Source organism: Rhizobium mayense, assembly GCF_030272705.1.
GTDB lineage: Bacteria > Pseudomonadota > Alphaproteobacteria > Rhizobiales > Rhizobiaceae > Rhizobium > Rhizobium mayense.
The window spans coordinates 57,672-115,342 of record NZ_JARFYM010000015.1 but is presented as its reverse complement, the minus strand read 5'-3'; the positions used below and the strand labels follow the sequence as shown (position 1 = coordinate 115,342).

36 protein-coding genes and 1 pseudogene (1 of these 37 only partly in view) are annotated in these 57,671 nt (G+C 60.2%); 22 read left to right on the top strand and 15 right to left on the bottom strand.

Annotated features, from left to right (window positions below):
• Positions 1-135: 135 nt before the first annotated feature.
• From PY649_RS18965 to PY649_RS18930, 8 genes are all read right to left on the bottom strand, one after another.
• Positions 136-723 carry a hemagglutinin repeat-containing protein gene (locus PY649_RS18965; RefSeq protein ID WP_285870191.1) on the bottom strand — a complete coding sequence of 196 codons (588 nt, stop codon included), beginning with the start codon at positions 721-723 and terminating at the stop codon, positions 136-138.
• A gap of 48 nt (positions 724-771) precedes the next feature.
• Complete coding sequence (locus PY649_RS18960) at positions 772-1,533, bottom strand: hypothetical protein (RefSeq protein ID WP_285870156.1); 762 nt, start codon at positions 1,531-1,533, stop codon at positions 772-774.
• A gap of 7 nt (positions 1,534-1,540) precedes the next feature.
• Entirely contained in the window at positions 1,541-18,103 is a 16,563-nt protein-coding gene (locus tag PY649_RS18955) for a two-partner secretion domain-containing protein (protein WP_285870155.1), read from the bottom strand.
• Between the two features lie 194 nt (positions 18,104-18,297).
• The gene (locus tag PY649_RS18950) at positions 18,298-18,846 is read right to left on the bottom strand and encodes a hypothetical protein (protein WP_285870153.1); all 549 of its coding nucleotides are present in this window, start codon (positions 18,844-18,846) and stop codon (positions 18,298-18,300) included.
• Between the two features lie 69 nt (positions 18,847-18,915).
• Complete coding sequence (locus PY649_RS18945) at positions 18,916-19,380, bottom strand: hypothetical protein (protein WP_285870151.1); 465 nt, start codon at positions 19,378-19,380, stop codon at positions 18,916-18,918.
• Positions 19,381-19,400: 20 nt separating this feature from the next.
• Entirely contained in the window at positions 19,401-21,179 is a 1,779-nt protein-coding gene (locus tag PY649_RS18940; RefSeq protein WP_285870150.1) for a ShlB/FhaC/HecB family hemolysin secretion/activation protein, read from the bottom strand.
• A gap of 22 nt (positions 21,180-21,201) precedes the next feature.
• Positions 21,202-21,879, bottom strand: a complete 678-nt coding sequence (locus PY649_RS18935) for an invasion associated locus B family protein (RefSeq protein ID WP_285870148.1) — start codon at positions 21,877-21,879, stop codon at positions 21,202-21,204.
• A 379-nt stretch (positions 21,880-22,258) separates the two neighbouring features.
• The gene (locus PY649_RS18930) at positions 22,259-23,818 is read right to left on the bottom strand and encodes a B12-binding domain-containing radical SAM protein (RefSeq protein ID WP_285870147.1); all 1,560 of its coding nucleotides are present in this window, start codon (positions 23,816-23,818) and stop codon (positions 22,259-22,261) included.
• A 369-nt stretch (positions 23,819-24,187) separates the two neighbouring features.
• On the opposite strand from PY649_RS18930, the gene PY649_RS18925 reads away from it, so the two are divergent.
• Positions 24,188-24,694 (top strand): hypothetical protein, encoded by a 507-nt coding sequence (locus PY649_RS18925; RefSeq protein ID WP_285870145.1) that lies wholly within the window; start codon positions 24,188-24,190, stop codon positions 24,692-24,694.
• Positions 24,695-24,732: 38 nt separating this feature from the next.
• Here the strand turns inward: PY649_RS18925 and PY649_RS18920 are convergent, their stop codons facing one another.
• The 4 genes from PY649_RS18920 to PY649_RS18905 form a co-directional block, all read right to left on the bottom strand.
• Positions 24,733-25,083 (bottom strand): hypothetical protein, encoded by a 351-nt coding sequence (locus PY649_RS18920; protein ID WP_285870143.1) that lies wholly within the window; start codon positions 25,081-25,083, stop codon positions 24,733-24,735.
• A 78-nt stretch (positions 25,084-25,161) separates the two neighbouring features.
• Entirely contained in the window at positions 25,162-26,184 is a 1,023-nt protein-coding gene (gene repB, locus PY649_RS18915) for a plasmid partitioning protein RepB (protein WP_285870142.1), read from the bottom strand.
• Positions 26,181-27,356: a plasmid partitioning protein RepA gene (gene repA, locus PY649_RS18910; protein ID WP_285870141.1), complete on the bottom strand. Its 1,176-nt coding sequence runs from the start codon at positions 27,354-27,356 to the stop codon at positions 26,181-26,183. Before repA ends, repB begins: the two co-directional genes overlap by 4 nt.
• Positions 27,357-27,680: 324 nt before the next feature.
• Entirely contained in the window at positions 27,681-28,169 is a 489-nt protein-coding gene (locus PY649_RS18905; RefSeq protein WP_285870140.1) for a DUF4168 domain-containing protein, read from the bottom strand.
• A 502-nt stretch (positions 28,170-28,671) separates the two neighbouring features.
• Here PY649_RS18905 and PY649_RS18900 point away from each other — a divergent pair.
• The 6 genes from PY649_RS18900 (at position 28,672) to PY649_RS18875 (ending at position 35,499) form a co-directional block, all read left to right on the top strand.
• Positions 28,672-29,721, top strand: coding sequence for an alpha/beta fold hydrolase (locus PY649_RS18900; RefSeq protein WP_285870139.1), 1,050 nt, complete (start codon positions 28,672-28,674; stop codon positions 29,719-29,721).
• Between the two features lie 258 nt (positions 29,722-29,979).
• A complete protein-coding gene (locus PY649_RS18895) occupies positions 29,980-30,720 on the top strand; it encodes a response regulator (protein ID WP_285870138.1) in 741 nt (246 codons plus the stop codon).
• Positions 30,717-32,039, top strand: coding sequence for a sensor histidine kinase (locus PY649_RS18890; RefSeq protein ID WP_285870137.1), 1,323 nt, complete (start codon positions 30,717-30,719; stop codon positions 32,037-32,039). The genes PY649_RS18895 and PY649_RS18890 overlap by 4 nt, the downstream gene beginning before the upstream one ends.
• A gap of 181 nt (positions 32,040-32,220) precedes the next feature.
• The gene (locus PY649_RS18885; protein ID WP_285870136.1) at positions 32,221-33,987 is read left to right on the top strand and encodes a cytochrome c biogenesis protein DipZ; all 1,767 of its coding nucleotides are present in this window, start codon (positions 32,221-32,223) and stop codon (positions 33,985-33,987) included.
• Positions 33,988-33,998: 11 nt separating this feature from the next.
• Positions 33,999-34,736, top strand: coding sequence for a peptide-methionine (S)-S-oxide reductase MsrA (msrA, locus tag PY649_RS18880; RefSeq protein WP_285870135.1), 738 nt, complete (start codon positions 33,999-34,001; stop codon positions 34,734-34,736).
• Between the two features lie 346 nt (positions 34,737-35,082).
• Positions 35,083-35,499 (top strand): organic hydroperoxide resistance protein, encoded by a 417-nt coding sequence (locus PY649_RS18875; RefSeq protein ID WP_285870134.1) that lies wholly within the window; start codon positions 35,083-35,085, stop codon positions 35,497-35,499.
• Here the strand turns inward: PY649_RS18875 and PY649_RS18870 are convergent.
• Positions 35,496-35,961 (bottom strand): annotated as a pseudogene (locus PY649_RS18870) (MarR family winged helix-turn-helix transcriptional regulator). The gene PY649_RS18875 and the pseudogene PY649_RS18870 overlap by 4 nt on opposite strands.
• A 262-nt stretch (positions 35,962-36,223) precedes the next feature.
• Here PY649_RS18870 and PY649_RS18865 point away from each other — a divergent pair.
• From PY649_RS18865 to PY649_RS18830, 8 genes are all read left to right on the top strand, one after another.
• Entirely contained in the window at positions 36,224-37,180 is a 957-nt protein-coding gene (locus tag PY649_RS18865) for a S1C family serine protease (RefSeq protein WP_285870133.1), read from the top strand.
• 187 nt (positions 37,181-37,367) lie between these two features.
• Positions 37,368-38,312, top strand: a complete 945-nt coding sequence (locus PY649_RS18860; protein WP_285870132.1) for a TIGR03571 family LLM class oxidoreductase — start codon at positions 37,368-37,370, stop codon at positions 38,310-38,312.
• A gap of 78 nt (positions 38,313-38,390) precedes the next feature.
• Entirely contained in the window at positions 38,391-39,515 is a 1,125-nt protein-coding gene (locus tag PY649_RS18855) for an NADH:flavin oxidoreductase/NADH oxidase (protein ID WP_285870131.1), read from the top strand.
• 94 nt (positions 39,516-39,609) lie between these two features.
• Positions 39,610-39,981, top strand: coding sequence for a hypothetical protein (locus PY649_RS18850; RefSeq protein WP_285870130.1), 372 nt, complete (start codon positions 39,610-39,612; stop codon positions 39,979-39,981).
• A gap of 243 nt (positions 39,982-40,224) precedes the next feature.
• On the top strand, positions 40,225-41,424 hold the full coding sequence (locus tag PY649_RS18845; RefSeq protein ID WP_285870129.1) for an MFS transporter: 1,200 nt from the start codon (positions 40,225-40,227) through the stop codon (positions 41,422-41,424).
• 377 nt (positions 41,425-41,801) lie between these two features.
• A complete protein-coding gene (locus tag PY649_RS18840) occupies positions 41,802-43,646 on the top strand; it encodes an MFS transporter (protein WP_285870128.1) in 1,845 nt (614 codons plus the stop codon).
• 154 nt (positions 43,647-43,800) lie between these two features.
• Entirely contained in the window at positions 43,801-45,192 is a 1,392-nt protein-coding gene (locus PY649_RS18835) for an FAD-binding oxidoreductase (protein ID WP_285870127.1), read from the top strand.
• A 222-nt stretch (positions 45,193-45,414) separates the two neighbouring features.
• A complete protein-coding gene (locus tag PY649_RS18830) occupies positions 45,415-46,119 on the top strand; it encodes a hypothetical protein (RefSeq protein WP_285870126.1) in 705 nt (234 codons plus the stop codon).
• A gap of 57 nt (positions 46,120-46,176) precedes the next feature.
• Here PY649_RS18830 and PY649_RS18825 read toward each other — a convergent pair whose 3' ends face one another.
• Positions 46,177-47,103, bottom strand: a complete 927-nt coding sequence (locus tag PY649_RS18825; protein ID WP_285870125.1) for an NADP-dependent oxidoreductase — start codon at positions 47,101-47,103, stop codon at positions 46,177-46,179.
• Between the two features lie 159 nt (positions 47,104-47,262).
• On the opposite strand from PY649_RS18825, the gene PY649_RS18820 reads away from it, so the two are divergent.
• The 3 genes from PY649_RS18820 to PY649_RS18810 are packed head-to-tail and all read left to right on the top strand — an operon-like array spanning position 47,263 to position 49,578.
• Complete coding sequence (locus PY649_RS18820) at positions 47,263-47,955, top strand: GntR family transcriptional regulator (RefSeq protein ID WP_285870124.1); 693 nt, start codon at positions 47,263-47,265, stop codon at positions 47,953-47,955.
• A gap of 10 nt (positions 47,956-47,965) precedes the next feature.
• The gene (locus PY649_RS18815) at positions 47,966-49,060 is read left to right on the top strand and encodes an LLM class flavin-dependent oxidoreductase (RefSeq protein ID WP_285870123.1); all 1,095 of its coding nucleotides are present in this window, start codon (positions 47,966-47,968) and stop codon (positions 49,058-49,060) included.
• 11 nt (positions 49,061-49,071) lie between these two features.
• The gene (locus tag PY649_RS18810; RefSeq protein WP_432761375.1) at positions 49,072-49,578 is read left to right on the top strand and encodes a flavin reductase; all 507 of its coding nucleotides are present in this window, start codon (positions 49,072-49,074) and stop codon (positions 49,576-49,578) included.
• Between the two features lie 4 nt (positions 49,579-49,582).
• Here the strand turns inward: PY649_RS18810 and pepT are convergent, their stop codons facing one another.
• Positions 49,583-50,815 (bottom strand): peptidase T, encoded by a 1,233-nt coding sequence (pepT, locus tag PY649_RS18805; RefSeq protein ID WP_285870121.1) that lies wholly within the window; start codon positions 50,813-50,815, stop codon positions 49,583-49,585.
• 497 nt (positions 50,816-51,312) lie between these two features.
• Here pepT and PY649_RS18800 point away from each other — a divergent pair, with 497 nt between their 5' ends.
• From PY649_RS18800 to PY649_RS18785, 4 genes are all read left to right on the top strand, one after another.
• A complete protein-coding gene (locus tag PY649_RS18800; RefSeq protein ID WP_285870120.1) occupies positions 51,313-52,332 on the top strand; it encodes a gluzincin family metallopeptidase in 1,020 nt (339 codons plus the stop codon).
• A gap of 85 nt (positions 52,333-52,417) precedes the next feature.
• Positions 52,418-53,017, top strand: a complete 600-nt coding sequence (locus PY649_RS18795; RefSeq protein WP_285870119.1) for a nuclear transport factor 2 family protein — start codon at positions 52,418-52,420, stop codon at positions 53,015-53,017.
• Between the two features lie 41 nt (positions 53,018-53,058).
• The gene (locus PY649_RS18790) at positions 53,059-55,173 is read left to right on the top strand and encodes a hypothetical protein (protein WP_285870118.1); all 2,115 of its coding nucleotides are present in this window, start codon (positions 53,059-53,061) and stop codon (positions 55,171-55,173) included.
• Between the two features lie 105 nt (positions 55,174-55,278).
• A protein-coding gene (locus PY649_RS18785) for an ATP-binding protein (protein ID WP_285870117.1) crosses the window boundary here: on the top strand, positions 55,279-57,671 show its 5' portion. The gene runs 778 nt beyond the window's last position; 2,393 of the gene's 3,171 nt are visible here — the first part of the coding sequence; it begins with the start codon at positions 55,279-55,281; the stop codon falls past the right edge of the window.

Here is a 57,671-nt window from a genome sequence, read left to right as displayed (position 1 = left end):
ACGTGGCGTCGGGCGACTACCGGCTTCCCGGCCATATACGGGCGGCGATGAGGATGAAACTCAGAGAGAGATAGACCACATTCTCCAAACCTATGGGCGAATTGGTAAGTCGATTAGGGAGGCCGAAGATCCTGGTTATGACGAGTCGGACCAGGTCAATGTGCCGGTATCGAGATTGAGTTGGCCGTCGCTGGAGATCAGGCCGGCCGCTGTCAGGTTGGTGTTCTTGCCGACGGTGATGTTCTGATCGCCGGTGGAATAGAGGCCGGCCGGCGTATCGATCCAGTTGGTCGAGCCCTTGCCGGAGCCGAAGCCCGGCTGCACGCCGCCAAGCGTGAGGCCGTCAAGCGCAGAGCCGGCATTGGCAGTGGTTAAAGACTGCGTGCCGTCGTTGCTGTTGGCGATCGTTGGCCCGGTGAAGGAGAAGCCGAGCGAGGACGAGCTGTTCGACTGGCTGCCGGTGTTCGGCGTCGAGAAAATGGAAAAATCGCCGCCGACATTGCCGTCGATCGTGTCGGCGGAGAAGACGGTGTTGTTGAGCGTCGTGTCGCTCTTGGAGACGAAGGTGATGTTGTTCGAGGCGCCAACGGACGAGATCACCTGCGTGACCGAGTTGCCGTTAGACCTGTCACTGCCGTAGCCACCGTTCGCGGCAAAGCCGGCGCTCGACTGAGCCGCTAGATTCTCGCTACAACCGACATTGGCGGGGCCGCTGAGCGCCAGTCATTTCAAGTGAATTCATGGCGTCTATGCTCGCCAGCTCCTTTCGCGTCATGGCATTTGCGCTTCTTCGGTGATACGAAACAAATCTGGCCTAAAGTGCTTCTTTAGTTCGATGCGCCGACGAGAGAAGGTCTGAAAATCGTTGAAGGAATCCATGATGTTGTCGCTCATCAGCAGAAGGTAGCCACCAGCAAGCTCCTCAACGTGATAGCCAATTTCAGCAAGCTTCGCGAAATCGGCCTCATGAGAATAGGGAGGGCCAAAGAAGGTTGCCCAGGCAATATTGGGCAATTGCTTCTTTAGGATACTTCCGGCAGCGCCCGGATAATAAGGCGAATATCCATTTTCACGCCTCTCGAATCGCGCCGGGATATGTATAAACCCCGCGGCCGCCTTCGTAAGCTCGCAGATTTCTCTAAAAAATCGCAGCCAATCCGTTGCCTCATCATATGCGGACGATAAGGAAATAGCTCCGGGGATTAGGTTCCCCTTCTTGCTTGTATCGGTAAAACTTGTCCTACCATTGCTCTCAAGCTTGGTGCTGCGGTGCCAAGCAACAGGCCACAAGACATCCGAAGGACCAAATGGTCCTTCCAACCGGACACGCCTTCCCCAGAGTGGCCTAAAGGTGGAAATATCTCCATAGGCGATCAAATCGTCGGAGTTTCCAATCTTTTCGGGCGTCAGACGCGCGTCTGTAGCGATCAGCATCTCAAAAAAACGCTGACCGAAACTCCAGTCCGAAATGTAATTCTCGGTTACAACGCTAAACTCTATTCTTGGTGTGCTATTCTTCCGTTCACTTGCCATCCTTGCCTCAATACCGCGTCATGATTCCTGTTGCAGGGTCGAATCGATAGATATTTCCGCCATGCGGCAGTTCGTTTATTGTTTGTTGGAGCGTCGTATCAACCACTGTTTTAGGCCCGACAACCAGATTATAGGGCAATTCCTCAGTCGTCGCGAAACTCATTTGAGCAGTCAGTTGGTTGGTTTCCCTTACCGTCGTCGCATTATAGAATTTGGCCTCAGTTACGCCGTCCAGCGGAGTTCCTGTGCCCGTTGCGACAATGGCGTCAGGAATAACGTTCTGTACTGACCCATCGCTCAGAGCACCCGGGATCTTGACTTTATTTTCTGGAATTCCGGCGGACTGAAGAACTTGGTTCTGGAAGACAATCCCCTGCTTTTGTGGATCAATTCGTGTAACGGCGGTTCCGTTGAATTCGAAATAATTCCCATTGCTGTAGTAAACCGGATTTCCATTGCTCGTCTGTCCAACCGTCGTATATTTTGCGTTATTTGAGCTCAGAAGGTCGCCGCTGATTGTTGGCGTGTATGTACAGGTATTGTGGACCCACACCGGCTCAGCGGCGTCGTTGCCTGCCTGTTTGACAAAATAGGTGTGGAAGCCGGCGACCGTCAAATTGTAGGCGTCTAGCGGCTTGGCCGCGATACGAACACCAACGACGTCGGTCCAGCTTCCATCCGCCCCCAGCAATTTCTGGCCAGGCTCGAGGTCGCGTGCAGCGACCCACGCTCCATGGGTGATCGGGCCCCTATATTGGCGTCCCTCCGGCAGTATGCTCGGCTCGGGCACCACCGCAAAGAACGGATGCGTGAGCGTTGTCGTGATTGTCTGTTGATGCCCGCCTTTTTCTGATTGCAAGGTTACATAGACGGTTTCCGCATGCCTATTGAGGAACTGATGCAGGACAAGTTTATAGCCCTCGTTCCCCTGATCATCGCGGGACCAGACCTTCGTTCTGCCCGGTTGTATATCGCGGATGGCAGTAAAGCCGTCGACCGTCTTGACCAGGGTCGAACCATCAAAGGAGCAGCCGACAGTGCAGCTCCCGCCCGAGCAGCTTACGCCCTTCAGTTCCAGGGCGACGTCGTTGATCTGAGAAGCCCCGGCATCGGCATCGGCGACGACGCCCTGGAGGAGACGCGAAGCGCTGTTCGCGCCGCCGAGCTTGGTAGCGTCGACGGCGAAGCTGTAGACGGTCTGACCACCCACCGTCCCGGCGGTCACGATCAGAATCCCGGCGTCGACGTAAGCTTGATACTTCGCCGCATCTGCCGCCGTATAGCCCCGGTTTTCCAAGGCCAGTTCGAGGATCGACTTGGCCGCCTCGCCGGTGATTGCCTGTTTTGCATCACCGTAAAGGTGATTGGCCGCGCCAGCTGCACCAAGAATACCAAGCGCGCAGACGACGCCACCAGAACCGGCGCAAGCTGCGCCCCCACCGACCACGCCTGCCGCATCCAGGAAGGCTGCAACTCCACCTTGGAGCTTAGACATTTCTGATAGCGCGTCAGCAAGGGCCTGATCCGGGGTGGCAGTACCATCAAGAACGCCCTGCAGATGATCGCCCAGGATGCGGTCATACACGAATATGGATTGCGTCACCGCAAACGCGCCCGCTCGTTCCTGCGTTGGTAAGCCGGCTAGATCATCGTCTGAAACTGCTTTGAGGAAATCGCGAAGTTCCCTGATGCCTTCCTGGCACGCCGTGGAGGCGGTGCTTCCCGCGCAATCCGCTATGAGGTTTTTCGTGTTGTTCTGCGATAACGTCAGATAATAGGACTTCTGAAGATACAGCTGATTGATGTCCTGTTGACTGCATCCTTTGCTGTCAAGGGCTGCTTCGCACTTGTCGATGGCTGCGGCGATATCCTTTGCTTCCTGTAGCTGCTCGTGTGTCAGGAAATTATATTTGAAGGTATCGATTGCCGCGGCCGCACCGCCGTTTCCACCAATCGCGGCTCCTATAAATGCGGCTGCCCATTGCTGGATGGCGATACGCTCCACCGCCGTTAGCGTGGGGTCCGCCTTCAGCATATTCGTCAAGAAGCCATTAATCAGTTCTTCCGCGGCGGCAGCCGCTACAGCCTGGCCCGGATCGCCACCGGCCAGCTGAGCAACCAGGGCGGCGGCGGCGGCGTGCAAGGCAATTTTCGCGGGAGTGCCTTCGTCCCAGTGCATTTGGTTGGCAAGTGAACCGATCGCCATATTGGCGAGCTGCGACAGCGCCGCAGCGCTCTCCTGCTGGGCTTTCAGCTTGTCGATATCGAAGGCGTCGACAGTGTCGCTCGCCTTGGAGGCATCCGCGTTGAGACTGGCAAGATCCTGCTGCTGATTTGTCAGATTCCAGTTGCCCGGCGTAATCGTCGCGAACGTCTCGCCGTGATCGTCCTGCTTCGCCGGCTGGCCGACCACCGGGACGGGAATGCCGGCACCGATCAGGCTGAAGCCGTAGCTGCTTGATGAGGCCGACATCGAGTTTTCGATGTTGGAATAAAGGATCTGGTTTGCGGTCAGATCGTTGTTCGTCAGATCGGCGCTCGAGCCGATGAAACCGCCGACAAGTTCGATCGTGCCGTCGGTGCCGACGTGATAGCCGCCGGAACCGGCGAAAATGCCGCTCTGCTGCGATACGTTGGCATAATCGCCGGTAATGGTGCCCTGGTTATAGCCGCCGCTGATGCCACCCGAACTGATGCCGAGTTGGGCACTATGCGTTTTCTCGTCATAAGATGCGATGTCCTGGCGGCTCTCGATGACGATGCCGCTGGCGGCGCTGGCATTGACCGTGTTGCCGGAGAGCACGCCGCCCGCCAGCGTCAGCGTGTCGCCGGAAACGACGGTGACCGTGTTCGTGCCGGACACATTCGAATTGACCTGGGTGACCGAGTTGCCGGTCTCCTTGCCGGAGCTGTAGCTTGCGTTGGCGGTTGGGCCACCGCCCAAGATGTTGCCGCCGGCGTCAATCCCGGCCGCAACACCAATGCTCACACCACCGGCCTTGCTGCTGCTCTTGCTGTCGCTGGTCGCCTGCACGCTTTCGAGATCGACATTGCCAGCCGCTGAGATCAGCACATTGCCGTTGTTGGGATCGTCAGACGCGGTCGTAGCCTGGCCGTCTTCGCCGATGCCCGCGCTGATCTGGACGCCACGGCCGACGACGTCGCCGGACTCGGCCACAATGGTGACTGAACTGCCGCGGATTGTGGGCGGAACTGGAATAGAGGTCGTCGATTCCGAGGAGCTTTCGCTAAAGCTGTAGCCGGCAGTTAGCGAGATCGACGCGACGGCGGGGCGCAGACCGGTGTCCGGGTCCGGCTTGGCGTTGATGGCAGCCATCGTCTGGGATATCGCATTGTAGCCATTGACGCTGGCCAGCACAGCCGGGGCAATGCCGTAGACGCTGTTATCGCCCGAAAGCAGGCTGGCCGCCTGCGCCCCGGACTGAGCCGCACTGATCAGTTGCGACGATACCGTGATGCTAACGCCGGAAAAGCTTTTCTTCTGCATCTCCGAGGCATTGGTGACGTCATTGCTCGCGAGCATGTTGACGCTGTCGCCGGCGATCAGATCGACCGCGCCGTTCGCTGCGATTTGGCCGGACTGATCGTTGATGTTGCGGTTGGCGGCTATGGTGATGCCGCCGTCGCTGTCGAGCGAACTGACCGCATTGATATTGGCGTCCTTCGAACGCTTCTCTTCCGAGGTGCCGACACCGATGCCGACCGAGACGCTGCCGTTACCGCTTGAGAAATTGATCCCAAAACCGGAACGCTTCGTGTCGGATGAGGACGATTGTTCCTCCGCTCCCGGCGCGATGTTGACGTCGCGCGCCGACGAGATGACCGTGCCGTCGCCGGAATGCGATGAGGAGCCGAAGATGTTGACGTCGCCCTGCGTCGACGTGATCGTCGTCGCGCCGCCGGATGAGAGCGTCGAGCCGATACTATCGGTCTCGCTCTGGCTGTTCTTCGAATCCTTCGATCCATAGATCGAAATAAACCCGCCGCCAGACCCCACACCAATGCCGGACTTCTTGGTCTGTTTGTCGCTCTCGTGCTCTTCCTCGGCCGCCATGACGGTGACGGTCGAGCCGGAGAGGCTGAGATTGTTGCCGGCGGTCACGTTGGAACCGGAGATGACGGTCTCGTTGCCGGCATTGGCGCTGACGTTGCCGGATGCGGAGATGGAGGAGCCGACGGTGTCTTCGTCGTAGCTGTGGGTGTGGGTCTTCGACGAGGAGAGGAAGCCGCTCGACTTGCTGTCGGAGGTAGCCTCGTCCGTGTCCTTGCCGGAAGCGACGATAATGTTGCCGGCCGCCTGGATGTTGGCATCGGCCGTGTGGGCCGCATCGCCGGCGGTGACGTCGGAGGCCGAGATGGTGACGTTGCCGCCGGTGGAGGCGATGTTGACGCCGGTCTGGCCCGAGATCGACGAGCCCTCGGCCGTTGTCGTCGCATCACTCGCCTTCTTCGAGCCGGATTGGCTGGAGGAGGACGCGCTGTCGGTCGCCTCGCCGATGGTGATGTCACCCTTGGCGATGACGGTCGCGGTGCCGCCCTTGGCGGCGATATCGGAGCCGATGACGCTGAGATTGCCGTTGTCGGCCTCGACCGTCACTCCGCCATTGGCGGAGGTGATCGACGAGCCGTTGCTGGTGACCGAGGTCGAGGATGAGCTGCCGCCCTGGTAGCCGGTGGCCGCACCGGCGATCGTCTTCGCCTGGCTGGTGGTCTGATCTTGCGCGGCCGTGATCGCGATATTGCCGTTGGTCGAGACGATGCCGAGATTGCCGCCGGCCGCAAGCGTCGAGCCGGCAATCAGCACGCCCTGATTGCCGGACACCAGCATGCCGCCGCCGGCGATCAGCGACGAGCCCTGCTGGATCTGGCTGGTGGTCGTGGTGATGGTGCCGCCTTGGGCAAGGCTCAGCCGGTCCTGATTGAGGACGGTGTTCTCGACACCGGCGGAGATGATGTTGACCGAACCGCTGGAGGAGAGGACGGAGAGGTCGCCGCCGACCTTGGCGGAGCTTGCGATGATGTTGACGCCACTCGTGCCGGCAATGGAAAGATTGCCGCCCGTCGTCACCGTGGTGCCGATGAGGGCCTGCGTGCCGCCATCGTCCTGCTTGACGGCGCCGAGCGTGACGTTTTGGCCGGAAAGCTCGGCCGAGCCGCCCGCCGCCACCTTGGTGCCGGAAAGCGTCAGGCTGCCTGCGCCAGCATCCATCTTCAGATTGCCGCCGGCGGTGACCCCGCCATTGGCGGCAACGACGGTCTCGCCGCCAATGTTCATCGTCTGGGCGGCGAGCGTGATGCCGTTTGTGGCATTGAGGCTCATGTTGCCGCCGGCAAGGAAGGCGCCGCCATTGGCCTTGATGTCGGTGGCATTGATGGTCATGCCGTCAGCGGCGGCGATGGCGCCGGAATTGTCGACGGAGCCGGCATCGATGCTGACCGTGTTGCCGGCGATGACGGCGCCGGCGCTATTGACCTTGGCGCGATCGGCCGCCGAGAGATAGACGACCGGCACCAGCACCTGCGCGCCGTCGACGACCTCGGCCTGGTAAACCACGATCGACTGGGTGAGCGACGCCGCCTGCTCGGGCGTGAGCGCCTGACCGAGAGCAAGGCCGTTGGCCTCGGCGTAGATAACACCATTGTCGAGCAGCGTCTTCATCTGATCGGTGGCATTGTCGCCGGGGATGAAGGAGCCGGCGCCAAGGCCGTCGCCGACCAGTTGCCGCATCTGCTCGTCGACGAGCTGGTTGTCGAAATAGGCGTCGCCGAGGAAGGGGACCTGCGTCTCCGGCGTATAGCCGATCCGGTCGATGAAATAGGCCGAGCCATAGAACTTCGACACGTCGAGGAAGGCTGCCCGCGTTTCGAACAGGAAGACCTGGCCCGGCACCGTGCCGCCGACGCCGCCGGATTGCGGCTTGGAAAGCGAGGCGAGCTGAGCACCGTTCACCTGCAGCACCTGGGCAAGATTGCCGGTGTTGCCGACGGCGGCGGTCAGCTTGCCCATCAGGCTATTGGGATTGATCGCGGCGCCGCCGGTCGTCAAGCTATTGGAATTGATCGAAGGTCCGCTGACTGCCGCAACGCTATTGCTGCTCACCGAGGCGCCACCGTTCGCCGTCAAGCTGCCGCCGCTGATCGAGGCGCCGCCAGCAGCCGTCACGCCATTGCCGCTGACCGAAACGCTGCTGCTCGCCGTCAGGCTGCCGCCGTTGATCGAGCCGCCGCCAGCAGCCGTCACGCCGTTGACGCTCACCGAAGCGCTGGCATTCGCCGTCAGGCTGCCGCCGCTGATCGAGGCGGCGCCGGCCGTCAGATTGTTGCCGCTGATGGCCGGACCGCTGCCGATCGTCGAACTGCTACCGCCAAGCGACGGGCCGCTGCCCACACTAGCACCGCCGTTGGCGGCGACGCTCGCAAGCGCGGCGTTGACGTTGAACAAGGCGCCGCCGGCCGTCATGCTGCTCAAGGCGCCGAGTGGATTGCTCGCTGTCGCCGGAGCATCGATTGCAACCTGCCCGGCGATCGAGCCATTGGCGGCGACGTTGTTGACCGCACCACCGCCATTGATGGCCAGTGCGCCCCGCGCCTGGATGACACCCGAGACGGCGCCGATCGCCTGGATGGTCACCGTCGTGCCGGCGGCGAGATCCCTCGAAGCGTCGCGCTGGCCGTTGGGATTATTCGAATAGGTGAGTGACGGATCGTTGCCACCGAGGCAAGGACGGTTGGGGCCACTGCAATCCGGACCGCCGGCGGTGGTGTCGGAGGAGACCACATCCGGGTAATATTGGCATGGTGTAGAGCTGTCGCAGACTGTTTGTGTCGTACGGTTCAGCGTGGCACCGTCATTGGTCAGCGTGCCAGCGACGGTGAGCAGCATGTTGCCGTCGGACTTGATCGAGCTATAGGCGTTGGTCAGATTGATCGCATTGATGGTCAGGTCGCTGCCGGCGCGGATCTTGGCCGAAGCGCCGGCACCACTGATCAGTTGATCCTCAGTGACGATCTGGTTGACCAGATGATCGACGGTCTGCGTCCAGCCGTAGGTCTCTTCGTGGTCGCCTGAACCACTGCCGCAACGTGTTTCACAGCCATACGTCCTGGTGATGAGATCGTAGGCGCTGAGGATGGTGTTGGAGATTTGAACATTGCGCTGGATCGTCGGTCCGGAGGTCGTGGTGTTGGTCAGACCATTGGTCAGGATCGACATGCTGCCGCCGGACTGGATGAGCCCGGCGTAGTTGACGACGGCACCATTGCGCTGACCGCCACCCGGCCCTGCAATGGCAAGGCCGTTGCCGGAAAGGAGGGCGCCCTGGTCGTTGGTCAGCACACCCCCGACGAAGAGGTTGGCGTTGTTGCCGGCAAAGACGAGGCCGGAAGGGCTGTTGTAGAAATCGCCGGCGACGTTGAAGGCGAGATTGTTGCCGGCCGCAAGCTGACCGGTGTTGGCAAGCGACGGCAGATTGAGCGTCAGGTCGTGCGCGGCAAGCAGCGAAGTGCCGGCGGTCGTGGCGAGGCCCGCGGCGGAAATGGCGATGTCGCCAGAGCCGCCGGCATTGGTCACAGTGCTGATCTGCGCATTGGAAAGATCGGCGCCGCCGGAGAGATTGAGCGCCAGGCCACCGAAGACGAGATTGCTGCCGGCAAGGTTGGCGGAGGAAGCGTTGACGATCAATGTGCCGGCACCGGCTATCGCGCTACCCCTGCTGCCGGATAGGTCGATAGCCCCGGTGTTGAGGGTGAGATTGCCGCCGACGCGGGTGGTGCTGGTATAGCTGATAGTGCCGGGCGCGGTTAGCGTGGCATTGCCGAGGCTCTGCAGGCTGGCATAGCCGATGTTCTGCGTTGCCGTGGCGGCAAGACTGCCGCCGGAGAGCAGCACGTTGGCATTGATGCTGCCGCTGGAGGCGGCAAGCGTCATCGCGCCGCCGCGCTGCAGCATCAGGCTGCCGCCGGGCGCCGCACCCGTGGCGGCAAAGTCGACGCCCGATACCAGGGTGTTGATCGTGATCGACCGGGCAGCAAGATTGACGTTGCGAGCGGTAAGCGATTGGCCGCTAAGCGTGATCGCGTTGCCGGCATTCACTGAGAGGTCGCCATGGGCGACGGTGTTGGCGCTGACATTGTTCGCCGCATTGGCATTGATGCTGCCGGCAGCGATCAGGCTATTGGTAGAGATGTTGCCGGACGTGGCCTTCAGCGTCAGATCGCCTACCTGACCGAGAACGATATTGCCGCCCGCCGATTGGCTGGTGGCGGCAAAATCGACGCCGGCAACGATGACATTGCCGCTGATACCAGATCCTGTGATCGAGACATAGCTGGCGCCGAGAAGCTGGCCGTTGATCGCAACGGCGCCAGGATTGGTGGACAAACCGATCGCAACGGCGCCATGGCTTGTGACGTTGCCGCCCGTAAACGCGCTCGCCGTGACGTCGAGACTACCAGCGACAATCAGCGTGCCGGCTGCGGCACTGGCCGCAACGATGTCGAGATCTCCACCCGATCCAAGAGCAATGGCGCCGTTTGATGATCGCGCGGTGGCGGCAAAGTCGACGCCGGTGACGGCCTGGCCGACCTGAACGGTCTGGCCGGAGAGCGCGACGTCGTCGGCTGCGAGGAGCTGGCCCGTGACATTAACGCTGTTGCTGCCTGCAAGGGTGACATCTCCGTGTGCGGTGACCGCTCCGGCTGTGATGGTGGCCGCACTGGCGTCGATCGTGCCGGCCGACAGCACGGTCGATGTTGCGATACCGGCGGAGGCGATGAGGTTCATCGAGCCGGACGATCCGAGCACGATATTGCCGCCGGCGGTGTTGGTCGCGGCAAAATCGATGCCTGAGATCAGCGTGGGCGCACTTATGCCGCCGCCGCTGATGGTGAGGTTGCCGGCGGCAAGCACCTGGTTCGCGACGTCGACATTGCCGCCAATCCCTGCGTTGCCGCTTGCGGTAATCGCGACCTTGCCATGACTGGTGATGCTGTCGGCCTGAAGATCGCTCGCCTGCGCGGTGAAGTCGCCTGCCGACAGCATGGTTTGCGAGACGATATCGCCTGACGCGGTGAGGTTCATGGCGCCGGACTGCCCCAACACGATATTGCCACCGGTCGCCGTGGTTGCGGCAAAGTCGATGCCGGAGATCAGCACCGGCGCACTGATGCCGCCGCCGTTAAGAGTGAGATCACCGGCGGCCAGGATCTGGCTGGTGACATCGACATCGCCAGTAATGCCGACCTTACCGTGGCTGGTGACGCTACCGGCCTGAAGATCGGCCGCCGTCGCCGTAAAGTCACCGGCGGAAAGGATGGTGCCGGCCGTGACATTGCCGGAGAGGGTAAGGTTCAGATCGCCGGAGGGCGCCAGGGCGATATTGCCGCCGGTAGCATTGGTTGCGGCAAAATCGACGCCGGAAACGAGAAGGCCGGCATTGAGGCTGCCGCCGTCGATCGAGAGGTTGCTGGCCGACAGCACCTGACCGCTGACATCGACGCGACCGTTTGCGCTGGTGGTGCCGTTGGCCTTCAGATCGACCGCACCGTGGCTGGTAATGCTGCCGGCCGCCAGGTCGATCGCTTGTGCGGTGAAATCGCCGGCGGACAACAGCGTGCCGATGGTGAGATCGCCCGTCGACGTGAGCAACACGTCGCCGCTGGCGGTCTGGACGATGCCGCCGGTGGTCGCCGTTCTAGCAAAATCGACACCGGAGACGATAGCGCCGGCGGTGATGCTCGGGCCGGAGATGCTGACACCGCTTCCGCCCAGGACCTGACCACTGACGATGGTAGCACCGGAAAGGGTGATGTCCTTATGACCGGTGATCGCGTCGGCAGTCACCGTGGCCGCGCTGACATCGATGGCGCCGGCGGCCTGCATGGTCGATGCCGCGGCGTTGCCGCCGACCATGACCGTCAGGTCGCCCGTCGGTCCAAGCAGGATGTCGCCGCCTGAGGCGTTCGTGGCGCCGAAGTCGATGCCGGCGACGACGGTCTGGGCTGAAAGGCTCTGGCCGCTGATCAGCACGTTACCGGCGCCGAGAATCTGGCTGTGGACGCTGATAGCCCCCCCGAGTGTCACATCACCATGCGCCGTAACGGCATCGGCAGTGACGGTCGAGCCGGTCGCACTCAAATCGCCGGCCGATAGCAGCGTACCAGTGTTGATATTGCCGACCGAGGTCAGCGTCAGGTCACCGCTGTTGGCAAGCACGATATTGCCGTTGGCGCCGGCGGTCGCCGCAAAATCGACGCCGGAGACGATGGCGCCGGCAGTGATGCTGGAACCGGAGATACCGACGTTGCCGCCGCCGAGGACCTGACCGTTGATATCGACACGACCGCTTCCGGTCGTCGTGCCGGTAGCACCGGCAAGCGTGATGTCCTTATGACCGGTAATCGCATCGGCTGCGAGCGTCGCTCCGCTGATGTCGATCGCACCAGCAGCCTGTATGGTCGAAGCCGCAGCGCCGCCACTGACATTGACGGTCAAATCACCGGTCTGACCGAGCACGATGTTACCGCCAGAGGCATTGGTGGCGTCGAAGTCGATGCCGGCGACGAGGGTTTGGGCCGAAAGGCTCTGGCCGGTGATCGATATATTGCCGGCACCAAGGATCTGGCCGGTAATGCTGGTAGCGCCCGCGAGCGTCACGTCACCATGCGCCGTGACGGCATTGGCGACGATGGTTGAGCCGGCAGCGCTGAGATCGCCGGCCGACAGCAGCGTGCCGGCGTCGACATTGCCGATCGAAGCAAGCGTTAGATCGCCGCTGCCGGCAAGCACGATGTTGCCGCTGCTAGCGGACGTCGCCGCGAAGTCGACTCCGGAGACGATGGTGCCCGCCTTGATGCCGGAGCCAGAAATGTTGACGTCGCCGCTACCGAGGACCTGATCGTTAACCTTGGTCGCGCCGGAAAGGCTGATGTCCATATGCCCGGTGATCGCGTCGGCTGTGACAGTGTCGCCCCTTGCATCGATGATGCCGGCCGCCTGTATCGTCGAGGCCGCAACCGCGCCACTGTCTGAGACGGTGAGGTCGCCGGCCTGACCGAGGACGATATTGCCGCCAGCGGCATCGGTGGCATCAAAGTCCAGGCCAGCGACAAGGGTTTGCGCTGACAGGCTCTGGCCGGTGATCGACACGTCTCCGGAACCGAGAATCTGTCCGCTTACGCTGATGGCGCCCCCGAGCATCATGTCACCGTGGGCCGTGACGGAATCAGCCGTGACGGTCGTGCCGCTGGCATTGAGGGCGCCGGCCGCCAGCAACGTGCCGATATCGACATCCCCGGTCGAACTCAGCGTCAGATCGCCGCTTGCCGTCTGGACGATGGCACCATGGGCGGCCGCCGTCCTAGCGAAATCGACGCCGGAGACGATGGCACCAGCCTTGATGCTGGAACCGGCGATGCTGATGTCGTTGCCGCCAAGGACTTGGCCACTAACGTCCACGCGACGGCTTGCGGTCGTCGCGCCGGTCGCGCCAGCGAGCGTGATATCCTTGTGGGCGGTGATCGCGTCGGCGGTAATCGTAGCGCCGCTCGCATTAATGACGCCGGCGGCTTGCAACGTCGAAGCCGCCACCGCCGCGTTGACCGAAACCGTCAAATCGCCGGTCTGACCAAGCACAATATTGCCGCCGGAGGCATTGGTAGCGTCGAAGTCGATGCCGGCGACGAGAGTCTGCGTTGACAGACTCTCGCCGGTGATCAGCACATTCCCGGCACCGAGAATCTGGCTGCTGACGCTGGTAGCGCCGTCGAGCGTCACATCGCCATGCGCCGTGACGGCATTGGCGACGATGGTTGAGCCGGCAGCGCTGAGATCGCCGGCCGACAGCAGCGTGGCAGCGCCGATGGCGCCGGTCGAAGCAAGCGTCAGATCGCCACTGCCGGCAAGCACGATGTTGCGGCCGCCTCTGGACGTCGCAGCAAAGTCGACGCCGGAGACGATGGTGCCCGCCTTGATGCTGGAACCTGAGATGCTGACCTCACCGCCACCGAGGACTTGACCACCAATCGTGGTCGCGCCGGAAAGGCTAATGTTCTTATGGCCGGTGACGGCATCCGCGCTGATGGTGGTGCCGCTCGCACCGATCGCGCCGGCGGCTTGGATTGTGGACGCTGCGATGCCGCCGCTGACCGATACCATCAGGTCGCCGGCCCGGCCAAGGACGATGTTGCCGCCCGCGGCATCGGTGGCGGCGAAGTCGATACCGGCAACGACTGTCTGGGCGAAAAGGCTCTGGCCACTGATCAGCACATTGCCGGAGGCGAGAATCTGACCGCTTACGTCCATGCGACCGCCTGCGGTGGTCGTGCTGGCTGGACCGGAAAGCGTGACATCGCCATGGGCTGTGAGGCTGTCCGCGGTGATGGCTGTTCCGCTGGCGCTGAGATCTCCTGCCGACAGCAGCGTGTCGGCAGTGATGTTGCCGTTCGAGACGAGGCTCAGATCGCCGCTGCGGGCCAAGACGATATTGCCGTTGGCGGCGGCGGTCGCAGCGAAGTCAATGCCGGAGACTACCGTGCCGGCATTGATGCTGGAACCGGAGATGTCGATGTTGCCGCCGCCGAGGACCTGACCATTGACATCCACGCGACCGCCTCCGGCTGTCGTACCGGAAAGGTCGATGCCTTTGCGGCCGGTGATGGCATCGGCACTGATGGCCGCCGCATTGACGTCGATAGCGCCCGCCGCCTGTATGGTCGACGCCGCAGCCGTGCCGCTGACCGAGACGGTCAGGTCACCTGTCCCGCCGAGCGCAATATTGCCATCAGCAGCGTCTGTCGCATTGAAGTCGATACCGGCGATGACGGTTTCGGCCGACAGGCTTTGGCCGGTGATCGATATATTACCGGAGCCGAGAATCTGACCGCTGACGCTGATCGCGCCGCCAAGTGTGACATCACCATGCGCCGTGACCGCACCGGCGGTGACGGTGACACCGGCAGCGCTGAGATCGCCGGCCGACAGCAGCGTGCCGGCGTTTATGTTGCCGGTCGAAGCCAGCGTCAGGTCGCCACTGCCGGCAAGCACGATGTTGCCGCTGCTAGCGGACGTCGCCGCGAAGTCGACTCCGGAGACGATGGTGCCCGCCTTGATGCCGGAGCCAGAGATGTTGACGTCGCCGCCACCAAGGATTTGACCACTAACCTTGGTTGCGCCGGAAAGGCTGATGTCCTTATGCCCGGTGATCGCGTCGGCTGTGACAGTGGCGCCGCTGATATCGATGACGCCGGCCGCCTGTATCGTCGAGGCCGCCACCGCGCCGCTGTCCGAGACGGTGAGGTCGCCGGCCTGGCCAAGGACGATATTGCCACCGGCAGCCTTGGTGGCATCAAAATCGATGCCGGCTACCAGGGTCTGCGCCGACAAGCTCTGGCCGGTGATCAGCACGTTGCCCGAACCGAGAATCTGTCCGCTTACGCTAATGGCGCCCCCGAGCGTCATGTCGCCGTGGGCCGTGACGGAATCTGCGGTGACGGTGGCGCCCGTCGCCGAAAGTGCGCCTGCCGATTGGAGTGTTCCCGCGTCAACCATCCCGGTCGAGGCAAGTGTTAGATCGCCGCTTGTCGTCTGGACGATGGCGCCATTGGCGGCAGCCGTTCCGGCGAAATCGACACTGGAGACGATGGCGCCGGCCTTGATGCTGGAGCCTGAGATGGTGACGTCGTTGCCACCAAGGACCTGACCACTAACGTCCACGCCACCGCTCGCGGGCGTCGTGCCGGCTGCGCCGGAAAGGCTAATGTCCTTGTGGCCCGAAATCGCATCCGCGGTAATGCTGGCGCCGCGCGCATCAAGATTGCCGGCGGCCTGTATGGTCGGCGCAGCAACGGCGCCGCTGACAGCGACCGTCAAATCTCCGGCCTGGCCGAGAACGATAGTCCCACCGGCAGCATTGGTGGCATCGAAGTCGATGCCGGCGACCAGAGTCTGCGCGGAAAGCCTCTGGCCGGTGATATGCACCTTACCGGAGCCGAGGATTTGGTCGGTAACCGTGATGGCGCCACCGAGGGTCATGTCGCCGTGGGCCGAGATATTGTCGGACGTGATGGTCGTGCCGTCGGCAGTCAGATCGCCCGCGGACAGCAGCGTTCCGGCGCTGAGTGCGCCGGAGGCTGCAAGTGTCAGATTGCCGGTTTCGGCTGCCGTCGCGCCCAGAACAATCGTGCCGCCGGCTGCATCGGTAGCGGCGATATCGACGCCGGAGACAATAGCATCGGCCGCAATGCTCGAACCGGAAATGCTGACATTGCCTCCACCAAGGATCTGTCCGCTGATGTCAACGCGACCGCTGCCCGTCGTCGTGCCGGTAGCGCCGGCGAGCGTGATGTCCTTGTGGCCGGTGATCGTGTCGGCGGCAACCGTCTGGCCGACGGCATTGATGGCGCCGGCTGCCAGGATCGTCCCGGCCTGGATGGCGCCGGCACTGTCGTCGATCCTCAGATCGCTGCCCTGCCTCAGCACGATAGTGCCGGCCGCCTTGGTCGCGGCAAAGTCGACACCGGAGGCTAGAAGATCGGCGCTGACGCCATTTGCGTTGCCATTGATGGTAATAGCGCCGGCGGAGAGCAGTTGGCTGGTGACATCAACGCCGCCATCGATGTCGACATTGCAGTGGCTGGTGAGATTGTTGGCCTGCAGCAGGTTGGCCTGAGCGGTGAGATCGCCGGCCGACAGCAGTGTATCGACGTCGATCGCGCCGGCGACGGTCAGATCGAGCGTGCCGACGGTCCCGAGAGCGATATTGCCGCCCGCCGCATCCGTGGCGGTAAAATCGACGCCGGAGGCGATTGTCGTCGCCTGAATGCTGGCCCCGGAGATGGCGATATCACTGCCGCCCAGGATCTGGCCGCTGACATTCACGAGACCGTTTGCGGCCGTCGCGCCGGTGGCATTGATTTTGATGGCACTCTGACCTGAGATGGTCTGGGCCGTCAGCGACGTCGCATTGACCGCGATATTGCCTGAAGACAGCAGGCTTGCGGCATTGACGGTACCGCCCGTCGCCGTCAGTTGCAGATCGGCGCTGCTGGTGAGCATGGTTTTGCCGCTGACATCCGCCTGGGTGGCGGCGATGTCGAGGCCGGAGACGGTGGCGCCGGTTGAGATCGAACGGCCGGTGGCGGCAATCTTGCCTTGCGCGAACACAGTGCCGGCAATGGTGATATCGAGACCGGCATTGAGGCCTATGTTGTCGTAGGTCAACAGCGATGCGGCCGAGATCGCGCCGGAGGCTGCGGTGATCGACAGCGCGTTTTTGCTGTTGGCGGCTCCCGTGAGGCTGACGTTGCCGGCCGATGCCGACAGCGTCGTTGCTCCACCGGCAGTCACATTCGCGCCGGAGATGCCGCCTGCCGACATCATCACGACATTGGTGGCGCTGTTGACGTCACCGGTCACGCTCAACAGGCCTGTGCCGCTCGACAGGGCGATATCGTCGTCGGCGGCGACCGATTGCAAGGTGATGCCCTGATCGGCCTGAATGGCGACCTTCGCCTTCGAGGTCACCTTGGCCGCCGAGACCTTGGACTTCGAGGTAATGGACACGCCCTGCCTCGCCGACGCATTGCCGATCGAGATCTTGCCGTCCGCCGACAGCGTGAGGTCTCCAGCGTTGGCGGCCATGTCGCCGCTCATGTTGACGCCGGCGCCCTTCGCGGTGACGACCATCTTGATGCGGTCCGCCTGCATGGCGCCGAGCGCGGTCCCGTCGATGGCGTATTCCGGCGTGCCGGAGGTGGCCGTCAGCGCCGTCGCCTGGCCGGTGGCGTAGTTGTAGTTGCTGGCGCCAGCCGTCAGGCGCAGCGTCTTGCCGTAGACCGGGCCGTTGACGTGAATATTGCGGGAGACGACATCGAAGAGGTCGACCGCGCCCGGACCGGCAGCGAAGTAGCCGCCCGTGCCCTCGAAGGTGACGTCGCCGCCATTGACGGTGAAACCGCTCAAGCTTCCGTCGGCGCCGATATTGGGCACGCCGGTCGTCAAGGTGGCATGCGGCGTGTTGATGAAGCCGCAGCCATTGCATGTGATTCCGTTAGGATTTGCTATTATGACGTCGGCTTTTGTACCGAACACTTCCGTCGGACCGTTGAGCGCCGAGCGGTTGCCGCTGGTGACCTCGTTGAGGATGACGGAGGCCGGATTCGAGGCATTGATGTTGGGATTGCCCGGTGTTGCGCCGCCGAGGTTCGAAATGCCGACCTCGCCCTTGAAATTGTTGAGGATGGCGCCCTGAGTTCCGACACTGAAATTGTCGTATTTGTTGTGCGACAGCCCAGCCGCATTCGGCGTGACGATATCGATGAGCGGCGCGCCGTTCGGAGCCGCACCCACGCTCGGCTGGTTGGCAACAGGTGCCGTCGTGCTGGCCGAAATCGACTGGGCATTGGCGACCATCGGCTGGAATATCAGCAGGCCGCTCAGCGTAAGTGCCAGCGACTGATGGGCAAAACACATGAGCCGACGGGCAAGGCCCTCGCCTGCTTTACTGCCGCATTCTGCTGTCGCAGGCTTACGCCGCACGATCGTCCTGCTCATGGCATGCCTTCCGGTGCTTGATTTTTGCGACGGCTGAATACCGCCGTGGTTGTGGTGGCATGCAGAGCGAGACCACGGCTTCGGGATGGGGTCAACGTCGGCATGGGAATGAGGTAAATGGATTTAAAACAAAAAATCTGTTATTTGGTGCGATCGCAGCAGGGCCTGCCCGTGCCGCGATCGCACAGTTCGCTTTACTTCTTGGTGAGCAGCCAGGCCTTGACTCGGCGCGTAAAGTCGTTCGACAGGCGTTGGGCCAGGATATCTTCCGGCCCCACTGTCTCGGCCGCATTAACGGCCATGGCCACGACTATACCGAGCCCTTCACCTCTCATCCCGGAATTGCTTCCCACGACGTCCGGATTTTCCGCTATGAGGCGACCGGTCTTGGCGTCTTCCAGCCTGACCGTTCCCGCAATGTCACTGTCGCTGTGAATGAGGATGCGACCAGCCTTGGTGCTCAAATCGACGACGTGCAGGGTGACGACCAGCCGTGCATACGTGGGTCCCCCAGGCAGGCCGGTCAGCTCCTTCTCCATGGCCGTCTTCAGCGTCCGCACAACCATAGGCAATTGGGGGTCAGGTTTGCCTTCAGTGAAAAGGCCGGTCATCTTCACGTCGGGAGCCGTCTCGATGCGAATCTCCCGGACCGAGCTCTGCTGGAGGGCAGCCACCAGTCGCGGATCGGTGGTAACGCAGGAGGCGAGCATCGTCAAAAGAAGCAGCGCGAGGCCGCAAGACATGCACCGGCCCAACCAAACCTTAAGATCAGTCGGATTTCTCGCTAAAAACGCAGACATCATCGCGGCGCCTCAACCATCTCTCTTGGCCGGGGGCGTCTTCACGCCGCCGTCGAGCTTCTTGTAGACTTCGTCCAATTGCGACTTGGGCGCCGGACATTTTCGCGAACGTGCGAGGTCGGTCAGCACCTGGTTGCGATTGCGCAAGGCGTCGATCTCGATCTTCTCGGGTGATTTGGGATCCATGAAGAATAGCGCCGGCCAGAAGAGAAGAACGCCGGTGGCGCCTAGAATGATGTTTTTGCCTTGAGCTTGCGAACGCTCCTTGACGGTTGCCAGAACCTGGCGTTCGTTGGCTGCGAATTCGCGCGAGATCCCGCCGCAATCAAGCCCGCCGTCGCCCACATTGGTGGAGGCGATCGGATGCGCGTCGCGGCCTCCGCAGCTTGAAAGTGCGATTGCACAGCAAAGAAGTGCAGCCGCCGAACGCGATGCCAAAAGCGTCGTTTTGCTGCCTTTTCGAATGAATAAATTCATGATTTCCCTCCTAATATTGATCACCATCGTACCGAAGCGCTGACAAAGAGCAGCCCTCCATCCTTTTTGCCGATCGTGCCCGCGAGCACGTCGGAATAGCCGATATCGAGATTGAGATTGCCGCCGGCGAGCTTGGCGCCGACAGTCCAGCCGAGCATGTCACCGCCCTCGATCTGATAGCGCGTCTGCGAGGCGATCCGCCCGTAATCGAGCCCGACATAGGGGTGCAGCTCGCCGAATATTTTCGCGGGACCGGCATTGTTAGCGAAGGGCTGCGTGCGCCAGACGAGATCGTTTCGGATAAAGAAGCCGTTGTTGCCGTAAAGCATGGTCTCGCGCGAGCCGCGGACGGTGGAATAGCCGCCTAGCGAAATCTGCTCGGCGCCGAAAAGATTATCCGGTGAATATTGTCCGGTAAGGATCGAATCGACCTCGAAGCGCTGGTCGCCGAGCGCAAACGGCCGGTTCATGGTGACAGTGCCGGTGAACTTGGAAAAACGCGGATTCGCGTCGCCTGCGCCGGCATCGCCTGGATCGACGGCGTCGAACAGGTTAAGCCCGTGATCGTAGGAGAGATCGAAAACCCAAAGGCCGCCAAGCATGCGGCGCGAATGCGATATGCCGAAATCGCCGACCGTATATCGGCGGCTGCCGACCTCGATCTTGCTGCCGAGCAGGAAGTTGTTCGTTTCCTTGTAAGTCAGGCCGCTGTTGAGCGTGGTGATCGAATCCTTGTCGCGGAAGATGACGCGATTGGCAGCGACCCCGAGCTCCTTGCTGTCGCCCGACGTCTGCAAGGTCCCGAAATTGCCGGGAACGGAGCTGTGATAGTCGTACCAGCTGCCGTTCAGCGAGAAGGTCCAGTAGCCGTAGGGAACGCTGGCATTGCCGGTGTAACTGTCGCTCCTGCCCTGGCCGTCGTTGCGCCAAGGATAATCCGGTCCCGTATGCTCGTAGCCAAGGCTCCACTTATCATTGACGCCGAAGAGGTTATCGTAGCCGACCGAGGCCGAGCTTTTGGAATAGCCGGTCTGTTCCTGGCCGAGATTGCTGTTGCCGAAGGAGAGGTGCCAGGGATGGCTGGGCTTGTTCTCGATGTTGAGGATCGATGTGCCGCTGATCTTACCCGGCAGCATCGCAGTCTTGGCGTTATTTGAATTCAGCCGGTTGATCTGGTCGAGGCCCTGCTCGATGTCGCGCAGATTGACGATATGGTTCTTCATGCCGGGAAAGGCGGAGGCTAGCATGCCAGAGCCCAGTGCCGGCTGGCCGTTGATGTAGATGTCAGCAAGCGTGCCTTCGATCGCGACCAGCCGAAGGACCTTAGTCTTGGCGATATCCTGCGCCGGAACGTAGACACGCGAAGAGACGAAACCCTTGTCGAGGTAGACATAGGTCAGATCGCGCAACAGCGTGTTGATCTCGCCGACGCCGATGCAGCGGTTGCGGTAGGGCGCCGTGATCTTGTTGATCACGGTATCCGGGAATTGTCTGACCCTCTCCACCTCGATATCGGTGATCGCAAAGCAGAGCCCGCCCTTTTGCGCAGCCCCGGCGTTCTGCTGGTCGGAGAGCTGCTGCGCTGGCTTCGGTGTGCTCTTGCGCAGCGCGTCGAGGCGCTGCTCCTCATTCTGCAGCGCCCGACGACGGGCAAAATCATCGTTCGGCGATTGCTGGGCGGCTACCGTCGATGCGGCCAAGGCGGCGATGAGCAGCGCGCCGACGGCAGCGGAGCCGCAAGTACGCACCGCGGAGAGAAGGCCACGTTGGGCAGGCGTCGGTCGCCAGGCCGGTGTCATGGGATCGTCCGGGCTTGCCCTGTCAGTTCGACGCAGGCTTCTGCAGCGCGTCGAGTGCTGCCGCCAAGCCTTTCAGCGAAAATTTGATGTTGACCTTCTGGCCATTCATCATCTGCACATGGCCGATGCCGTCCGTTGCTTTCTCAAAGGCGGCGACCATCTTGGCATCGAGTTTCTGCTGCGACCAGCAACCGGCCTGGTTGCAGTTGCGGTAGGCAAGCTGGACCACCGGCTTGTCGCCGGCATCGACGCCGAGCCCGGCCGGCAGATACATGTTGAGCGGCACGAGTGCCGTCAGTATCAGATCGCCGGAGGATGATGTCTTGCCGCCCTTCTGCGCCGCCAGCGGAGCCGGTGCCTTGGCGATCGCCAGCGTCAGAATATTGACGTCCTGATCGCCCTGCTTCACCGTGGCGATCTGCGCCACTTCGCAGCTCGTCGCAGCCGAACCGTCCGCCGCCTTGGCGTCGACGCAGCGATAATACCAGTCGTCGAATTTCTCCACGCGCGCCTGCGGCGCTGGTTGCTGCCCTGCGGCTGCGTTCGAGGCGCTCTTTTCCGCAGTTGAGGCAGCCGGCGCCGCCGCACTGCCGTCTGGCTGTTGCGCTGCGCCCGGGGAGGCGTAGAAGACGGACGATACGACCATCATAGATGCCATAAGTCTTACAGAAAACGTGTCACTCAGCGTCCTGCGCGCCATGCAAATTTCCTCAAGCCAAAGCCATACAGATGAGCAAGACAGCTCTTGCTCATCGACAAATCATCGTTTCAGGGGGAACAGCACCTGGGAGGGGGTGCGGCCAATCATCGGCTCGCCCGTGTCATACCAGAGGTCGAGTTAATGCACGGAAAATTAGAACTCACCTTACGTCAGTTCGTGCGCGTTTTTGGCGAACTGTGTGGATTTGACAACACCCGATGCGCGCCGCGTCGGCCGCATGAAACTGCGCCAAGCCGGTGAAGGCGGTTATCTGTCTGATGAAACCTTGCCCAGCGTTCTTCCTAGGCGATCTAATCGTCCAGCGCTGGACCGGCTTCGGGGATCTAATCAGGTCCTATGCGCCGATCTGGGTCTCCAGTCAGAACGAATTGACGATGTCGCCGCCGGTTTGCATTTGCTGGACCATCTTGTGCGCGTGATAGTGCATGGCGCATTTGATGGCATAGATCTGCAGGATCACCGGAGAACGACGGCGCAGCAGGAGTTTCCAGAGGCGTTGACGATAGATATTGCGCAAGTCCGCCTCCTGTACTCGGCGCATCAATCTTGTGAAGATACCGGCGGCTTCAAAAGCCCACATCAGATTTAAGGCAATCAGGCGGATGGGATGGCGGCGCAGATGGCGCAGCCGCGTCCGCTCCGGTTGAATACGGGCATCGAGATAGAGCGCGTCCAGTCTATCGAAATAAGCGGCGGGTTGGTGAAGGTCGCTCAACACCGAGAGATAGCCGTCGCGCAAAGTTTCCCGGCTGAGATTGAGGGGAATGACGTTGGTGCCGTAAGCCGGGGGATCGGCGTGGTCCAGCCGTCCTTCCTTTTCGAGGCGCGTATAAAGCGGCGTCTTGGGAATGGCGGCCAGCATGCCGATCATCGCATTGACGATCCGCGCGTCCTTGATGAAGATGCGCTGGGCGTCGAAGATCGTCGTGTCGTCGCTATCGAAACCCAAGATCATGCCGCACCACACTTCCATGCCCGTCTCTTGGATCGCATGGATCTTCTCCAGCATCGTCCCGCCTTTTCGAAGATTCTGGAGCTTCTTGGTCTCTCGCAGCGCCGCTTCGTTCGGTGTTTCGACGCCGATGAAGACAATACGGATATTGGCATCGACCATGAGCTGCATCAGCTCGTCATCGTCGGCGAGATCGATCGAGGCTTCCGTGAGGAACGTCATCGGATAGTGGTTACGCTCCTGCCAGGCTACGACTTCGCGGAGAACCTCCTTGATCGCCTTCTTGTTGCCGATGAGATTGTCGTCGACGATAAATGCCGTATCCATTCCGGCTGAGAGTAATGCCTCCATCTCGGCGATGATCTGTGAGCTGGTCTTGATCCGCGGCTTGCGCCCGAACACGACAATGATGTCGCAAAAGTCACAGGTGAATGGACAACCGCGCGAGAACTGGAGACTGCCGAGCGCGTATTCATCCATCTTCAACAGATCGAAACGCGGGATCGGCACCTTGCTCATGTCGGTCTTGTCGGATTGCTCGTAGCGCCTGACATGACGGCCCTCTTTCCATTCGAGCAGGAATTGTGGCCAGGTTTCCTCGGCCTCGCCGATGAATGTGACATCCACTAGCCCCTCGAAATAGTCTTCCTTTACGGTGACCCACGGTCCTCCGACGACGGTGAAACAATTGCGCCCTTTGAGCTCCGTCAAAATTTCCTTCATCCGGAACCGTTGGACGATCATGCCTGTCAGCGCGACGATGTCCGCTTGCGCGCAGAGATCGTAGTCGATCGGTTCCACATTCTCGTCCACGAGCGTGACAGTGTGTTCGGCCGGCGTGAGCGCCGCCAGCAGAGGCAGGCAGGCGACGGGAAGATTCGCTTTTACGTCAAACAACGGAAGCGCGTGTTCCATGCCCCAATAGGAGGTTTCGAAACGCGGATTGATGATGATGATATGAGCCATTGATCCCACCGCTCCATGACTTTGAAGACCTAGTTCGGCATGCTGCTAAGGCTTTTTCGTTCGGACCGGCTTCGTATCTGGTCGCCCTGCCCCAAACGGAACGGGACCGCACTCCCGCGGCACCGCCAGGCGCTGTATTAGCAGTCGTAAATGAGCTCAAAATTAAATTGGGCGGAGCCGCAAAAGTCCCGGCCCGCGATTGCCCAAGCAATTTTAATTTACCACAACTGAGGGCCGGAAGAGTAGGCCAACTTCCTTACTCCATCTTTCCGGGCGATAGTCGACGACAATGAGTATCCGCGTGCAAAATACAAGGAACTATACGAACATATGCGCGTTGAGGAAAATTCGTCATTTGGGGGTTCCGTCATGCAGTGCTTCGCTCGCGTCCTCCTGATTTTGTCCGTCGGCCTTTTCCCAAGTTTGGCCGCCGCAGATGAAAGCGATTTTTTGCAATCCCTCCAGGGAAAATGGACTGGCAAGGGGACTATCCTCCGTCGGATCGGGACGTCACCGATCAACGTCGCATGCACCTTTGCACTAACAACAAGCGGGCCTTCGCTCTCCATGCGCGGCAATTGCCGCGGCATGCTCGTCGTGAGCCGCCCGATCTCTGCCGATCTCAGAGTGAGTGGCACGCAATATAACGGCGTCTATGTCGGCCCGGCGGGGGGACGTTCAGGATTGTCCGGAAAGCGCCAGGGCAATACCATCGATCTTGCCGTTCACTGGGCAAAAGAGGTTAACGGCAACCGGACGGCGAAGATGACGATACAGGAAGTCGGCGGCAGTGGCCTCAATCTGCGAACGATCGACCGCGATCCGAAAACCGGCAAATCGGTAATAACGAGCGATATTGCTCTTCGACGGATCTAGCACGATCGCCGGATCGGGCCCGAAGAAGCGGCAACAGTCTAACCGAGCATCTTCTGACTGCTGATGCCAAGGATGTCGTTGGCAAGGGCGAGAGCGATGCCAGCGGCTACGATGATCACTCCAATCAGAAATAGACGGCGGGCGCGGTCGTATTTGACCACCAGCAGCGAATCCCGTGCAAGCAGATCGGCAAAGACCTTTACCTGCACAGCTATTCCGACAACCATCACCGTCATCGGCAGAATGTCGATGCAACTCCAGTCGTTCGGGTTGGAAACCCAGCGATTGATGAAGCTCAGTGAGAAACCGACGATGATGCCGACAGCGGTCAACGATCCGTTGCGAAAGGTCGCATCGATTTTTTCCTGATCGTCCGTTTCCGGCGCCATGTCGTTTCCCGCCAAATGACGACCTGATCGTCAAAATACCCAGGCCAGCCAAGCACCCTCGCCGACTTATGTCCAGATCTATCGTATCTCGGTTTGGTTCCGCGCGGTCGTTTGCGCTTCGCCGAGATATTCATCATGCAATTCCTCTATGCGGCGCAGCAGGTAATTTACGAAATCGTCGGAGACAGCTTTCGTGAACGTAAGCTTGGTTCCCGTCTTGGCGTAATTCACCGTAGCAAGGGTCATTCCCCTGGAGACGACCTCCTGGACGCGATCGACGGCGGCTATGGGCGCGCGTTCGGCCACGGAGACCGCATTCAACACCGCAGAAAATCTGTCATCGCTGGATAGCGACCGGGCAGCCGGTTCCGCCAGAATCCGCTCGGCAATCTTCGCGGCATCAGCATTTGCGCTCCAGCGCTCCGCCAGTTGTGCCCAACGCCGCCTGCCGGTTTCCGGAGCAAAGCCAATGGCTGCCAGAACCGTCTTCGGAAAGCTCTTTGCGATTTGAAGCATCTCGGAGATGTGCGACTTTCCCGTGGCCAGCGAGGCGCAGATCACCTCGCGCTTGAATCCTGCTTCTTCCTGGCCGAGGGCGAAAACGCATTTTTCAATGAAGGACAGGTCGTCGCGATTGGCATTCTCTTCGCCCTGGATGACGATTGCCTGTTCGTCTGAAAGATCACGGATGATTGCTTTGAACTTGACGCCGAGGAGTTTCGCGGCGGCAAGACGCCGCCGTCCGAAGACGATCTGAAATTTGCCCCCTTGCCCGCTGACGGGCCGAACCAGGCCTGGAGTGGTTTGTCCGTGCTCACGCATCGACTGCAGGAGATCCTGGAGCCTGTCGGCATCGTAAGCGCCGTCGAACCGATCAGGTATGTGCGACGGCAAAACCGCGTCCACATCGAGTTCGATAATATGATCCGCGTCCCGGAGCAGCTTGTCGGCAAGTTCGCCGCGCTCCTGAAGCTGCCGAACGCCGGCAGCGACCTTCTGAAGATGCGGGGACGCCGACGTCGCAAGCGGCGTAGACGCTGCCTCCTGGCCTAACCCGACCAGGACGTTCGCAAACATGCCTTTGGAGTCTTTTCTGCTCATTCGCGCCCCCATGCTTTCCAAAAAAGTTCTTCGATTTCGGCATTTGCGGCGTTGATCGATTCGATTGCCCGGTCATAGGTCTTCGGAGCGGAGAACCTTGCCCGCTGCACTTCATAAAGGCTCTGCTTCCAGGTCAGCACATCTGCAACAGCGGTCGACTTGATCACCGAATTCAAAAGCAGGTCTTTGCCGAAAACCTGGCGCATGAGCGCCGTCATATTCGCTTGCGGATGATCGTTCGGCTCAAATTTGGTGATTAAAAATTTGGCAAAATCCCATTGCGCCGAGGTCCCCACTTGCTCGAGGATCTGCATGTAGGATCCGGCAAGCTCCAGAAATTTTGCGGTCGAGTCGACATCGAGCATATGGGCCGGAACGGGTATCAGAACGCCCGTCGCCGCCGTGAGGGACGACAGGGTAAGAAAGTTCAGTGACGGTGCCGAATCCATCAGAATGATGTCATAGCGATCCGCAACCTGCTCCAATGCTTGCGATACGCGCAGCAGGAAGCTCGTGCCGCCGGATTTGCGCATTTCCAGAGCAACTGCGGTCTCGAATTCCGTCAGTTCAAGACCGGCGCAGATAACATCAAAACCCGCGATGTGAGTGTGATGGATGACCTGCTCGGTGGGGAGAGGATCTTCGAAGCGAATAGCCGAATAGAGCGTGTCGCCTTCGCGGTAATCGAAATCAGGCAGACTGCCATGAAGGGTGGTCAACGAGGCCTGCGGATCGAGATCCACCGCAAGCACGCGATAACCTTTCAAGGCAAGATAATGCCCGAGATGGATCGTGGTGCAGGTCTTGCTGGAGCCGCCCTTGAAATTGGTGATCGCCAGGATCTGGCATTGTTCGGTGCCCACCCGCCGCGGATTCATCCACTTCTTTCGGCCATTTTGCGCCAGATGCATCCTCAGTTCGAGGATCTGCTCCATCGAATAGAAGCGCCGGCCGTTTGCGACTTCGGGAGATGGCCCCTGCTCTTTCAGCGAAACCTGCCTGATATAGGCCTCCGTAACGTTGAGGAGTGCTGCCACTTCGGAGGAGGTGAATTTGCGCATCGTCCGGCGGGCATCCGGGGGATACTGCGCAATGCTGAGATTTCCCAAGGCGACATCCAGCTTGGCTGAGAATGTCTGCATGAAGGCGAGGCTGCTCAAATGTCGTGTCACGGCTCTCTCCCGTTTTGGCCAGAGTACTAAGCGCCTCGATGGTTAACGTTTGATGAAGGGTCGCGTAGTTACGCGGAGCGCCGATATTACTGATATTTGGCGTAGGTGCGGGGTAGCCCGATTCTGTCGCCACTGGCAACTGCCGTGCGGTAGTGTTCCCCGCGGGGAACTCTCGGCCAGGATGGAATGTGCAAAAAACTAATTAGGATGTTTTCCGTCTATGCGATTGCGACGAAAATCACGACGGCCGACGCCGCGTCGAGAATACGATGCTCGACGCGGCTGGAGTTGTCGATCAATTTGCTTTTTGATCCTAGCCGCAGCTTACTGCTGTGCGGGCGGCGCGGACTGCTGTCCTGATCCCGATTGCTGTGCGGGAGCGGCCTGCTGGATCTTTTCCTGAACTTTCTTAACGAGCGCAGGATCCTTCTGCGCAGCAGTCAGAATTGTGTTGTATTCCTCGACGGACATGCCGGGCGAGGTCTGGACAGCCTGTACCATCTGTTTGCCAGCTTCGGCCTGTAGCTGTTGCTTCGCGGTCGCATCCGGCGTTGCTCCGATCTTGGCTGAGTATTCCTGCCTGATCTTGTCCACCTGCAGATACGCGACGGCAAAAGCCTCAATTTTCTGATCGCTTATAGCCGCACCCTGGCTATTTGGTTGCCCTGGGGTAGGCTGTTGCGGAGTAGGCTGCTGCCCTTGGGCAGGCTGCTGGTCTTGTGTTGCCTGCTGTGCGGACGCCGGATTGCTGAGAAATAGCAAACTCAAAGCTGCAGCAGTCAATGATGTAGCGGTAATATAGCGAGTGATCATCTTCATTCCTCGTTAGTAGCGCGGGAGAGAACGCCTCTTTGACGGCGCAGAGTGAAGGCGGCATATCGCATTGATGAAGCCGTGCGTTAGGGTTGAGGAATGAACCGGCGAGAATGTGACCCTCAAACGTTTTCTATGGGGCAATAGCGTGGCAATCTGCAGACTACGGAGTGACGGCTTTGTGGCTGCCGCTAGCTGGCGTACCGTTCACGACATGGCCGCCGCGCCCCGGGGCCGCACTAATCTCACGTCGGCTTCATGAATTCCGGCTGATATCGCTGCTTCCGCTCACAGAACCACCGCGGTAAAAAAGCCGCCGCAGATTCGAGGCGCAGCCGGGCAGGTGGAGAAGCTGACCAAGAAGACGCGGTCGTTTGTATCCAATTGTATCCGAAGGTCCAATAGCTACATCGGCATTCAAAGCCTGTGGGATCGTGACACATCACGGATACATGGAGGCGATTTTCTCATGACCACGCCGGATCCACCTGGAGAGAGATCAATGTCTGAAGATATCAATCATCAACGCCGCCGTTTTTTCGGCACCGCAGCCATGACCATCGCCGCCGCGCAGTTCGGTATGTTCGGCGTCGCGCAGGCGCAGGCTGAGACCAAGCCGTCGGCTCTGCCCGCGGTCAAGCCGGGAAGCAATACGACCTTTGGCGCCCTCAAGCAGATCAATGCCGGTGTGCTGAATATCGGATATGCCGAGGCCGGCCCCACCGATGGTCCGCCAATCATTCTTTTGCATGGCTGGCCCTACGATATCTACAGCTTCGTCGACGTCGCTCCTTTGCTGGCGTCGCAGGGCTACCGCGTGATCATTCCCTATCTGCGCGGCTACGGCACGACGCGCTTTCTTTCAAATGATACGGCCCGCAATGGCCAGCAGTCGGTCGTGGCCGTCGATATTCTTGCCTTGATGGACGCTCTGAAAATTCAGAAAGCGATCCTCGGCGGTTTCGATTGGGGTGCGCGAACGGTCAACATTCTCGCCGCGCTCTGGCCGGAACGTTGCAAGGCCATGGTGTCCGTCAGCGGTTATCTGATCGGCAACCAGGAAGCCGGCAAGACACCGCTGCCGCCGAAGGCTGAACTCCAATGGTGGTACCAGTATTATTTTGCCACGGAACGCGGCCGAGAAGGTTACGACAAATACCGGCGCGACTTTGCCAAGCTCATCTGGCAGATCGCTTCGCCGAAGTGGAATTTCGACGACGCGACCTTCGATCGCAGCGCCGCATCCTTCGACAATCCGGATCACGTCGCCATCGTCATTCACAACTATCGCTGGCGGCTGGGTCTCGCAGAAGGCGAAGCGCGATATGACGATCTGGAAAAGCGCCTGGCAAAGGCTCCGGTGATCAGCGTGCCCACCATTACCATGGAGGGCGACGCGAACGGCGCCCCACATCCCGAACCCACAGCCTATCGCAATAAATTCGCGGGTAAGTACGAGCATAGAACCATCGAGGGCGGCATCGGCCATAACCTGCCGCAGGAAGCGCCGCAGGCATTTGCCCAGGCAATCATCGATGTCGATAAATTCTAATCCTCCGAGCAGATCGCCAGCAGTGGTATAAAATACCGCTGCTGGCCCCATCGGGGGGCTAAAGCTCCCCTTGATACCCATCCCGGCAAACGCCTATACATTTGTTTTATCATCATTATTAATGTGATAGGCGAAATGCGGTTGCCCGGTCTGAACAGCGGCGGCATTGTTGACCTGCCGGCAACAATCCGTTCAGGGGCATCCAGCTGCCGTCAAAAATTGCTGTTGCGCCGTTCCGGAGAAAAGAGGCACCTGACGATGGATCATATCGACCACATCTTGATCGTCGATGACGATCGCGAAATCCGTGAGCTGGTCTCGAACTATCTCAAGAAGAACGGACTGCGCACCACCGTCGCGGCGGACGGCCGGCATATGCGGGCGTTTCTGGAAACAAACGCCGTCGATCTCATCGTCCTCGACGTGATGATGCCCGGCGATGACGGCCTGGTTCTTTGCCGGGAGCTGCGTGCCGGCAAGCATAAGTCGACGCCGATTCTGATGCTGACAGCGCGCGACGACGAAACGGACCGGATCATCGGACTGGAGATGGGCGCGGATGATTATCTGGCAAAACCCTTTGCCGCACGCGAACTCCTGGCCCGTATCAAGGCCATCCTACGTCGGACCCGTATGCTTCCGCCAAATCTCCAGGTGACGGAGGTCGGTCAGCTTTTGTCCTTTGGCGATTGGCGGCTTGACACAACCGGCCGCAACTTGCTCGACCGCGAAGGAACCGCCATAGCGCTCAGCGGCGCTGAATATCGCTTGCTCCGCGTCTTCGTCGACCATCCGCAACGTGTCCTGAACCGGGATCAGCTCCTAAACCTCACGCAAGGGCGGGATGCCGAGTTGTTTGACCGCTCGATCGACCTTCTGGTCAGCCGGCTACGCCAGCGCCTCCGCGACGACGCGCGCGAGCCCGAATACATCAAGACCGTGCGCAGCGAAGGCTATGTTTTCGCAATGGCGGTCGAAATATCCGAGCTCCGCCAATGAGCGTCGTGGCAGGGTTACGGGGGTTTAGGCCTTGGCCTCGGACCTTGGGATCGAGGCTGTTTCTGATCCTTCTCGCCGGCTTGATGCTTGCGCAGGGGCTTACCTTCAGCGTCCAGTCCTTGGAACGCTATATCACGGCCAAAGCGGTGATGCTCAACACGCTGGAGAACGATGTGGCGACCTCGATCGCCGTTCTCGACCGGCTGCCGGCGGCCGAGCGCGCCGATTGGTTGGACCGCCTCGATCGCGGGACCTATCGATTTGTGCTTGGCCCAGGCCTTCCCGGCGTGCCCAGCCTGACTGATCAGGGCAAGCAGATTGCCGGAAAAATTCAGGATGCCGTCGGTGAACGCTTTCCCATCCGGTTCGAGTCGATACCTGGTGACGGCAAGCGCCTCCAAGCCCACCTGACCCTGAGCGACGGCAATCCGCTGACGATCGACGTCAACCCCGCACCCATCATGCCGATGGCTCAATGGCTGCCCATTGTTCTGCTCCTGCAACTCGGTCTCCTCATTCTCTGCACCTGGCTGGTCGTCCGGCAGGCGCTCCGTCCGCTTGCTGATCTGGCCAACGCCGCCGACGCGCTTGACCCGAACAAGAAGACGCCGCGTTTGGTTGAAGCAGGCCCGAGTGAAGTTGCCCACGCCGCCCGCGCTTTCAATGCGATGCGCGACCGGATCGCTCATTATCTCGAAGAAAGGGTGCAGATTCTCGCGGCAATCTCGCACGATCTTCAAACGCCGATTACGCGCATGAAGCTTCGCGCCGAGATCGCGGAAGACTCGCCCGAAAAGGAAAAACTGGTCCAGGACCTTGCCGAAATTCAGCGCCTCGTCCATGAAGGGGTGGCCTATGCCCGCAGCGCCCACGGAAACACCGAGAAACCCTCCCGCATAGACATCGGCTCCTTCGTCGAGAGCCTCGCCTATGACTACCAGGACACCGGCAAGGCGGTGATGGTCGCCGACAAGGTCGATGGTGCCATTATCACCCGGCCGCATGCGCTCCGGCGGATCCTGACAAATCTCATCGACAATGCGTTGAAATTCGCAGGCACCGCGGAGATATCCGTGCAGAAGGACAGCACCGGAACAGTCCTTATAAAAGTCCTCGATCGCGGTCCCGGCATTCCGGAGGACCAACTCGACGCCGTGATGCAGCCCTTCTTCCGGCTCGAACAATCCCGAAGCCGAGGAACCGGGGGAACCGGACTGGGCTTGGCGATCGCCGGACAGCTTGCACAGGCGATCGGCGGCTCGCTCGCATTGCGCAACCGCGAGGGCGGCGGGCTGTCGGCGGAAATCTCCCTCCGCTGATGGGTTTAAGGCCGCGCTACCTTTGTATCCCAACGTAGCGGCCCACTCTCTTCGAACACTTCGTTACACTTTCGCCCGATCGGGACACATGGGGGATACGTCAGCTCCCCCTTATGCGGTCAATGGCTGCTCACCAGCCATTGCGCCCCGGCGCCCGATCAATCCTTGAAAGGAAACGATGATGACACTTCTTGTCATTGCCTATCTCGGAGGCGTGCTGACGATCCTCAGCCCGTGCATTCTCCCTATTCTCCCCTTTGTCTTCACCCGCACCGGGCAGCCTTTCGTCAGAAGCGGCTTGCCGATGCTCACCGGCATGGCGATAACTTTTGCCGCAGTTGCGACGCTTGCGGCCGTCGGTGGCGGCTGGGCCGTCCACGCCAACGAATATGGGCGCTATGCTGCCATTGTCTTGCTAGCCATTTTCGGCGTGACCCTTGCCTCGCCGCAAGCAGCCGACATCCTGACCCGGCCGATCGTAGCCTTGGGAAACAGGCTCATGAATTCGGCCGATGGCGGGCGTTCCTCCGTAGTTGGTAGCTCACTGGTTCTTGGCATCGCAACCGGACTATTGTGGGCGCCCTGCGCCGGCCCGATCCTCGGCCTGGTCCTGACGGGCGCTGCCCTGCAGGGGGCGAATGCTAATACGACCTTGCTGCTTCTGGCCTATGCAGCAGGCGCGGCAACATCGCTCGCCGTTGCGCTTCGGGCTGGCAACAGGGTCTTCGCAGCCATGAAGAGCTCGCTCGGCTCCGGTGAAAGAGTACGCCGGATGCTTGGTGCAGCAGTCCTCGCCGGCGTCGCGGCGATTGCGTTTGGCTTGGACACAGGATTTCTGGCACGCTTGTCCTATGCCAATACCTCGACATTCGAGCAGGCCATTCTCGACAAATTCAACGCCGATCGCCAGGAGCAGGCCGCAACGATGGTGGCCAGCAACACACCGATGATGGCTGCCGTAAAGCCTCGTTTCAAGAGCAAGCTTCCAGTCGAAGGCCGGTTTCCTTCTGTGGATGGCGCCGTCGCGTGGCTGAACTCGCCGCCGCTGACCGCGGAGCTACTGCGTGGCAAGGTCGTGCTGGTCGATTTCTGGACCTATTCCTGCATCAACTGCATCCGCACCATCCCCTACGTCAAAGCCTGGGCGGACAAATACCGGGATCAGGGGCTGGTCGTCATCGGCGTACACGCACCGGAATTCGCCTTTGAGAAGAAGATCGACAACGTCAAGGGAGCCCTTAAGGACTTCCAGATCGACTATCCCGTCGCCATCGACAACAACTACCGGATCTGGCAGGCATTCCAGAACAGCTACTGGCCGGCGCTCTATTTCGTCGATGCCAAGGGGCAGATCAGGCACCATGTTTTCGGCGAGGGGGAATACGACACCTCCGAAAAGGTCATCCAGGAACTGCTGGCCGACGCCCGCAATCAGATGCCTGAAAACAGTATGGTCACGCCGAATGCGCAAGGCGCGGAGGCAGCACCTGATCTTGCCAATATCGGATCCGGCGAGACCTACATCGGCTACAAGGAAGCCTCGAATTTCGTATCACCGGAAGGTCTGAACGGGAATGCCGCCCAGGATTACACGACCGGCGATCCCGGTCTCAACGAATGGGGCCTCTCCGGCAACTGGACGATCGGTTCCGAGCAGGCGACGCTGAACAAGGCCGGCGGCGGCATCACCTATCGCTTCAGCGCCCGTGACCTGCATCTCGTTCTCGGCCCGAGTGCCGACGGCAAGCCGGTGCGGTTTCAGGTCACCGTCGATGGCAAGGCGCCTGGCGCAAGCCATGGCGCCGACACCGACGGCGACGGCAACGGCACTGTCACTGAAACACGCCTCTATCAGCTCGTGCGCCAGGCCGGCGATGTCGGGGAACGGACCTTCACAGTCCACTTCCTCGATCCCGGCGTCGAAGCCTACGTATTCACTTTTGGATGAGGAGCAGAACAATGCAGATCAGAACGCATTCGAGATTTATCAGCCGTTTCGGGATCGTACGTCCCTTTCTAGTCGCCGGAGGGTTGCTAGGTTTTTTCGGGGCGACGCTTCTCGGCAATTCATCAGCCGCCGAGGCGCCGCGGTTGGTGCCGCCTGCGATACATGACGTGGCAAGCGCGGCTGGCCTACAGACCGCCGTGTTCGCCGGTGGCTGTTTCTGGGGTATGCAAGGTGTATTCCAGCATGTCGAAGGCGTCATCAGCGCGACGTCCGGTTATGCCGGCGGCAGCGCCGAGACCGCGAATTACGAGCTGACGGAAAGCGGAACCACCGGCCACGCCGAAGCTGTCCAAATCGTCTTCGATCCAAAGACGATCAGCTATGGCAAGCTGCTGCAGATCTATTTCTCGGCCGCCCACGATCCCACGCAGGTCAACCGGCAAGGGCCGGACCGCGGCACGCAGTATCGCTCCGCAATCTTTCCGGTCGACGCAGAACAGAAGCAAATCGCCTCGGACTATATCGCCCAATTGGAAACGGCCCATGTCTTCAAGGCGAAGATCGTAACGACCATCGAGCCCGACAAACCTTTCTACAAGGCAGAGGCCTACCACCAGGACTATATGGCCAATAATCCGAGCCAGCTCTATATCGCGATCAACGAGCAGCCCAAGGTCGACAATCTGAAAAAGCTCTTTCCCCAGTTCTACAGAGAAAACCCCGTTCTGATTTCAGATAGCCAGGGCTGACGGAGGCCTCGAAGCGCTCCACTTGATTGCGAGAGCGTCCAGAGCCTCGTGAACGACCGTCCACCGAAACAAAACTCCTCCGGCGCCAAGCCGGAGGAGTTTTCCGAACTCATAACCCAGACTGCCCTTTCGAATGAAACCCAGGCCTCGGTGTCCTATCGCGGATGTCCGCTGGCCTGCTTTGTACGGCAATGTACAGAGCCGTCGCCCTCCCACAATCCGTTACACTTCTGCTTAATCCGGACACATGCGGGATACGTCGCCACTGCTTTATACGGGCAATGGCTGGTCGCAGTCATTGCGTCCCATCAGGGCGCCTTCAACCGCTTTAAAAGGAACCAAGACCATGACCCAGACCGACAAGGTACTCTACACCGGCAAGACCCACACCACCGGCGGCCGCGACGGCGCGTCGCGCAGCTCCGATGGCCGTTTGGACGTCAAACTTTCCTCCCCAGGCACTTCGGGCGCCGGCACCAATCCGGAGCAATTGTTCGCTGCCGGCTGGTCGGCCTGTTTCGAAGGCGCGATCGGGCTTGCCGCCCGCAAGATGAAGGTCGCCGTCCCGGCTGACGCCGCAATCGACGCCGAGGTGGATCTGTGCCTTGTCGACGGCGCGTATTTCCTGCAGGCCCGCCTCACCGTCAGCCTGCCGGGCTTGGAGCACGATGTGGCTCAGGCGCTTGTGGAAGCCGCGCACCAGACCTGCCCCTATTCCAAGGCGACCCGCGGCAATGTCGATGTCGTGATCAACCTGGTCTAATCGGATTTCCCCCTGCTGGCCGTCACAAGATTATCGCGAAGCCTTGTGACGGCCTTCTGCAGGAGCGCAAATTCCTCCGCCGTCAAACCCGAGGCTTTCGCCGTCACCGCGGCGAGGCCGAAGCCCTTCTCTCGAAGGCGGCGGCCAACATCAGTCAGTGAAATCCGAACGTTGCGTTCGTCGTCGGTATCCCGTGTACGTCGAACATAGCCCATGGCCTCCAGCCGCTTCAGCATCGGCGTCATGGTGCTCGGCTCCAAAAACAGCTTCTCGCTCAGCCCTTTGACCGTTTGCGCATCTTCCTCCCACAGGGAGACGATCGTTATGTATTGCGGATAGGTCAGGCCAAGCTCCTCCAGGACCGGCTTGTAGACCCGCGAATAGCTTCGCCGAATAGACTGCAAAGCACATGAAGTCCGCCAGTTTCCCGGCCTTTGCGCGGGGAGAGGTTTTCTTGGCCATCAGGGTCTCCGGGAGCGGCAAAAATAATTATGATGCGAAGGATTATCACAGGTTTAAGCGCCTCAACCAGCCGAAACAACTGCTATCCTAATAATTACTACAATAATTAATTGCGCGATGATCGAGGCATAGTATCACGACTTGAACGCAGGCCGACGCCCATCCATTTAATCCTTACGACAGCGCCATGGCGGACCAGGCATCACGGTGATCGGGCCGCCGGCGGCAGCGACGATGGGCGCCGCTGTTTGAGGATCAAACGATGGGTTTCATAGACAAGGACATAGTGCCCGCGGATGACGGGGCACTGATAGATGCATATTCTCAATCCATAGCGAGTGCGGTGGACACGGTCGGACCGGCGGTCAGCCGGATCGAGCGGGTTGGCGGCAGGGGTGGGCATGGTTCCGGCTTTGCCGTCTCGCCAGACGGGCTCATCGTCACCAACAACCATGTTGTCGACGACGCCAAGATCGTCCGCATCACCACGCCGGACGGTTCGGTGACTGAGGGACGCGTCCTCGGGCGTGACGTCGACACCGACATCGCCCTCATCCGAGCCAATTCAGGCGTTGGAGCCTGGGCTCGTCTTGGGGACTCCAAGCGCCTGCGCAGGGGCCACATCGCCATCGCCATCGGAAATCCGCTCGGCTTCGAGTGGACGGTGACCGCCGGTATCGTATCGGCGCTTGGTCGCTCGATGCGGTCTGCGAGCGGTCGCCTGATGGACGACGTCATTCAGACCGACGCCGCGCTCAATCCCGGTAATTCCGGTGGGCCACTGGTGTCTTCGCGCGGCGAGGTCATCGGGGTCAATACGGCCGTCATCCAGGGTGCGCAAAGCATCGCATTCGCGGTGGCTTCCAATACGGCGAACTTTGTGGTCTCGGAGATACTCCGCTATGGCCAGGTCAGGCGCGCCTTTATCGGGATCGCCGGCGATACGATCGAGCTGCCGCGCAGGATCGCCCTTGAGGCCGGCACCGACCAGACAACCTCGGTGCGCGTCAGGCGGGTCGAGCCTGGCGGTCCGGCCGATCGTGCCGGCTTGCGGGACGGCGACTATATCCTGGCGATCGACGGTACGCCGATCGGCGGCGTCGATGATATCGTAAGACTGATGAGCGGCGACAGGATCGGTCAGGACACCGACCTGCTCGTTTTCTCGGTTGCGGGTCGAATCGAGAAGCGCACATTGCTGCCGGTTGCCCGGTCATAAATCATCTGACGAAAGTGAAAACATCGGTCCGCTCAGCCGATCTGAGCTCCTGGTATCTGGCGCGGATCGGAGTCGCCCCGCGCTAAACATGAGCGCGGCAGTGCGGCGACGGCTCAATTCGTTCCCACGTAATCATTGGGTCGTATAGGTCGTCAGATCGGTGCAGGGCCGACGAAGGAGAGTGTGAATGGAGAACTCGAGGCAGCATCCGGCATTTGAGTCCGTCTTCAAGCCGGGCAACCTTTCGTTCGGTTTGGTGCTTCCCTTGACGCGCGCCGGCGAGACCCGGCCGGATCCGTATGCGCAGCTCGATTTCGCTCGGCTTGCGGACCGACTGGGATTCTCTGCCCTTTGGGTCCGGGATGTGCCCCTGAACAGCCCCGACTATCCTGACCCCATCGAACATCTGGATCCCTGGGTTCATCTGGGCGCCCTGGCGGCCGCCACCGACAGGATCGCCCTGGTTACAGGCGCCATCGTTTCCCCATTGCGGCATTTCATCCACACGGCCAAGGGCGCGGCGTCCGTCGATCATCTGTCGAAAGGCCGCTTTCTGCTCGGGCTGGGCTCAGGTGACCGACCGGGAGAATTTCGGCCGTTCGGACAGGAACTATCGGATGCGGCGGAGCGGTTCCGGGAGAATTGGGAGCGGATTTCCGGGCTCCTGAATAAGGATGGGCGCATCGACCCCTCAGGCGCAACGGCCGATCCCGATGCCGAGATTCGTCCGAGACCATTGCATGGAAACATCCCGACGCTGGCGGTCGGATCCGCTGGGCAGACGATCAGTTGGATTGCCCGCAACGCCTGCGCCTGGGCAACCTATTACAGACCTCTCGCAAGGCAGCGTGACCGCTACGCGATCTGGCGCGCGGCGGTGCAGAAGGTCGATCCAACGAAATCGCCGGCCTTTGCATCATCTCTGCGTTTGCAGCTTGAAGACAATGCCCATGCGCCAACCCAGCAGCTCGACCTCGGTCTGCGGGTCGGCCGGGTCGGCCTGATCGAGGAACTTGTGGCATTGCGCGAAATGGGCGCCCAACACATCATGTTCAACCTGACGAGCGACGAACCGCCGGCAGAAGAGGTAATGCAGGAACTCGCGTCAGAGGTTATTCCGCAATTTCGTTAGCGTCGATTCATGATCTAAGAAGAGCCGATCATTCACGGCAACCATGCGCATGCCCCACACCACACAAAGGATATCATCATGGCCCAACCCGCCCTATTCACCCCGCTCCGCGTCCGCAATCTCGACCTGGCCAACCGGATCGTGATTGCTCCCATGTGCCAATATTCTGCGGAAGATGGGTGCATGAACGACTGGCATTTGATCCATCTCGGCCAGCTTGCCCTTTCGGGAGCGGCATTGCTGACCATCGAGGCAACGGCGGTTCTTCCGGAGGGTCGCATCAGTTGGGCGGATGTCGGGCTGTGGAACGATGAGACGGAAGCGGCCATGCGCAGGACATTGGAGGGCGTCCGGCGCTGGTCGGACATGCCGATCGGAATTCAGTTGAACCACGCCGGCCGCAAGGCGTCGACCGAAGTCCCGTGGCTCGGAGGGGCGCAGATCGCTCCGGGCACACCACATGGCTGGCAGACCGAAGCACCTTCCGCTGTGCCGTTTACCGAGGGCCGGGTTGCGCCGACCGCGCTGGATCGAGACGGGTTGCGCCGGGTTCGCGATGCCTTCGCGGCTTCGGCTGTCCGCGCCGGCCGGCTTGGACTCGACTTCGTCCAGCTTCACGGAGCCCACGGCTATCTGCTGCACCAGTTCCTCTCGCCGCTCTCGAACCGACGCGAGGACGAATATGGCGGTTCGCTGGAGAACCGGATGCGGTTTCCGCTGGAGGTTTTCGAGGCCGTGCGTGCCGCCTTCCCCTCCGATAAGGCGGTCACCATGCGAGTGTCGGCTACGGATTGGGTCGAGGGTGGCCTGAACGTCGACGAGATCGTTGCGTTTGCCAAGGTACTCGACGCCCGCGGCTGCGACGCGATCCATGTCTCCAGCGGCGGCCTTCACCCGGCGCAGCAGATTCCGATCGGACCAAGCTATCAGGTGCCGCTTGCCCGCGCCGTCAAAGCCGCCGTTCGCATGCCGGTGGTAGCCGTCGGGTTGATAACCGAGCCGACGCAGGCCGAGGCGATTGTCTCGACCGGCGACGCCGACATGATCGCTCTCGCGCGCGCTATTCTCTACGATCCCCGTTGGCCCTGGCATGCAGCCGCCGAACTGGGCGCGCAGGTGCGCGCGGCCAATCAATATCTCCGCAGTCAGCCGCGCCAGTTCAAGGACCTGTTCCAGATGGGCGGCACCGCTACCCGCACGTAAGCGCGGCCGCCTGCTTGTCTCGTCACGACTGCGGTGGGGAACTGCGACCTGCCGCCGTCGTTATGACATCGGGCCACAGCGATGGAGAAAGACAATGGAAATTGCAGGAAAACCTGGCTCGCATGCGCTCAGCGCATTTTTTGACGAGGAATCCGACGCTGAAAAGGCGTCCAAAGAACTCAGGAAGGCGGGTATACCGAGAGATGCCATCACCATGACGCCTGGAAACCGCCCCGGCATACCTCCGATCGATCATCTCGGCTTCGTCGATGCCCTGACCGGTCTCTTCTTTAGAGAGGAGCAGCGCAAGACCTATGCCGAGGCGCTTCGACGCGGGGGCGTCCTGGTGACCGTGCAGGAGGTCAGTAACGAGCAGCACGACGCCGCGCTGAAAATCCTCACGGAAAGGGGAAGCATCGATATGGATGAGCGCGTGGAGGAATGGCGGCGCGAGAACTGGAAATAGGCACCATCCGCGAGCCGTCCCCTCACCTCTTCTTTGGGAGCGGATCGGTCATCGGCGCAAGCAACGATTGCCGAGGTGCTCATGTGAATTGATTTGCCGGACAACCTTCCACGAGGCAAATAAAATGAAAGGAACATGTCGAAATCGCGCTGGCCCGAGCGTCTTTAGGGAATGGACGGCAGCGGAATAGGATCGTCCATGCCGTACTAAAGATTGATCGCACGAATATGGGGTTCAGCGGATATGAGCGTTTCGTATCGTTGGGTTATCGTGGCCGCCGGCGCACTCATGACCTGTGTCGCGCTTGGCGCAATGTTTTCATTGGCTATTTTCCAAGTGCCTATTGCCGCCGCCACCAATTGGTCACATGCCGGCATTGCGAGCGCGATGACGCTGAATTTCCTGGTTATGGGCCTGGGTGGTTTCCTTTGGGGCGCGGCGACTGACCGCTTCGGCCCCCGCATTGTCGTGTTGACGGGAGCGGTGCTCTTGGGGCTCGCGCTCGTGCTGGCGAGTCGCGCTGGATCATTGCTCGAATTTCAATTGACCTATGGCATTCTCGTCGGCCTCGCCGCTAGCGCATTCTTCGCACCGATGATTGCCGCTACCACCGCATGGTTCGAAGAAAACCGCAGTCTCGCCGTTTCGCTGGTCTCCGCCGGCATGGGCGTTGCGCCGATGACGATTTCGCCGTTCGCCCGTTGGCTGATTTCGACCTATGACTGGCAGACGGCCATGATGCTCATTGGCATTCTGGCGTGGGTCTTGTTGGTGCCGGCAGCGCTATTGGTGCGACGTCCTCCGGCGCCCGTGGGCGGCCCGGCTGCCGATCCTGCGGCAGAGGGTCCCAACGTGCCGCTCGGACACATATTCCGATCACCGCAATTCCTCGTTCTCGGTGGAACCTTCTTTGCCTGCTGTGCGGCGCATTCAGGGCCGATCTTCCACATGGTGAGCTATGCGACGATCTGTGGCGTGGCGCCTATGGCGGCAGTCAGCATCTATAGCGTCGAGGGGCTGGCGGGGCTCGGCGGCAGACTTTTATATGGCACGCTTGCAGACAGGTTTGGCGTCAAGCCGGTTCTCGTCGCGGGCTTGCTGGTGCAGGCCGCCGCGCTCGCGATCTACCTCTTTGTCAGCCAGCTCAGCGAATTCTACGCCCTCGCAGTCATCTTCGGCAGCGCCTATGGCGGGGTCATGCCGCTTTATGCGGTGCTGGCGCGCGAATATTTCGGCCCGCGCGTCATCGGCACGGTTTTTGGCGCCGCAACGATGTTGTCGAGCATTGGAATGGCTTTTGGTCCGCTGGTTGGCGGCTGGATCTTCGACACGTTCGCGAACTACTCCTGGCTCTTCATCGGATCGTCCATGGTCGGACTCGGCGCTGTCGCGATCGCGCTCGCCTTTCCGCCATTGCAGCGGGTCAGGCTTCAACCGGCATAACCCGAGTTTCCGGCGTCAACACACATGACCGAAATGATCAAGGCCCCCATAGGCATGAGATGGGGGCTGCGTAGAGCCGCTCGCTGCCTTACGCACAGTTTTCGACCAGGGCCGCAAGTTGCGGGCATTGCATTTTTCAATTTTTGCTTAACACTTCTCCTGTGCATCGGGTGCGTGACCTCCGGGGGGAGGAAATCCGGAGGCATGCACCGGCGCTGGCAAATCGCGCCAGTCCGGCTGGGGAGCCTATGCACAACGTCAACATGCAAGGACATGGCACGCGTCTGCTGGCCATGCCCTTAGTGCAACTGGGAGGAATAAAAATGGTAACCACCTCTGTAGGTGAAACTTCTGGTCGGGGTACTTCTGGCCGAGGCATGACCAGGGAAGAGAAGAAGGTGATATTCGCATCTTCGCTCGGAACTGTCTTCGAATGGTATGACTTCTATCTCTATGGGTCCTTGGCCGTGTTCATCGGTGCTGCCTTTTTCAGCGATTATCCGGAGGCAACCCGCAATATTTTCGCACTGCTCGCTTTCGCGGCCGGCTTCCTTGTTCGGCCATTCGGTGCGCTGGTGTTCGGACGGCTCGGCGATCTCGTCGGCCGCAAATATACGTTCCTGATCACGATCACGATCATGGGCCTGTCGACCTTCCTGGTCGGTGTCCTGCCCGGCTCGGCCAGTTGGGGCATCATTGCACCGGTCATCCTGATCGCATTGCGCCTGCTGCAGGGGCTTGCGCTTGGTGGCGAATATGGCGGTGCGGCGACCTATGTCGCAGAACATGCACCCAACGACCGGCGCGGCTACTACACATCCTGGATTCAGACGACCGCAACCCTCGGGCTTTTCCTGTCGCTCATCGTTATCCTCGTGGTGCAGAATTGGTTGGGCAAGGACGCCTTTGCCGATTGGGGCTGGCGTGTTCCCTTCATCGTGTCTTTCATCCTTCTCGGCATTTCCGTGTGGATTCGTCTGTCGCTCAGTGAATCGCCGGCGTTCCAGAGGATGAAGGAAGAGGGTAAGGGCTCCAAGGCGCCGCTGTCGGAAGCCTTCGGGCAGTGGAAGAACGCCAAGATCGCCCTGCTTGCGCTTTTCGGCCTGACAGCCGGTCAGGCCGTCGTCTGGTATGCAGGCCAGTTCTATTCGCTGTTCTTCCTGCAGAACGTGTTGAAGGTCGATGGCCAGTCGGTCAACATCATGATCGCCATTGCGCTTTTGATCGGCACCGGCTTCTTCGTAGTGTTCGGCTGGCTGTCCGACAAGATCGGCCGCAAGCCGATCATCATGGCCGGCCTTGCCCTGGCGATCCTGACCTACTTCCCGTTGTTCAACGCCTTGACCCGCGCGGCAAATCCGGCTCTCGCGGAGGCACAACAAACGGTCCGCGCCACAGTCACGGCAGCCCCCGGCGATTGCACATTCCAGTTCAACCCTGTCGGCACGGCGAAATTCAACAACTCCTGCGACATTGCCACCTCGTTCCTGTCCAGGAGCTCAGTCCCCTACGCCATCGTCCAAGGTCCGGTCGGCCAGCCTGCAACGATCAAGGTTGGCGATACGACCGTCACCTCATTCAACGCAGTCACTGCCGGCGCGGACGCCGCGGCAAAAAACGCAGCCTTCACGCATGATCTGAACCTGGCCCTGCAGAAGGCCGGCTTCCCGCTTGCACGCGATCCGGCCAAAGTGCCGGACGCCAAGCTGGACAGCTTCATTGCGGCAAACCCTGAACTCGGCCTGAATGCTGCCACGATCCGTGCCGGCGAAAAGACGGTCGTTTCGGTTGCCGATCTCGTCAAGGCGAAGCTCCTCACTGCGGAACAAGCCGCCGGGGCAACGGAAATGCCTGTTTTCAGCATACCGAACGCGGGTGCGTTCAAAATGGTCGCCGATCCCAATGCGGTCAATTGGCCGCTCACCATCGCCATTCTCACCGTTCTCGTCATCTATGTGACCATGGTCTACGGTCCCATCGCCGCGATATTGGTCGAGATGTTCCCGACCCGCATCCGCTATACCGGCATGTCCCTGCCCTATCATATCGGCAATGGCTGGTTCGGCGGCCTGCTTCCGGCAACGGTCTTTGCGATGAGCGCCGCCAAGGGCGATATCTATTACGGCCTTTGGTATCCGATTGCGGTTGCGGCGATGAGCTTGGTCATCGGCGTTATCTTCATCCGCGACACAAAGGGCGTTGACCTCCACGCCATCCAATAGCAACGCATGAAAGGCCCGGCGCGAAACATCCCGCCGGGCTTTTTGTCCCTGGTGCCCGGCTATTATTCGGCTCGGCGCCGTCCAATGATATCTATGCCTTATCAAATCTGCTATCAGAATTGACGAATGTTCTCGGGTAAATCGAGGCCACGTGATGAGAGAAGATTTCCTTCAATCGCTCCAGCACGAACTCGGCAGCGACGTCTTTTTCGGTGCCGACATCCCCGCGCGTTTCCATAATGACTGGGCCGGACTCGAGCCCGTCGTGCCGCTCGCCCTAGTCCGCGCGCGGAGCACAGAACAAGTCTCGGCGACGCTTCGGCTTTGCGATCGCTTCCGGGTACCGGTCGTGCCGCAGGGCGGCCTCACAGGACTTGCAGGCGGCGCTCGTCCGATCGAAAACGGCATCGCACTCTCGCTCGACCGCATGAACGGCATTGATGAGATCGATCCCGTCATGGCGACGATGACCGTACAGGCTGGAACGCCGCTCAGCGTCATCCAGGCGGCTGCAGAGGAAGCAGGGCTTTTCTTCGGGCTTGACCTCGGCGCCCGCGATTCCTGCGTCATCGGCGGCAATCTCTCCACCAATGCCGGCGGCAACCGTGTCATTCGTTTCGGCATGGCGCGGGAGCAGGTGCTCGGCCTCGAAGTGGTGTTGCCGGACGGCACGATTGTCCGATCGCTCAACAAGATGCTGAAGAACAATGCCGGCTACGATCTGAAGCAGCTTTTCATCGGTTCGGAAGGGACGCTTGGCGTCATCACCCGCGCCGTGTTGCGGCTACAGGCAAAACCTGCCGCGCTCGCAACCGCCTTTTGTGGATGCCCCGATTTTCCGGCCATGCTCGAATTGCTGAAGAGCGCTCGGCTGCGCATGGGGTCGGCTCTCATGTCCTTCGAGGTCATGTGGCCGAGCTTCTACGATTTCATGACCGGCAATCTGCCCGACCTGCGCCGTGCCTTTTCCGAGCCGCACGGCATCTACGTACTGATCGAGGCGAGCGGCCGCCATGCCGACGAAAATCGGGCGATGCTCGAACAGATTCTGTCCGACACGCTCGAGGAGGGCTGGGTGTCAAACGCCATTCTGCCGTCCTCCGAGCGCGAGACGCGCGATCTTTGGGCAGTCCGCGAAAGCGTTTCGGAATATGGGCGGCTGATGGGGCCGCAGACGGCTTTCGATGTCGGGCTGCCCACGAGCGCTGCCGGCCAAGTGGTCAGCGAGATCGAAGCCGCCATAAAGAGCCGCTGGCCGGACGCGATCGCGCTCAGCTACGGCCATATCGGCGACAGCAACCTGCATCTCGTCTGCAATATCCCTTCGGCCGGCGAGACGCAGCCGCATAAGGAAATCACCGAGCTCGTCTTCGACGCAATCCGGCAGGCGGGCGGCACGATTTCCGCCGAACATGGCATCGGCCTCCAGAAAAAGCCCTATCTCAAGCTTTCCCGGACCCCAGAAGAGCTCGCGCTGATGGAGCGGATCAAACGCGCCATCGACCCGAACAACATCCTCAATACCGGGAAAGTGCTGTCGAATTGAGGCAATCGGAAGAAATGCCGGCGAACGGGTATTGCAGGCCGGTGCGGGTGCTCCTCCCGAAAGAGTAGGTTCCGTACCGGCTTTCCACCAGGAGAAGGATCGCAAGATAGTTTAAGTTTAAACTTGTTTTTTCCGCTGTGCGACTCGATACTGAGATCTCGGCGGCGAGCAGTGAATATCGGCCCGGCCGCCAGGTTTCATAGCGAGCACGGAGAGTTCGACATGGCTTTCGCCTATCTTGCATTTTTCGAAAGCCATGATGATGGCGATCTTGCCGTCAGCGAAACGGATCTCGCAGCCGTTACAGCGATCATCAAGGCGACGCCGGGCCTCACCTCCGCAAATATCTACACGCCCGAAACAACAAATGACATGTACAACAAGACGGAGCAGTCGCCGGTATTCGGCATGCAGCTCTATTTCGACGAACTGACGGACCTCGAAAATGCTGTCGGCCCGGCGGGCCACCTGCAGCAGCTTGTGGCGCCCGGCATTCTCACCAGCATAGAAGGCGCTAAGGCGACACAGCAGGCCATGTATGTGCGGCCGTTTCCGGTCGACGACGTCAAGCTCCAAACCGGGAAGAACACATTGCCGTGCAGCTACGTCGTCCACTATACAGGTCCAGCCGAGGACCTGAACGTCTGGCTGCATCACTATGTCAGCCACCATCCGCAAGTCATGCGAACCTTCCCGGATATCCGCCAGATCGAGGTTCTATCCCGCGTGGATTGGTGCGGCTTCCTGCCCTGGGAGCGCGTCAATCATATGCAGCGCAATCGGGCGATGTTCGATAGTCCGGCCGCGTTGCAAGTCGCGTTGCAATCTCCTGCGCGCGTCGCCATGCGAGAGGATTTCAAGGCCTTCCCGCCTTTTGAAGGTGGCAACTCGCATTATCCGATGGCCACGCGGATCATCGTCCCGTGAGGGGGCAGCGTCTAAGGCCTGATATAACGGCGGTCGAGCTCGACGTCCGAGCCCGTCTTATTCCATCGTCAGCACGAGGCGTCCTCGTGAGATGGCGCCCGCTTCCATCAGCCGGTGCGCTTCGGCAGCATCCGGCAACGGCATCCTTCGCGCGACCTGTGGCTTGAGCATGCCGGCTTCGGCGAGGTCCATTATCGATTGCAGCACCTCTTTGTCGTCGGTGATCATGGCACGCGTCACCGTCACACCGAATTCGGCGCCGCGATTGGTGATGGGATCTGCCACCAGCCAAATTAGGCGCCCGCCAGGCTCCAAAACATTATATGACCTATCATGGACGTCGCCGCCCATCAGATCGAAAACCACGTCCTGACCGCGTAGTTCCGAGAAATCCTCCTGGTCATAGGCGACGACCCGGTTGGCGCCGAGACCAAGCACATAATCGCGGTTCGCAGCGCGGCAGGTGGCGGTGACCTCAGCTCCAATATGGTGGCAGAGTTGCACCAGCAATCCGCCCACCGCCCCGGCGCCGGCGTGAACCAATACCTTGTCGCCGGACTTGACCTCTGCCGTCCGCACGCAAATCCAGGCGCTGCGGCCAGGATTGGAAAGTGCCGTCGCTTCTACGAAATCGAGATTGTCCGGGATACGCACGGCATTCTTTGCGTCGCAGGCTATTTTTTCGGCATAGCAACCCTGGGAGAACACCCCAGCCACCACGCTCACTCGGTCGCCGATCGCGAATTCGGTTACATCCTCGCCGACCGCGATGACCTCGCCGGCGCCATCGCGGCCGGGAATGCTCGGCATCGGCACCGTAAAATGGTTCCTGAGATGACCAGCTCGAAGTTTCCAGTCAAAGGGGGCGACACTGGCCGCCGCCAGCTTGACCAATATCTGACCCCGCCCAGCGCGCGGATCGGGCAGGTCGACATAGTGCATGACGTCCGCGGAGCCATATCCGCGGTACTGGATCGCCTTCATGTTCTCTCCTTGGCCGTCGGATTTCGCGGGCTAGCTGCGGGCCTGCATTAACAAAATCAGCCGAAATTCGTATACTGATTTTTGCCTGTTGTCTCGGCTTTCTCTCATTATAGCGATTTTTCCATTGAATACGGCGAAAAACTGAATACGCTTTGACCGATGGACAGGCCAAGTCAAAATCTGGTGGAAACGATCTACTCCGATCTGCGGCTCAAGCTGCAGCGGAGCGAAGTGTCGTTGTTGGACCGCCTCGTGGATACGGAGATCGCGGCATCCTACGGCATATCGCGCATGCCGGCACGTGAAGCATTGTTGCGACTTGTGTCCGAAGGCTATCTCGTCGGAACGACGCGCGGATTTGCTGTGCGGGAACTTTCGCTCGAGGACATATCCGGCCTGTTCGAAGTGCGCCGCCAACTCGAACCGAGGGCAGCGGCGAGTGCTGCACGCGACATGACACCCGATGTCGAGGCGGCGCTGACCGCGGCGTTCGGCAGGATCGAGCAGACGCTGAGCGCTGGCAATATTCCCGGGCTACTGGCCGCCAATGTTGACTTTCGCAACACATGGCTCCGGGCAGTCACCAACCCGCATATGGCGGCGACCATCTCGCGTTTCATCGATTATTTTCAATCCGTCCGGCTCGGGACATTTGCCGACCCCGCCGTCGCGGCGCGCTATTTCGACGGACTTTCGGCTATCCATAAAGCCTTCCTTGCCCACGATCCGTTGGCTGTTCACGACCGCATGACGCTTTTCATGTTTGCCGCGGAAGAGGCCTATCTCTCCGTGCGCGGGCGCCAATTAGAAGAAGCCGAGGCCATCGGTTCCATTCGCAAAAGACGAAAATAAAGAGGGAAACATGATCAAATCGCATCCGCTGAAAGGCCCGAATCGGCTGAAGCTCGGCGTGTTCGCCGCCAATGCCGATGGCGGGCTGGCAATCACCGATGTGCCGGAGCGCTGGGCCGCCAGCTGGCAGGACAATCTGACCGCCGCGCAGATCGCCGACCGTGCCGGGCTGGAATTCTTTCTGCCGATTGCCCGCTGGCGCGGCTTCGGCGGCAAGAACCGGGTGCGTGAATGGTCGTTCGAGACCTTCACATGGGCAGCGGCGCTGGCCGCAGCAACCGAGAAAATCGGCCTGTTCATGACCGTACATGTGCCGTTGGTGCATCCGCTTTATGCCGCCAAGTCGCTGGCGACCGTCGATCACGTCAGCCAGGGGCGCGCGGGCCTCAACATAGTCTGCGGCTGGAACCCGAAGGAATTCGGGATGTTCGGCGTTCCCTTGGTCGAGAAGGGCTATGACCAGGCGGCGGAATGGCTGGAGATCGTCGAAAAGGTCTATGCCTCCGATGAGCCCATCGACTATATCGGCGCCTACTATACGCTGAAGGAAGCTGTCAGCCGTCCGGCGAGCCTGCAGATGCCGCGGCCGGTAACGATGAACGCCGCATTCGGCGGTCCGGGCCGCGATTTTGCGGCGGCGAGCTGCGATTATCTCTTTACGACCTTCACCGAAATCGCCGCCGCCGGAAAGCATGTCTCTGACATCCGCGAGCGGGCGGAGAAAAAGGGGAGAGACGTTGGCGTCTATACCGTCTGCCATGTCGTTTGCCGGCAAACGCAGCAGGAGGCAGAGGATTATTACATCCGCTACGCCGTGACCATGGCCGATCACGCCGCCGTCGATCAGCATATGGCCGGCAAGAAGGAATTCTCGCAGTCGCATGATCGCGACGCCTATGATCGCTACCGCCAGCGCTTTGCAGGCGGCGCCGGCAGCTATCCGCTTGTCGGCACGCCGGAAAAGATCGCCGAAGAGATGATCGCCATATCGGCCCAAGGCTATGCCGGCATCGCGCTATCCTTCGTCAACTACACACAAGAATTGCCCTATTTCTGCGATCGGGTCATCCCGCTTCTGAAAAAAGCAGGGCTTCGTGTCGAATGAAAGGGCGTAGCATGGATGGGATGCCGCACGACGACGTGGAGGCGGCCCGTCTGGCCTTTCGGGAGGGAATGGCAAAGCTTGCCGCTGCCGTCAGCATCGTCACGACCGATGGACCGGGCGGGCCAGCGGGTTTTACCGCATCGGCCGTCTGCAGCGTAACGGATACGCCGCCGACGCTGATCGTCTGCCTTAACCGGTCGAGCTCGGTCGCCGCCATATTCGATCGCAACCGCTCGCTTTGCGTCAACACGCTTGCCTCCGGCCGGGAGGCGCTCTCCCGCTTGTTCGGCGGCTCGACGCCACAGCAAGAGCGTTTCGCCGCCGGCGAATGGCTGTTCGGCAAAACCGGAGCGCCACGTCTCAAGGATGCGATTGTCTCGTTCGATTGCGACGTCGAAAGCTCGGTCGAAAGCGGCACACATCGCGTGCTTTTTTGCCGGGTCATCGATATCGCTCATGGAGAGGGAGAGGATGAGGCGCTCATCTATTTCAAGCGGCGCTATCATCGCATCCGCTAGCCGTTCAAGCGCGCTCCGCCCAGATTTTTGCGAGTTCGACCAGCGTCTTGACGGCCTTTTCCATGTCTTGCCGGCTGACCCATTCGAGCGGTGAGTGAAACGCGTGGCCGCCGGCAAAGATGTTAGCGCAGGGAAGTCCCATGAAGGACAGTCGCGAACCATCGGTGCCGCCGCGGATGCTGCCGCGCACCGGGGTCATGCCGGCGCGTCGGACGGCCTCGATGGCGTTGTCGGCGATCTCCGGATGGCGGTCGAGGATGGCCTTCATGTTGCGGTACTGCTGCTTGACCTTGAAGCTGTAGGAAGAGCCCGGATATTCGGTCATCACCTCCTTTACGATCGCCTCGAGCATGGCCTCCTTGACGGCGAGACCATCGTCGTTGAAGTCTCGGACGATAAAGCCGAGAGCTGCCTTTTCCATCGAGCCGGTCACGCCCGTCGGATGAACGAAACCGTCCCTGCCGTCCGTCGTCTCTGGCGCCACGTCCTTCGGCAGCCGACTAATGATCGCGCCGGCGATTTTGATGGCATTCTCCATCTTCCCCTTGGCGAAACCGGGATGGATCGCGACACCCTGAATGGCGATCTCCACACCGTCGGCGGAGAAGGTCTCATCCTCGATATGACCGGCCGTTTCGCCGTCTATGGTGTAGGCGAACTCTGCCCCGAGCTTTGCCAGATCGACCTTGTCGACCCCACGCCCGATTTCTTCGTCCGTCGTGAACAGGAGCTTGATCGTCCCATGTTTGATCTCGGGATTGTCGACGAGGAATTGCGCCGCCGTCATGATCTCGGCAAGGCCCGCCTTGTCGTCGGCACCGAGCAGCGTTGTGCCGTCTGAGGTGATGATATCGTTACCGATCTGATCGCTAAGCACCGGATTATCGCTGATGCGAATGACCTGCTGCGGATCGCCTGAAAGCTGGATGTCGCCACCGCCGTAGTTTCGCACGATTTGCGGTTTGACGTTCGTCCCGGTGAAATCGGGCGCGGTATCCATATGCGAACAGAAGCAGATGACCGGGACCGGGCGGTCGACGTTGGAGGGAATGGTTGCATAGACGTAACCATGCTCGTCGAGGTGCGCATCCGAAAGGCCGATCGCCAGTAGCTCTTCGACCAGAATACGACCCAGATTCTTTTGCTTTTCGGTGGAGGGCTGCGTCGACGACTTAGGATCCGACTGAGTATCGATAACGACATAGCGAAGGAAGCGATCGGTAACGGTATCGGTCATGAGCTCGGAGTCCAATGTGTGTTTGTCGACGATGGACAGCTATAGCCCTCGACGCCATCGCGGTGAATCTATTTTCGCTTTTTCGCTGCGTTTTATCGACGCGGCAACGCGCACAGCAGCTCGTCACTCAAATATGTGACGCGCAGCTCCATCGAATTGGGTAGGAAAATTACTCCATTTGGCCGATTGAGATAACTTGCGCTAGTACTAAGCTCTATATCAATTAGAAGATGCTAAATCATATGCCGCCGCGCCGCCGCCAAGTAGCGAGCAGGCAGATGCGGGCGCCCGATGGCAGATTCAATTCAACGGCGCGTTTGCGGTGAGCCGAGAGCCGAGTCTTCCGAGCGGGTGCTGCGCCTCGCCGGCTGAACAGCGAATTCGTACTTTCCAAGTTACTTTGCGGACAGAGTTTTCCGCATTCTTGACGTGCATAGCCGCGTGAACTCTAGGAGGAAGATCGCTGCCTTTGGGAGCGGTCCAACAGGGAGGGACTTATGCCTGGCACGATCACTGTTTGGGAAAAAGATCCTGCTGTGGATCGGCGCACAACCGCCCCGATACCTGACGTCAGCAGACTGCCGCTGGGTTTTAATTTTCCCGCGGCACCGCCCTTTAGCGACGACCCGGCAACCGCAGAATTCCGATACTGGAATGCTGCGGCAACGTTAAGGAGAGCTGCGGACTTCTGGGCTGCGAGTACGAAGCCGCCAGCCGAGTGGAATGGCTCTGCGGTTCTCGACGTTTTTCTCGATCGAGGGGAGGATCTGCAATCTGAGTATGACGGGCAGGCTTTGAATTTCTATCACGGCTCGCCCGCCGGAAACACGGCCATCGTCGTCTATTCCGGCGCCAGTCCCGATCTGCTTCGTCACGAACTCGGTCACGCCGTTCTGGATGCTATCCGCTCTGACTTGTTCAACAGACATCTTGTGGAGACTGACGCCTTCCATGAATCGTTTGGCGACATGAGCGCCATACTCTGCGCGTTGCAGATCCCCACGTTTTGCGCCGCTGTGCTCGCTGAAACGGGCCAGAACTTCTGGACTAGCTCGATCCTGTCGCGAATAGCCCCGCAGTTCGGGGCTGCCCTGCGCATGGAGAACCAGGACGAGGCCGACGCCGATTGCCTGCGCAATGCGTGGAATAATCATCCCTATAGCGACCCTGCCGGGCTGATGGCTGCAGGCCCGCCTGAAACGGTCGCGGCCAATCCGCACTCGTTTTCCAGGGTATTCACCGGTGCCTTCTTCGAAATTCTCGCCGGTATGCTTGCAATCAAGGCGGGCAACAGACCGCTTGAACCCGAGGATTTGCAGCAGGTCAGCTGTGATATGCGAGACATTCTGGTCGAAGGTTTAAGGGAAGCGCCCTTCGTCCCAGGTTTCTATGCAAGCATTGCGGCAGCAATGGTGGAGGCGAGCCTCGGTCCCGGTCTCGGGCGCGGTCCGGCTGTCCGAGACGTATTCCAAAACGTCTTCGTCCGCCGCAACATTCTTCCGTCTGCGATTGCCTGAGAAAGCAGCTTCGACCTCGGCGTGTACTCGCATAAATTGTCTCTTCGTTTAATACATATCATTCGTCATTGGTGGGGGGCAAAGCATGACATCCATGGGGAAAAAATACTCAGCTCGTCTGCAACTGGCTGGATTGGCACTCGGCGTAGGTGCCGGGCTTGCATTCGTGGGCACGGCAGAAGCGCAGACACCACAGTGCAGCTTCTTTCTTAGACCGGATTATCTTCGCACTGTGGTAAATCCTCCACCGTCCGATCGGCAAGAGATCATGGACCTATTGCATCGTTACAATTGGGCGCTGGACGACGCGAGCGATCAAGGCGTGGACGCCATGCTGCTTGATAGCGTGTCTTACGAGTTGTGCGACGCAGGGCGCGTCCAACTAGAAAAGACGACCGGCAAGGCACAGCTGATTGAACATATCAATCAGATAAACTCCCTGATGGGAAATACCAGTCGGAGACGACATATCGAAAGCAACACCCTTCTCAACGTCGTGGACAACGATACGGTTGAGGGCAAATCGACTATCGCTGTGACCATACAATTCACTGGGATCGAGACACCCGTGCTCGACTACACCGCGACGCTTGTAACCATGTTCAAGAGAGACGCCGGGCTTTGGAAATTCGCGATGATCGTCCTGATCCCGGATGGACCAAGGATCACTCTGAGAGCCCGTTGAAAGTGATTGCTGTCCACGGCCCTTGAAGCTCGGAGTAGATGATGCGGTCTGTTGTTTCTGCATCGCTCGTTTTGCTCGTCGCGGCCCTACTACTATCCGGCTCCGCCTTGTCGGCGTGGGTCATCGTCGATGCGGGCCGAGTCCATCGTTTCGGTACGCGCCTGACCCACCGCGATGGCCGCCTTGTGCATACATCTGCATGCACGGACAACGATCGGTGCGACCGGTTGACGGGCTGTGTCGCACCTGCTCGTCCATTGGAGCCGCTCGCAGAAGCGCTTCCTGACGACGAAGCACATCGCCGTTACGTTGAGGATCTGAAGGCCTTTCAACGCTGCCGGCATCTGGCTCAGTTCCGGGGAAACATCGACCAGACCGATATCAAGGTCGTCAGCGCCGCTGCCACCGCATCGCCTGCCGAGGTGATCTCCTTCGCGGAGATCGCCAATCGATGGAACGGCGATTTTCTCTGGGAGCCGGCCTCTGCGAGCACCGACATCATCACCAGATTCGGCGATGAGGCACGATCCGTTTTGGGCCCCATCCCGGATATCGATTGCAGCGAGGGTGAAGCAAAGGTCATACCCTTAGAAATCGATGGGGATATCGTAGACCTGAAACCAAACTTGAGTATTGCTGGGAGCCCCCTCCAATTCGAACATCGGGACACCGCCGGCAACATCGTCCGGTGGAGCACCGAGATCGCCGCCTGCGACAAGCCTTCGCTCGCGGGTAATGTTACCTATTGCGGTATGAATTCGCGCATGAGCCGTAAAATGGCAGGAAGCGTGGAATGGGTCTCGCTTTGCCGGAAATCCAGCCCGCATCTTGAAATCGATCCGGAGCCTTACTGGCAAAAGGGAAATCCGACATTCGCTCGGCTCGGGATGATCGGCTTTAATCGACAGAGTGGAGAAATCGTCTTCTTTGACGGAAGCAAGGATCGGCACGACTTCGACTGGACACAGACATTCATCCCTCCAGGTGGCCGCTCGTATGCCGACGTCAACGGTCGCGCAACGGCCGCCAGGCTTTACGACCCTACATTCCAAATCCAATGTTCCGCATGCCACGACAACAAGAGCCCCTACGTCATCGACCCCAATATCGGCCTGGCCAGGATCGGATATCAGGGCGGAGCAAAGGGCGAGAGAGCCGCTGCCTTCAGCCTTGATGACTATATCCCGAAGATGACGCGCAGCGAGCAATTGCCATTTCGGGTCATCGGTTCGGCCTATACCGCGACCTATACCGCTGATCTCGCGCGTGCAAAAACGTTCCGGGATCCCTCAGGAAACTGCACGGAATGTCATACACTGACGACACAGATGACCGGGCAACGTTTCGCGGCAGATGCCGTAGGCCGAGATCCCGTGGTCGCGAGCCCGAGCTGGACACAGGTGGTCAGCGTCCGGGCCGAGCTGATAAAACTTAGCGAAATCAATGCACACCGAACGGAGTGGGTTCGCCAGTCGGGGCCAGGCAAGATCCACCCGTGGATGGTACCTCGCGATGGCGGCAACGTTGCCGCGCGAGGAAGCGAGATTAGCGAAGAAGATTGGCGGCAATTGAGCAACTGCATTTGGGAGGCTGGAGGTGAAGAGTGTCACTACCGTCCACTCTTCACGCCCTGCCCTGCCCCCAGCACCCAATCGGGCGAAGACCGTTCTCAACCCACTGATATCTCGTCCGTGGTGCTACCGATGCCAACAAAGGAAGCCGGCGCGGATCGTATTCTCCGTCTGAATTGGCGCTATCTCAACGAGTACGGTGGCGTCCCGCAGCGGGATGACGTTCGCTTCAATATCGCGATTAAATCAACTCCGATCCCGTCATCGGGTGAAGCCCCCTTGGCAAGCGAATACCCGACGGTGGTTGAAGCCAAAGACGATAATTTCGATCCGGTTGTCGGCAATGTGGGTACCTCCGGGACAGCGTTGTTCGTTGGTAATATGTCCTACTTTGGCCACAAGCGATTTACCGAACCGACGCCTTCCGCGACCCCGCGCGAATTTAGGGCGGACCTGCCCGCCAAGTGCAACAGACGCTATCTGGCCCGCATTCTTCCCAAGCGGTTCTGTTTCGATCAGAGCGGCGTCAAATATGCGGATGAGGGGTATCTGCTTTATGCCGACATTCGGTGTGATCGCCCGTGAAGTTTATATTCGAAATAACTTATGAACGACGGTCAAGAATGCTAAGCTCGGAAGTGGGGTAAAGGTAAGTGGCACAGGCATGTAGCGTTTCGCGTGGGGGAAGCCATGGACAATATAAGGAAATGGCTGAGTGAACTGAGGCTCGATCATCTCGTCGGTATATTTGCGAAGAACCAGATAGATTTCGACAGCCTCCGCCTCCTCTCCGAAGAGGATCTGCAGGAGATGCGGATTCCTCTCGGCCCGCGTCGAAAAATCCTGGCCGGCATCAAGCTGCTGAATAGCGAACATGGCCATGCGCTGTCGTCGCCGGCGGTCGAACGCCGGCAATTGACCATATTGTTCTGCGATCTCGTCGGATCGACCGAATATGCCACCCAGCTTGATCCGGAGGATTTCACCGAACTTACCCAAACCTATCTCACGGCGTGCGCGCGCGCCGTAAAAAGCCATAACGGCATCACCGCGAACTATATCGGCGACGCATTCCAGGCCCTGTTCGGATATCCGATCGCAGAAGAAGATGATGGCGAGCGCGCACTGCGGCTCGCCTTCGATATTTTGCGGATCGTCCCGCAGATCGAGGTGCCGCGTGGACTGCCCTTGCGCGTGCGGATCGGCATAGCAAGCGGACTGGTGGTGGTCGGAGATTTCGTGGGGGCGCCTGCGGGCGTCTCGACCGTCGCTCTCGGTTCGATCCCCAATCTGGCGCAGAGGCTGCAGACGCTGGCTGAACCGCAGACCATACTGACCGATCAGAAGACCTATGAGACGACGGCAGGCGCATTCGAGTTTACGGATCTTGGGCCGCAATCTCTCAAAGGGTTTTCCTCGCCGGTGCAGATCTGGCGCGCCGAGAAGGCCAAGGATCTGCAAAATCGCTTTGCAAAAAGAACGCGACTGACGGAACTTGTGGACCGCCAGGAGGAAATGACGCGCGTCCTTGGGCTGTGGCGGGAGGTGATTTCCGAGAATCGCGGCCATGCGCTTCTGATCTCTGGTGAACCGGGAATCGGCAAGTCGCGGCTGGTTTTCGAGGTTCAGCGACAGATCCCACAATGCACGGTACTGACACTTCAGTGTTCCAGCGCCTACTCAAACAGCGCGCTCTTTCCATTCCTCAGCCTACTTAAGCGTTACGCCGGCATCGATGCCGACGACGCGTCGGACGTAACCTTGGATAAGCTCGAGGCCGTCCTTTCGCTCAGCGAGGTTCCGATTTCGAGCTCGTTGCCCATTTTCGCCGATCTGCTATCAGTGGACCAGACACGTTATCCGGCTACCGAATTGACGCCACTGCGCCAACGGGACGTGTCGCACAGGATTCTGATCGACTGGCTTCATCATGTTTCTCGCATCAGCCCGGTGCTGCTGGTGATCGAAGACGAGCATTGGATCGACCCTTCCTCGCGCGAGGTTGTCGGAATGCTCATCGGAGAAGCCGTCTCCTTTCCGATGCTGATCCTGATCACCTCTCGCGAGAAGTCGCTCAGCAATGGCGCAGAACCGGAGACCTTATCCAAGATAGGCTTGGAAAGGCTGAGCAGCGACGAAGCCGAAATGCTCGTTCGCCATATTGACGAAGGCAAAAGCCTGTCCGACGAGACGAGCCTGTCGCTTTTGGCAAAGGCGGAAGGCGTTCCACTTTTCGTGGAGGAACTGACCCGCGCGGTGCTGGCAACGGGTCACTCAGACAGTGGCGAAGTGCCGGATCCGCGGACGGCGACACTCGCCGTGCCCAGCTCCCTTCAATCGTCGCTGCTTTCGCGTCTTGACAAGATCGGCCCGGCAAAGGCGGTCGCCCAGATTGCGGCCGTGGTGGGACGCGAATTCGACGCAAAGCTCGTCGCCCATCTTTGCGGTGTCGCACCACCCGCCCTCGATCCAACACTTCGGCGACTCGTTGAATCGGACATCGTCATCCGGCAGCCGTCGACCGGCGGCCAGAACTACGCATTTGCTCACTCGCTTTTACAGGAATCTGCACGCGATACCTTATTGCGCGAACGGTGCCGCGAACTTCACGGAAAAGTTGCGGAAGCTATCGAGCAGGTGCATCCGAAGCTTGCGGCGGAACATCCGGAAGTTCTGGCCCAACATTTTGCGGAAGCGGGGCTGTTCGAACGCGCTGCTGATTGTTGGCTTGCCGCTGGTCTCAACGTCGGCAAGACCTGGGCCAAGGTGGAGGCTGCGACCATGTTCGCAAATGGCCTGGAGTGCCTGGCTAAACTGCCGGCCTCGGCCGAGCGCAATCGCAAGGAGCTTCGTCTTGAACTGGAGCGCGGCGACGTGCTTTACGCGACATTCGGTTATGTGACCGCCGGAGGTGGCGCAGCCTACCGCAATGTCCTGCGGCTCAGCGAGGAACTGGGGGATACCCAGGCGCCGATACGCGCGCTCGACGGTATCTTCGGCACCGCCTTCAATTCCGCCCGCTTTGCAGACGCGCTCTGGGCGAGCGAACAGTTGATCGATATCGGTAGAAATCGCGGCAGCCT

Coding starts and splice junctions, on each gene's coding strand:
- PY649_RS18900 (WP_285870139.1), top strand. CDS start 28,672: ATGTCTGAAGATATCAATCATCAACGCCGCCGTTTTTTCGGCACCGCA.
- PY649_RS18960 (WP_285870156.1), bottom strand. CDS start 1,533: ATGGCAAGTGAACGGAAGAATAGCACACCAAGAATAGAGTTTAGCGTT.
- PY649_RS18920 (WP_285870143.1), bottom strand. CDS start 25,083: ATGGCGCCGGAAACGGACGATCAGGAAAAAATCGATGCGACCTTTCGC.
- PY649_RS18820 (WP_285870124.1), top strand. CDS start 47,263: ATGGACAGGCCAAGTCAAAATCTGGTGGAAACGATCTACTCCGATCTG.
- PY649_RS18790 (WP_285870118.1), top strand. CDS start 53,059: ATGCGGTCTGTTGTTTCTGCATCGCTCGTTTTGCTCGTCGCGGCCCTA.
- PY649_RS18885 (WP_285870136.1), top strand. CDS start 32,221: ATGACACTTCTTGTCATTGCCTATCTCGGAGGCGTGCTGACGATCCTC.
- PY649_RS18810 (WP_432761375.1), top strand. CDS start 49,072: ATGGATGGGATGCCGCACGACGACGTGGAGGCGGCCCGTCTGGCCTTT.
- PY649_RS18840 (WP_285870128.1), top strand. CDS start 41,802: ATGACCAGGGAAGAGAAGAAGGTGATATTCGCATCTTCGCTCGGAACT.
- PY649_RS18940 (WP_285870150.1), bottom strand. CDS start 21,179: ATGACACCGGCCTGGCGACCGACGCCTGCCCAACGTGGCCTTCTCTCC.
- pepT (WP_285870121.1), bottom strand. CDS start 50,815: ATGACCGATACCGTTACCGATCGCTTCCTTCGCTATGTCGTTATCGAT.
- PY649_RS18895 (WP_285870138.1), top strand. CDS start 29,980: ATGGATCATATCGACCACATCTTGATCGTCGATGACGATCGCGAAATC.
- PY649_RS18860 (WP_285870132.1), top strand. CDS start 37,368: ATGGAGAACTCGAGGCAGCATCCGGCATTTGAGTCCGTCTTCAAGCCG.
- PY649_RS18865 (WP_285870133.1), top strand. CDS start 36,224: ATGGGTTTCATAGACAAGGACATAGTGCCCGCGGATGACGGGGCACTG.
- PY649_RS18955 (WP_285870155.1), bottom strand. CDS start 18,103: ATGAGCAGGACGATCGTGCGGCGTAAGCCTGCGACAGCAGAATGCGGC.
- PY649_RS18830 (WP_285870126.1), top strand. CDS start 45,415: ATGGCTTTCGCCTATCTTGCATTTTTCGAAAGCCATGATGATGGCGAT.
- PY649_RS18825 (WP_285870125.1), bottom strand. CDS start 47,103: ATGAAGGCGATCCAGTACCGCGGATATGGCTCCGCGGACGTCATGCAC.
- msrA (WP_285870135.1), top strand. CDS start 33,999: ATGCAGATCAGAACGCATTCGAGATTTATCAGCCGTTTCGGGATCGTA.
- PY649_RS18835 (WP_285870127.1), top strand. CDS start 43,801: ATGAGAGAAGATTTCCTTCAATCGCTCCAGCACGAACTCGGCAGCGAC.
- PY649_RS18950 (WP_285870153.1), bottom strand. CDS start 18,846: ATGTCTTGCGGCCTCGCGCTGCTTCTTTTGACGATGCTCGCCTCCTGC.
- PY649_RS18800 (WP_285870120.1), top strand. CDS start 51,313: ATGCCTGGCACGATCACTGTTTGGGAAAAAGATCCTGCTGTGGATCGG.
- PY649_RS18845 (WP_285870129.1), top strand. CDS start 40,225: ATGAGCGTTTCGTATCGTTGGGTTATCGTGGCCGCCGGCGCACTCATG.
- PY649_RS18855 (WP_285870131.1), top strand. CDS start 38,391: ATGGCCCAACCCGCCCTATTCACCCCGCTCCGCGTCCGCAATCTCGAC.
- PY649_RS18945 (WP_285870151.1), bottom strand. CDS start 19,380: ATGAATTTATTCATTCGAAAAGGCAGCAAAACGACGCTTTTGGCATCG.
- PY649_RS18930 (WP_285870147.1), bottom strand. CDS start 23,818: ATGGCTCATATCATCATCATCAATCCGCGTTTCGAAACCTCCTATTGG.
- PY649_RS18925 (WP_285870145.1), top strand. CDS start 24,188: ATGCAGTGCTTCGCTCGCGTCCTCCTGATTTTGTCCGTCGGCCTTTTC.
- PY649_RS18935 (WP_285870148.1), bottom strand. CDS start 21,879: ATGGCGCGCAGGACGCTGAGTGACACGTTTTCTGTAAGACTTATGGCA.
- PY649_RS18850 (WP_285870130.1), top strand. CDS start 39,610: ATGGAAATTGCAGGAAAACCTGGCTCGCATGCGCTCAGCGCATTTTTT.
- repB (WP_285870142.1), bottom strand. CDS start 26,184: ATGAGCAGAAAAGACTCCAAAGGCATGTTTGCGAACGTCCTGGTCGGG.
- PY649_RS18890 (WP_285870137.1), top strand. CDS start 30,717: ATGAGCGTCGTGGCAGGGTTACGGGGGTTTAGGCCTTGGCCTCGGACC.
- PY649_RS18875 (WP_285870134.1), top strand. CDS start 35,083: ATGACCCAGACCGACAAGGTACTCTACACCGGCAAGACCCACACCACC.
- PY649_RS18815 (WP_285870123.1), top strand. CDS start 47,966: ATGATCAAATCGCATCCGCTGAAAGGCCCGAATCGGCTGAAGCTCGGC.
- PY649_RS18905 (WP_285870140.1), bottom strand. CDS start 28,169: ATGATCACTCGCTATATTACCGCTACATCATTGACTGCTGCAGCTTTG.
- PY649_RS18795 (WP_285870119.1), top strand. CDS start 52,418: ATGACATCCATGGGGAAAAAATACTCAGCTCGTCTGCAACTGGCTGGA.